55 protein-coding genes (1 of these 55 running past the window's edge) are annotated in these 57,671 nt (G+C 36.9%); 15 read left to right on the top strand and 40 right to left on the bottom strand.

Features of this window, described 5'->3' with window-relative positions; translation table 11 throughout:
* From lepB to N9R04_RS04645, 3 genes are all read right to left on the bottom strand, one after another.
* Positions 1 to 394: the 5' portion of a signal peptidase I gene (gene lepB / locus N9R04_RS04655; protein ID WP_262855385.1), read on the bottom strand. It extends 128 nt beyond the left edge of the window; 394 of the gene's 522 nt are visible here — the first part of the coding sequence; its start codon is at positions 392 to 394; the stop codon falls past the left edge of the window.
* A 3-nt stretch (positions 395 to 397) separates the two neighbouring features.
* Positions 398 to 997: a TVP38/TMEM64 family protein gene (locus tag N9R04_RS04650; protein ID WP_262855384.1), complete on the bottom strand. Its 600-nt coding sequence runs from the start codon at positions 995 to 997 to the stop codon at positions 398 to 400.
* Positions 998 to 1,390: 393 nt separating this feature from the next.
* Positions 1,391 to 2,722 carry a glucose-6-phosphate isomerase gene (locus N9R04_RS04645; RefSeq protein WP_262855383.1) on the bottom strand — a complete coding sequence of 444 codons (1,332 nt, stop codon included), beginning with the start codon at positions 2,720 to 2,722 and terminating at the stop codon, positions 1,391 to 1,393.
* 531 nt (positions 2,723 to 3,253) lie between these two features.
* Between N9R04_RS04645 and N9R04_RS04640 the strand changes: the two genes are divergently transcribed.
* Together N9R04_RS04640 and argH are read left to right on the top strand one after the other, a co-directional pair.
* The gene (locus N9R04_RS04640; RefSeq protein WP_262855382.1) at positions 3,254 to 4,456 is read left to right on the top strand and encodes an argininosuccinate synthase; all 1,203 of its coding nucleotides are present in this window, start codon (positions 3,254 to 3,256) and stop codon (positions 4,454 to 4,456) included.
* On the top strand, positions 4,449 to 5,825 hold the full coding sequence (argH, locus tag N9R04_RS04635) for an argininosuccinate lyase (protein WP_262855381.1): 1,377 nt from the start codon (positions 4,449 to 4,451) through the stop codon (positions 5,823 to 5,825). Before N9R04_RS04640 ends, argH begins: the two co-directional genes overlap by 8 nt.
* Before the next feature lie 462 nt (positions 5,826 to 6,287).
* Here argH and N9R04_RS04630 read toward each other — a convergent pair whose 3' ends face one another.
* The 10 genes from N9R04_RS04630 to N9R04_RS04585 all read right to left on the bottom strand — a co-directional run bounded on the left by N9R04_RS04630 (position 6,288) and on the right by N9R04_RS04585 (position 17,384).
* Positions 6,288 to 7,532: a Glu/Leu/Phe/Val family dehydrogenase gene (locus N9R04_RS04630; protein ID WP_262855380.1), complete on the bottom strand. Its 1,245-nt coding sequence runs from the start codon at positions 7,530 to 7,532 to the stop codon at positions 6,288 to 6,290.
* A gap of 418 nt (positions 7,533 to 7,950) precedes the next feature.
* Complete coding sequence (locus N9R04_RS04625; RefSeq protein WP_262855379.1) at positions 7,951 to 9,144, bottom strand: ornithine--oxo-acid transaminase; 1,194 nt, start codon at positions 9,142 to 9,144, stop codon at positions 7,951 to 7,953.
* A gap of 193 nt (positions 9,145 to 9,337) precedes the next feature.
* Positions 9,338 to 10,882, bottom strand: a complete 1,545-nt coding sequence (gene pruA / locus N9R04_RS04620) for an L-glutamate gamma-semialdehyde dehydrogenase (RefSeq protein WP_262855378.1) — start codon at positions 10,880 to 10,882, stop codon at positions 9,338 to 9,340.
* 345 nt (positions 10,883 to 11,227) lie between these two features.
* Positions 11,228 to 12,361, bottom strand: coding sequence for an NADH-dependent flavin oxidoreductase (locus N9R04_RS04615; protein WP_262855377.1), 1,134 nt, complete (start codon positions 12,359 to 12,361; stop codon positions 11,228 to 11,230).
* A gap of 195 nt (positions 12,362 to 12,556) precedes the next feature.
* Positions 12,557 to 12,682, bottom strand: coding sequence for a hypothetical protein (locus tag N9R04_RS04610; RefSeq protein ID WP_262855376.1), 126 nt, complete (start codon positions 12,680 to 12,682; stop codon positions 12,557 to 12,559).
* A 154-nt stretch (positions 12,683 to 12,836) separates the two neighbouring features.
* Positions 12,837 to 13,241, bottom strand: a complete 405-nt coding sequence (locus tag N9R04_RS04605; RefSeq protein WP_262855375.1) for a hypothetical protein — start codon at positions 13,239 to 13,241, stop codon at positions 12,837 to 12,839.
* 60 nt (positions 13,242 to 13,301) lie between these two features.
* Positions 13,302 to 14,546: a glycoside hydrolase family 5 protein gene (locus tag N9R04_RS04600; protein WP_262855373.1), complete on the bottom strand. Its 1,245-nt coding sequence runs from the start codon at positions 14,544 to 14,546 to the stop codon at positions 13,302 to 13,304.
* Between the two features lie 133 nt (positions 14,547 to 14,679).
* Entirely contained in the window at positions 14,680 to 15,621 is a 942-nt protein-coding gene (locus N9R04_RS04595) for a chitosanase (RefSeq protein ID WP_262855371.1), read from the bottom strand.
* 616 nt (positions 15,622 to 16,237) lie between these two features.
* The gene (ygs, locus tag N9R04_RS04590; protein ID WP_262855370.1) at positions 16,238 to 16,618 is read right to left on the bottom strand and encodes a S1 domain-containing post-transcriptional regulator Ygs; all 381 of its coding nucleotides are present in this window, start codon (positions 16,616 to 16,618) and stop codon (positions 16,238 to 16,240) included.
* A 172-nt stretch (positions 16,619 to 16,790) separates the two neighbouring features.
* Positions 16,791 to 17,384, bottom strand: coding sequence for a peptidylprolyl isomerase (locus N9R04_RS04585; RefSeq protein ID WP_262855369.1), 594 nt, complete (start codon positions 17,382 to 17,384; stop codon positions 16,791 to 16,793).
* Between the two features lie 65 nt (positions 17,385 to 17,449).
* Between N9R04_RS04585 and kapB the strand changes: the two genes are divergently transcribed.
* From kapB to N9R04_RS11445, 9 genes are all read left to right on the top strand, one after another.
* Positions 17,450 to 17,833: a sporulation phosphorelay system protein KapB gene (kapB, locus tag N9R04_RS04580; RefSeq protein WP_262855368.1), complete on the top strand. Its 384-nt coding sequence runs from the start codon at positions 17,450 to 17,452 to the stop codon at positions 17,831 to 17,833.
* 464 nt (positions 17,834 to 18,297) lie between these two features.
* Positions 18,298 to 20,715, top strand: coding sequence for a Na+/H+ antiporter subunit A (locus tag N9R04_RS04575; protein ID WP_262855367.1), 2,418 nt, complete (start codon positions 18,298 to 18,300; stop codon positions 20,713 to 20,715).
* On the top strand, positions 20,696 to 21,124 hold the full coding sequence (locus N9R04_RS04570; protein WP_262855366.1) for a Na(+)/H(+) antiporter subunit B: 429 nt from the start codon (positions 20,696 to 20,698) through the stop codon (positions 21,122 to 21,124). The genes N9R04_RS04575 and N9R04_RS04570 overlap by 20 nt, the downstream gene beginning before the upstream one ends.
* A complete protein-coding gene (mnhC1, locus tag N9R04_RS04565; RefSeq protein ID WP_262855365.1) occupies positions 21,124 to 21,471 on the top strand; it encodes a Na+/H+ antiporter Mnh1 subunit C in 348 nt (115 codons plus the stop codon). The genes N9R04_RS04570 and mnhC1 overlap by 1 nt, the downstream gene beginning before the upstream one ends.
* Complete coding sequence (locus tag N9R04_RS04560) at positions 21,458 to 22,954, top strand: Na+/H+ antiporter subunit D (RefSeq protein ID WP_262855364.1); 1,497 nt, start codon at positions 21,458 to 21,460, stop codon at positions 22,952 to 22,954. The genes mnhC1 and N9R04_RS04560 overlap by 14 nt, the downstream gene beginning before the upstream one ends.
* A 2-nt stretch (positions 22,955 to 22,956) precedes the next feature.
* Positions 22,957 to 23,436: a Na+/H+ antiporter subunit E gene (locus tag N9R04_RS04555; protein ID WP_262855363.1), complete on the top strand. Its 480-nt coding sequence runs from the start codon at positions 22,957 to 22,959 to the stop codon at positions 23,434 to 23,436.
* Entirely contained in the window at positions 23,433 to 23,726 is a 294-nt protein-coding gene (gene mnhF1, locus N9R04_RS04550) for a Na+/H+ antiporter Mnh1 subunit F (RefSeq protein WP_262855362.1), read from the top strand. The genes N9R04_RS04555 and mnhF1 overlap by 4 nt, the downstream gene beginning before the upstream one ends.
* Positions 23,704 to 24,051 (top strand): Na+/H+ antiporter subunit G1, encoded by a 348-nt coding sequence (locus tag N9R04_RS04545; protein WP_262855361.1) that lies wholly within the window; start codon positions 23,704 to 23,706, stop codon positions 24,049 to 24,051. Before mnhF1 ends, N9R04_RS04545 begins: the two co-directional genes overlap by 23 nt.
* Before the next feature lie 631 nt (positions 24,052 to 24,682).
* On the top strand, positions 24,683 to 24,928 hold the full coding sequence (locus N9R04_RS11445) for an SdpI family protein (RefSeq protein ID WP_373316342.1): 246 nt from the start codon (positions 24,683 to 24,685) through the stop codon (positions 24,926 to 24,928).
* A gap of 601 nt (positions 24,929 to 25,529) precedes the next feature.
* On the opposite strand, the gene N9R04_RS04540 is transcribed toward N9R04_RS11445, so the two are convergent.
* The 6 genes from N9R04_RS04540 to N9R04_RS04515 all read right to left on the bottom strand — a co-directional run bounded on the left by N9R04_RS04540 (position 25,530) and on the right by N9R04_RS04515 (position 31,694).
* Positions 25,530 to 25,910 carry a PaaI family thioesterase gene (locus N9R04_RS04540; RefSeq protein ID WP_262855360.1) on the bottom strand — a complete coding sequence of 127 codons (381 nt, stop codon included), beginning with the start codon at positions 25,908 to 25,910 and terminating at the stop codon, positions 25,530 to 25,532.
* A 30-nt stretch (positions 25,911 to 25,940) separates the two neighbouring features.
* A complete protein-coding gene (locus tag N9R04_RS04535) occupies positions 25,941 to 27,257 on the bottom strand; it encodes a Na+/H+ antiporter family protein (RefSeq protein WP_262855359.1) in 1,317 nt (438 codons plus the stop codon).
* A gap of 215 nt (positions 27,258 to 27,472) precedes the next feature.
* Complete coding sequence (locus N9R04_RS04530; RefSeq protein WP_262855358.1) at positions 27,473 to 28,948, bottom strand: M17 family metallopeptidase; 1,476 nt, start codon at positions 28,946 to 28,948, stop codon at positions 27,473 to 27,475.
* Between the two features lie 205 nt (positions 28,949 to 29,153).
* Positions 29,154 to 30,362: an NAD(P)/FAD-dependent oxidoreductase gene (locus N9R04_RS04525; RefSeq protein WP_262855357.1), complete on the bottom strand. Its 1,209-nt coding sequence runs from the start codon at positions 30,360 to 30,362 to the stop codon at positions 29,154 to 29,156.
* 389 nt (positions 30,363 to 30,751) lie between these two features.
* Complete coding sequence (locus tag N9R04_RS04520; protein ID WP_262855356.1) at positions 30,752 to 31,111, bottom strand: HesB/IscA family protein; 360 nt, start codon at positions 31,109 to 31,111, stop codon at positions 30,752 to 30,754.
* A 334-nt stretch (positions 31,112 to 31,445) separates the two neighbouring features.
* Complete coding sequence (locus N9R04_RS04515; protein ID WP_262855355.1) at positions 31,446 to 31,694, bottom strand: YuzB family protein; 249 nt, start codon at positions 31,692 to 31,694, stop codon at positions 31,446 to 31,448.
* A 556-nt stretch (positions 31,695 to 32,250) separates the two neighbouring features.
* Between N9R04_RS04515 and N9R04_RS04510 the strand changes: the two genes are divergently transcribed.
* Entirely contained in the window at positions 32,251 to 33,315 is a 1,065-nt protein-coding gene (locus N9R04_RS04510; protein WP_262855354.1) for an NAD(P)/FAD-dependent oxidoreductase, read from the top strand.
* Between the two features lie 223 nt (positions 33,316 to 33,538).
* On the opposite strand, the gene N9R04_RS04505 is transcribed toward N9R04_RS04510, so the two are convergent.
* Positions 33,539 to 33,871: a YuzD family protein gene (locus tag N9R04_RS04505; RefSeq protein WP_262855353.1), complete on the bottom strand. Its 333-nt coding sequence runs from the start codon at positions 33,869 to 33,871 to the stop codon at positions 33,539 to 33,541.
* A 104-nt stretch (positions 33,872 to 33,975) separates the two neighbouring features.
* On the opposite strand from N9R04_RS04505, the gene N9R04_RS04500 reads away from it, so the two are divergent.
* Complete coding sequence (locus N9R04_RS04500) at positions 33,976 to 34,218, top strand: NifU family protein (protein ID WP_002472275.1); 243 nt, start codon at positions 33,976 to 33,978, stop codon at positions 34,216 to 34,218.
* A 487-nt stretch (positions 34,219 to 34,705) separates the two neighbouring features.
* Here N9R04_RS04500 and N9R04_RS04495 read toward each other — a convergent pair whose 3' ends face one another.
* The gene (locus N9R04_RS04495) at positions 34,706 to 34,921 is read right to left on the bottom strand and encodes a hypothetical protein (protein ID WP_262855352.1); all 216 of its coding nucleotides are present in this window, start codon (positions 34,919 to 34,921) and stop codon (positions 34,706 to 34,708) included.
* A gap of 193 nt (positions 34,922 to 35,114) precedes the next feature.
* On the opposite strand from N9R04_RS04495, the gene N9R04_RS04490 reads away from it, so the two are divergent.
* Positions 35,115 to 35,267 (top strand): hypothetical protein, encoded by a 153-nt coding sequence (locus N9R04_RS04490; protein WP_262855351.1) that lies wholly within the window; start codon positions 35,115 to 35,117, stop codon positions 35,265 to 35,267.
* A 783-nt stretch (positions 35,268 to 36,050) separates the two neighbouring features.
* Here the strand turns inward: N9R04_RS04490 and N9R04_RS04485 are convergent.
* From N9R04_RS04485 to hepT, 3 genes are read right to left on the bottom strand one after another with little or no spacing between them, the layout of a single operon-like run.
* Positions 36,051 to 37,013: a 2-hydroxyacid dehydrogenase gene (locus tag N9R04_RS04485; RefSeq protein ID WP_262855350.1), complete on the bottom strand. Its 963-nt coding sequence runs from the start codon at positions 37,011 to 37,013 to the stop codon at positions 36,051 to 36,053.
* Between the two features lie 4 nt (positions 37,014 to 37,017).
* The gene (gene nucF / locus N9R04_RS04480) at positions 37,018 to 37,800 is read right to left on the bottom strand and encodes a 5' nucleotidase NucF (protein ID WP_262855349.1); all 783 of its coding nucleotides are present in this window, start codon (positions 37,798 to 37,800) and stop codon (positions 37,018 to 37,020) included.
* Between the two features lie 16 nt (positions 37,801 to 37,816).
* A complete protein-coding gene (gene hepT / locus N9R04_RS04475) occupies positions 37,817 to 38,239 on the bottom strand; it encodes a type VII toxin-antitoxin system HepT family RNase toxin (protein ID WP_262855348.1) in 423 nt (140 codons plus the stop codon).
* Positions 38,240 to 38,496: 257 nt separating this feature from the next.
* Between hepT and N9R04_RS04470 the strand changes: the two genes are divergently transcribed.
* Positions 38,497 to 38,763 (top strand): DUF3055 domain-containing protein, encoded by a 267-nt coding sequence (locus tag N9R04_RS04470; protein WP_262855347.1) that lies wholly within the window; start codon positions 38,497 to 38,499, stop codon positions 38,761 to 38,763.
* 102 nt (positions 38,764 to 38,865) lie between these two features.
* Here N9R04_RS04470 and N9R04_RS04465 read toward each other — a convergent pair whose 3' ends face one another.
* The 16 genes from N9R04_RS04465 to N9R04_RS04390 all read right to left on the bottom strand — a co-directional run bounded on the left by N9R04_RS04465 (position 38,866) and on the right by N9R04_RS04390 (position 57,356).
* Positions 38,866 to 39,243, bottom strand: coding sequence for a YutD family protein (locus N9R04_RS04465; protein ID WP_262855471.1), 378 nt, complete (start codon positions 39,241 to 39,243; stop codon positions 38,866 to 38,868).
* A 573-nt stretch (positions 39,244 to 39,816) separates the two neighbouring features.
* A complete protein-coding gene (gene lipA / locus N9R04_RS04460) occupies positions 39,817 to 40,734 on the bottom strand; it encodes a lipoyl synthase (RefSeq protein ID WP_262855346.1) in 918 nt (305 codons plus the stop codon).
* Positions 40,735 to 40,863: 129 nt separating this feature from the next.
* Entirely contained in the window at positions 40,864 to 42,192 is a 1,329-nt protein-coding gene (locus tag N9R04_RS04455) for a bifunctional metallophosphatase/5'-nucleotidase (protein ID WP_262855345.1), read from the bottom strand.
* Positions 42,193 to 42,210: 18 nt separating this feature from the next.
* A complete protein-coding gene (locus N9R04_RS04450) occupies positions 42,211 to 43,035 on the bottom strand; it encodes a sulfite exporter TauE/SafE family protein (RefSeq protein ID WP_262855344.1) in 825 nt (274 codons plus the stop codon).
* Between the two features lie 11 nt (positions 43,036 to 43,046).
* Positions 43,047 to 43,895 carry a DUF72 domain-containing protein gene (locus tag N9R04_RS04445; RefSeq protein ID WP_262855470.1) on the bottom strand — a complete coding sequence of 283 codons (849 nt, stop codon included), beginning with the start codon at positions 43,893 to 43,895 and terminating at the stop codon, positions 43,047 to 43,049.
* Positions 43,896 to 44,273: 378 nt separating this feature from the next.
* Entirely contained in the window at positions 44,274 to 45,341 is a 1,068-nt protein-coding gene (locus N9R04_RS04440) for an NAD(P)H-dependent flavin oxidoreductase (protein ID WP_262855343.1), read from the bottom strand.
* A 21-nt stretch (positions 45,342 to 45,362) separates the two neighbouring features.
* Complete coding sequence (locus N9R04_RS04435; RefSeq protein WP_262855342.1) at positions 45,363 to 46,382, bottom strand: hemolysin family protein; 1,020 nt, start codon at positions 46,380 to 46,382, stop codon at positions 45,363 to 45,365.
* A gap of 718 nt (positions 46,383 to 47,100) precedes the next feature.
* On the bottom strand, positions 47,101 to 47,274 hold the full coding sequence (locus N9R04_RS04430) for an XRE family transcriptional regulator (RefSeq protein ID WP_262855341.1): 174 nt from the start codon (positions 47,272 to 47,274) through the stop codon (positions 47,101 to 47,103).
* 1,100 nt (positions 47,275 to 48,374) lie between these two features.
* A complete protein-coding gene (sufB, locus tag N9R04_RS04425) occupies positions 48,375 to 49,772 on the bottom strand; it encodes a Fe-S cluster assembly protein SufB (protein ID WP_262855340.1) in 1,398 nt (465 codons plus the stop codon).
* A gap of 147 nt (positions 49,773 to 49,919) precedes the next feature.
* Positions 49,920 to 50,366, bottom strand: a complete 447-nt coding sequence (sufU, locus tag N9R04_RS04420; RefSeq protein ID WP_262855339.1) for a Fe-S cluster assembly sulfur transfer protein SufU — start codon at positions 50,364 to 50,366, stop codon at positions 49,920 to 49,922.
* Positions 50,356 to 51,594 (bottom strand): cysteine desulfurase, encoded by a 1,239-nt coding sequence (locus N9R04_RS04415; protein ID WP_262855338.1) that lies wholly within the window; start codon positions 51,592 to 51,594, stop codon positions 50,356 to 50,358. Before N9R04_RS04415 ends, sufU begins: the two co-directional genes overlap by 11 nt.
* Positions 51,595 to 52,002: 408 nt before the next feature.
* The gene (gene sufD / locus N9R04_RS04410) at positions 52,003 to 53,310 is read right to left on the bottom strand and encodes a Fe-S cluster assembly protein SufD (protein ID WP_262855337.1); all 1,308 of its coding nucleotides are present in this window, start codon (positions 53,308 to 53,310) and stop codon (positions 52,003 to 52,005) included.
* A gap of 67 nt (positions 53,311 to 53,377) precedes the next feature.
* Positions 53,378 to 54,139: a Fe-S cluster assembly ATPase SufC gene (gene sufC / locus N9R04_RS04405; protein ID WP_262855336.1), complete on the bottom strand. Its 762-nt coding sequence runs from the start codon at positions 54,137 to 54,139 to the stop codon at positions 53,378 to 53,380.
* A gap of 676 nt (positions 54,140 to 54,815) precedes the next feature.
* Complete coding sequence (locus N9R04_RS04400) at positions 54,816 to 55,622, bottom strand: MetQ/NlpA family ABC transporter substrate-binding protein (protein ID WP_262855335.1); 807 nt, start codon at positions 55,620 to 55,622, stop codon at positions 54,816 to 54,818.
* Between the two features lie 20 nt (positions 55,623 to 55,642).
* Positions 55,643 to 56,338, bottom strand: a complete 696-nt coding sequence (locus N9R04_RS04395) for a methionine ABC transporter permease (protein WP_262855334.1) — start codon at positions 56,336 to 56,338, stop codon at positions 55,643 to 55,645.
* Complete coding sequence (locus N9R04_RS04390; RefSeq protein ID WP_262855333.1) at positions 56,331 to 57,356, bottom strand: methionine ABC transporter ATP-binding protein; 1,026 nt, start codon at positions 57,354 to 57,356, stop codon at positions 56,331 to 56,333. Before N9R04_RS04390 ends, N9R04_RS04395 begins: the two co-directional genes overlap by 8 nt.
* Positions 57,357 to 57,671 lie beyond the last annotated feature (315 nt).

The raw sequence follows: 57,671 nt of genomic DNA, 5'->3' as shown, positions 1-57,671 counted from the left end.
CTACATACGTTCTAGGAGGTACGATGTCTCCTTCAGAATGTTTTAAATGGCGCAATTCTAAATGATTAATCTTATTAATCGTCGAATAAGATTCGTTAGATAGTCGATTATTACGATACAGTTTCCCTTTCTTAAATTCAATAGATTCACCAGGTGTGCCAACTATTCTTCCACAGGATTGGTGGTTACCTTCTCGATACAAGATAATATCACCCTCGTCTAACCCATTGAGTGTTGCTTTCAATTTATTAACGAGAATATGATCACCTTTATGTAACGTAGGATTCATATTATTCTTTTCCACAACCGCACCTGTCAAAATGAACATTTGAATTAACATAACAATGATAATCGCTAGCACGATAGAAAGCAAATGTTTTAATATTCTCCGCATAATCTACTCCTTATAGGTATGCATAAAGTGACGTTCTACATACTTACCGATCATCCACACTGCTAAAAAGACAAGGATCACTACAATAAGACGCCAAGGATTTTGAAAATAGGTTGTGATATCTTTACCTAACCAACCTACCATTGCGACCATGATCATTTTTGAAAAAATTAATACACCTAAATAGATGTGGCGACGAATATGAGATAAACTCACAACGATATTGACTAAGGCGCTTGGAGTAAACGGAAAGCACATTAATATAAATATCGGCATAACTCCTTGTCTGTCTATAAAGCTAATTAAACGTTGTACAGAGCGACGATTTTTATATTTATGCAAAAATGTATGATGAGCTAAACTTCTCAATATGAGAAATACAACATAACATCCACACACCGTTGATGCCCATGAAATTAATACGCCTGCAACTAACCCAAAAGTATTGACATTCAGTATGATAAATAAAACCAAAGGTAATATAGGTACAAATGCTTCAACGAAAGGCAACAAAAAACCAAACAGATAGCCTATAAAACCTAACTCGCGAAAATATTCAAACCAACTTTGAAACTCTGCTTCAGCCATTACCCACTTCCTCATTAAACATTTTCTATATTATATAGCGAAAACATACAAATTAAAATCTTTCAAGGCGATATTGTGTCGAAAATAATACTAAAGTACTAGACGCATAGTTTAATGGTGAAATTAAATGAGAAAATACTGGGAGGCTCTATTTAAAAATAGTCATCCAGCAAGATTATACTAATTCCCAGGTAACTTATCGTGAGTGATGACACTGACAATTCTAAAATTAAATACTGGTTCAATTTATACTTCAATGAATAACAAAAATAAGGCACTATCGATTAATTTAATCCGTTCGACAGAATAAATAATCGACGTGCCATATCTATATTGCTTCGTGCACATAACAATTTATATTTTGAATTAACTACTGCACGTTAAAGTGATTAATTTGCTACACGTTGATTACAAACGTTTCTCTAATTCTTCTTTTTGCGCTTCAAATCCTGGTTTACCCAGTAGTGCAAACATATTTTGTTTATAAGCTTCCACGCCTGGTTGGTTAAACGGATTCACTCCTAATTGGTAGCCACTCATTGCACAAGCAAGCTCAAAGAAATACACAAGGTAACCAAATGTTTCAGCATCGAGACGCGGCACTTTCACAACTATATTAGGAACACCACCATCAGTATGCGCGAGCAATGTGCCTTCAAATGCTTTCGTATTAACCTCATCCATAGTCTTACCCGCTAAATAATTTAAGCCATCTAAATCATCAGGATCTTCTTTAATTTTGATATCGTGCTTTGGATTTTCAACTTTCAGTATGGTTTCAAATAAAAATCTACGACCTTCTTGGACATATTGCCCTAATGAATGTAAATCAGTTGTGTAATTAGCGCTTGAAGGATATATACCTTTGTAATCCTTACCTTCTGATTCACCATAGAGTTGCTTCCACCATTCATTGAAATAAGCAAGTGATGGTTCGTAGTTAATTAACATCTCAGTATTGTAACCTTTTGAATACAATATATTACGGATAGTTGCATATTGATAAGCTATATTGTCTGCTAATTTATCTGAGGAAAGTTCTTCACGTGCTTTCTGAGCACCAGTCATCATTGTGTCAATGTCAATACCTGCTACTGCTATAGGTAATAAACCAACTGCAGTTAATACAGAATAACGGCCTCCGACATCATCAGGAACTACAAATGTTTCATAGCTTTCATTCGTAGCAAGTTCTTTAAGTGCCCCTTTTTCTTTATCTGTAGTTGCAAATATACGTTTTCGAGCCCCATCCTTGCCATATTTCTCTTCAAGTAGCTGTTTAAATAGTCTAAATGAGACAGCAGGCTCAGTAGTAGTCCCTGATTTAGAAATGACATTAACTGAGAAATCTTTATCAGCTAAATAGTGAATGAGTTCTGTTGTATATGACGAAGATAAATGATTGCCAACAAAGACTATTTCAGGATAATCATTTGAAGTTCTAAACGCTGGTGTAAGCATTTCGATCGCAGCTCTAGCACCTAGATAAGAACCACCAATGCCGATGACAACGAAGACTTGTGAATTTGATTTGACCTCTTCTGCAGTTCTTACAATTCGGGAAAATTCCTCTTTATCATAATTAATAGGAAGATCTAGCCAACCTAAGTAATCATTACCAGCGCCTGTACCCTGATGAATGATTTTGTGAATTGATGTTACATTCTCTTGTTGTTGTTCTAATTCATGCTCACCAACATATTCTAATGTCTTACCGTAATCCAATTGTATATGAGTCATTAACACGGCCTCCTGATTATTTATTTCACATATATTCTACTAAGTTTAATTGTCCGATTCAAATTCTCAGTTCTCTGCAATCAAACCTAAGCATGCCAGAGGCTGGAACATAATGGTCTTTAACTAGAGAGAAAGAGGCTGGGACATAATGTAATGTCCCAGACCCTTTCAGCATCTTGGCAGTAGATGACTGATTTGAAAATGCGCTTGTATCAATCTTTTTTCAATTCTAGTCATCCTTGCCGGGGCGGGACGACGAAATCTTTTTATTCAAATTAGATTTCTGTCCCGCTCCCACATAATTAAATCTTTAGTTCCTCGCTATACAGTTAAAAGATGGCTGCTACGCAACAATCCTAATTACTTTCTAAACCCTCCCTATATTTAACCGTCAAACCAGTCATCGCAGTTTAGCTAATGATATTTTAAAATTATTTATACAATTTTTCGTATATTTATGATACAATCTTATCACTAGCTCTAATATAATCATTGTAAAGAATTCAGAAAATTACTAATTGAGGTGTTAATATGAAAGATAAGATTGTCTTAGCATATTCTGGTGGATTAGATACTAGCGTTGCAGTGCATTGGCTAATAGAGAAAGGGTACGATGTCGTAGCTTGTTGCTTAGATGTCGGAGAAGGTAAAGATTTAGATGTTGTCTATCAAAAAGCTCTTAATATGGGAGCCGTGGAATGCCATATCATCGACGCTACTGAGGAATTTAGTGACGAATACGTGAGTTATGCCATTAAAGGAAATCTCGAATACGAGCAAGCCTACCCTCTAGTGTCAGCTTTATCACGACCACTAATCTCTAAAAAGTTAGTGGAGATAGCTGAAAGAACAAATTCAATCGGTATCGCACACGGTTGTACCGGTAAAGGAAATGACCAAGTTCGTTTTGAAGTAGCTATCAAAGCTTTAAATCCTCATTTAAAAGTTTTTGCTCCTGTCAGAGAATGGGGTTGGAGTCGCGAAGAGGAGATAGATTATGCAAAGAAACACGATATCCCTCTACCAATTGAGCAAGATTCTCCTTATTCTATTGACCAAAACCTTTGGGGTAGAGCTAATGAATGTGGTGTGTTAGAAGATCCTTACGCAGCTCCGCCTGAAGACGCTTATGATTTAACTCGTTCACTTGAAGATTCCCCTGATAAAAGCGAAGAAATCGTTCTTCATTTTAAACAAGGCTTACCTGTTAAATTAAATGATGAACCTTTAACTTTAACTGAACTCATTTTGAAGCTAAATAAACTTGCAGGTAAACACGGTATCGGAAGAATCGATCATGTCGAGAATCGTTTAGTAGGTATCAAATCTAGAGAGGTGTACGAGACGCCTGGAGCTGAAGTAATTCAAAAAGCGCATAGAGCATTGGAAACGATCACTCTTACTAAAGATGTTGCTCATTTCAAACCCATCATAGAGAAGCAATTCTCAGAACAAGTATATAACGGTTTGTGGTTCTCACCTTTAACAGATAGTTTAAAAGCCTTTATCGATAGTACACAAACTTATGTTAGTGGCGACGTGCGTATTAAATTATACAAAGGTAACGCTATCGTGAATGGCCGTCGATCACCTTACACACTTTATAATGAGGAATTAGCAACTTATACGAAAGATGATGCGTTTAACCAGGATTCTTCTGTCGGCTTCATTGATATCTTCGGTCTTCCTACACAAGTGAACGCTATGCTGCATGGAGGTTATAATAATGAGTAAGAAAGCTTGGGGCGGTAGATTTAGCGAGCAACTCGAAGATTGGGTGGATGAGTTTAATGCTTCGATCCACTTTGACGAACAGTTAATAGAATATGATATTCAAGGAAGTATAGCCCACGCTACGATGTTAAGAGAACAACACATCATTTCTTCAGAAGATTGTGATGCAATCATTAATGGGCTTAATGAAATACTTCAAGACTACCAGAAAGGCGACATTGAATGGGAGGTTAGCTTGGAAGATATCCACCTCAATATTGAACACCAACTTATAGAGAGAATTGGAGACGCTGGTGGTCGCTTGCATACTGGTCGTAGTAGAAACGATCAAATCGCGACAGATATGCACCTTTATGCTAAGACCGAAGTCAAGCATATTATAGAACTTATTGAGATACTACAGAAAAGTATTGTTGCTATAGCTGAAGAACATGTTGATACAATTATGCCTGGCTACACACACCTGCAACGTGCTCAACCTATTTCTTTTGCACATCACATATTAACTTATGCTTGGATGTTGGAAAGAGATAAGTCACGTTTCGAAGATAGCTTGAAGAGAATTGATGTATCACCTCTAGGAGCAGCTGCCTTGAGTGGAACAACTTACCCGATTGATCGCGAAAGAACTCGTGATTTACTTGGCTTTGAAGATGTTTATCACAACAGTATAGATGCGGTGAGCGACAGAGACTATATTGTTGAGTCGTTAAATAATATTTCATTAACGATGGTACACCTTTCTCGTTTAGCGGAAGAAATCATATTTTGGTCTTCTACCGAGGCTGGGTTTATAACCCTATCAGATGCATTTTCAACTGGTTCTTCGATCATGCCTCAGAAGAAGAATCCAGATATGGCTGAACTTATTAGAGGTAAAGTAGGACGTACTTCAGGTCATTTAATGAGCATGTTGATGACGTTAAAAGGCTTGCCGCTTGCTTACAATAAAGATATGCAGGAAGACAAAGAAGGTCTCTTCGATTCTATACACACCCTTAAAGGAAGCTTACGTATCTTTGAAGGCATGTTAAATACGATGACAGTAAATACTGAACACCTTAAGAAACAAGTGCGTAAAGATTTCTCTAATGCAACAGAACTTGCGGATTACCTAGTAGCTAAAAATATCCCATTTAGGACAGCACATGAAATAGTAGGCAAACTCGTGTTATGGTGCACTCATCAAAATCTCTACCTGCTCGATGTACCGCTTGAGAAATATCAATCTGCACATCCGGCAATAGAAAGTGATATTTATGATTATCTCCAACCAGACAATTGTGTACGCCGTAGAACGAGCTTAGGGGCTACAGGTCAAGATGCAGTGAAAAAACAACTTAAAGCAATCAAAGCATTAATTTATTAAGTTTAATAAGAGTGAGACATAAAGTTGTTGTGATCTAGAGCCTGGGACATAAAGGGCTTTGACTAGAGAGAAAGAGGCTGGGACATAATGTAATGTCTCAGCCTTTTTCAGCATCTTGGCAGTAGATGACTGATTTGAAAATGCGCTTGTATCAAGCTTTTTTCAATTCTACTCATCCTTGCCGGGGCGGAACTACGAAATCTTTTTTTACTCAAATTAGATTTCTGTCCCGCTCCCTTTGGGGCCCACCCCAACTCTCTACGCTTGTAGAAACTGGTTTACCAGTTTCTCTGTGTTGGGGCCCCCTGCTCAAATCCTAAACGCTTTTGTCCCGACCTCAAAAAAACGGCTCTTTGTCAAAATAGGACGGGTTGGGTCGCCAGTCCTATTTAGTATAGATCCAAAAAAACACATGAGATAAGCGTTTAGCCCTCTCATGTGTCATAATACAACTATTTTCGTTTAAGCCCAACCGCGATAACGAGCCGCTTCCGCAGTACGTTTTAGTCCAACGATATACGCAGCTAGACGCATATCAATCTTACGGTTTTGAGATAATTCATAAATTGTATCAAAAGCTGTTGTGAGTTTGTCGCGTAATTTCTCATTTACCTCTTCTTCAGTCCAATAATAACCTTGGTTATTTTGAACCCATTCGAAGTAAGATACAGTCACTCCTCCAGCACTTGCAAGCACGTCTGGAACTAGTAGAACATCTCTTTCAGTCAAGATACGTGTAGCTTCTGGAGTCGTAGGTCCATTTGCAGCTTCAACCACAATTTCTGCTTTAATATCATTAGCATTATCAGCTGTAATTTGGTTAGCGATAGCTGCAGGCACTAAGATATCACAATCAATTTCGAATAGCTCTTTATTAGAGATAGTTTCATCAAAAAGGTTCGTTACTGTTCCGAAGCTATCTCTTCGATCGAGTAAATAATCAATATCTAATCCTTCAGGATCGTGTAAAGCACCGTAAGCATCTGAAATGCCGACAATCTTAGCTCCTAAATCATACAAGAACTTCGCTAAGAAACTACCTGCATTACCGAATCCTTGAATAACTACTCTTGAACCTTTAATTTCTTTATTCTTACGTTTTGCTGCTTGTTCAATTGCAATTACTACGCCTAACGCAGTTGAACGATCACGACCTTGAGAACCACCAAGTACTATTGGTTTACCTGTGATGAATCCTGGTGAATTAAATTTATCTAGCGAGCTGTATTCATCCATCATCCAAGCCATGATTTGTGAGTTTGTAAATACGTCTGGGGCTGGAATATCTTTAGTTGGTCCCACGAATTGAGATATGGCGCGAACATAGCCTCTTGATAGACGTTCAACTTCGTGGATACTCATTTGACGTGGGTCGCAAATAATACCACCTTTACCGCCACCATATGGTAAGTCGACGATACCACATTTCAATGTCATCCACATTGAGAGCGCTTTAACCTCTTCTTCGTCTACATCTGGATGGAAACGAACACCACCTTTAGTCGGGCCTACTGCATCATTGTGTTGAGCACGATACCCAGTGAAGGTTTTAACAGTTCCGTCATCCATTCTAACTGGAATACGAACTTGTAAGAATCTCAAAGGTTCTTTTACTAAATCGTACATTCCATCGTCAAACCCTAATTTATGCAATGCTTCTTTAATAATTTGTTGCGTAGAAGTAACTAAATTATTATTTTCAGTCATGATTCATTTCGCCTCTTTTTCGTAACTAATGATTTCGCTTTCATGCTAATTGTAACATATGTTATAGCTTTTTAAAGGCTCAGACCAAAGACAAACGAAATCGACAATATTCTTACTTTTATAAAAAGTAGGAAACTTGGCGATAGAACTTAAAATTCTATGTCTTCCGTAAGAAAGAACGCCACTCGGTTCTCTTCCTCACATATAGACACTGAACTGCTTACTAGAGCAAATTCTCATTCTACTAATTAGGAGCGGAACAACATTCACGAAATAATTTGAATCGTTGAACCGCTCCAGCATGAGAGATTGACAACGTAATAAGCATATAGTGACACACGTTTATTCTGAGCCATCTCTTGCCATTAGCGTCAATGTAAAATGTAATAAGAAATTCTTACTTATTCAAATTTAGTACTTACTTAGAAAACACTTTTTTCACTTTGTCAATTGCGAAGTCTAATTCTTCTTTAGAAATGATGAGTGGTGGAGCAAAACGAATAACTGTATCATGTGTTTCTTTACACAATAAGCCTTCTTCTTTAAGTGCTTCACAATAAGGTCTAGCACTCTCATGTAATTCGATACCAATAAATAATCCGCGTCCACGAACTTCTTTAATTACTGGATTATCAATCTTTTCTAATTCTGATTTGAAATAATCACCTAATTCACGTGAACGACCGGCCAAATCTTCGTCGATGAGCACATCGAGCGCAGCCATAGATACTGCACAAGCTAATGGATTACCACCAAATGTAGATCCATGTGAACCTGGAGTAAAGACGCCGAGTACTTCTTCATCAGCGAGGACTACAGATATTGGAAGCACGCCGCCACCTAAAGCTTTACCTAAGATGTAAACATCCGGTTTCACGTTATCCCAATCAGTCGCAAATAGTTTACCTGAACGGCAGAGTCCAGCTTGTATTTCATCAGCGATAAATAAGATGTTATGTTGATCACATAATTCTCTGATTTCCTTCAAATAACCTTCTGGTGGAACGTTGATACCTGCTTCCCCTTGGATAGGTTCAATGAGAATAGCAGCAGTGTTTTCATTAATCGCTTTCTTCACTTCTTCTATATTACCAAACTCAACTTTACGGAACCCATCTAATAAAGGTCCATAACCACGTTGATATTCTTTCTCAGATGATAGTGAAACTGGCGCCATAGTACGACCGTGGAAGTTACCATTAAAAGCGATAATTTCAGCTTTATTTGGCTCGATTTCTTTTTTCTCATATGCCCAACGGCGAGCTGCTTTTAACGCTGTTTCTACAGCCTCAGCACCCGTGTTCATCGGTAAGGCTTTTTCTTTGCCAGCTAGCTTACAAATTTTCTCGTACCATTCTCCTAAGTTATCGCTGTGAAAGGCACGTGAAACTAAAGTTGCTTTTTCAGCTTGATCTTTAAGTGCTTGTATAATCTTAGGGTGTCTATGACCTTGGTTTACAGCTGAATACGCTGACAGCATATCCATATATTTATTTCCTTCGGGATCTTTAACCCATACCCCTTCAGCTTCAGAAATTACGATGGGTAACGGAACATAGTTATGCGCCCCATAATGATTCGTTTGTTCAATAATTTCTTCAGTTTTTGTCATGATATCTCCCCTTCAGTATTAATTTAGGAACTTAATTCCAATTTTATCGTTACATTAAGCATAACTTATTTAGAACATAACTAAAACTATTTTATAAAAATTTATTTTCTCCTCGTTACAATTATATAGCAAGGACAAGTGTTGAAAGTCAAAAGGATAGTATATCAAGCGAATTTCTGTAGAAAATATTTATTTACAAATGTTCTGAAACTGTACGACCTTGCATGTGTAATACAAGATAATCAGGACCACCTGCTTTAGAATCTGTTCCTGACATTTTAAAGCCACCAAATGGTTGATAGCCAACTACTGCGCCAGTACACCCACGATTGAAGTATAAATTACCAACCATAAAGTCACGTCGTGCTTGTTCTAATTTCATACGGTTATTAGAAATGACAGCGCCCGTCAAACCGTATTCTGTGTTATTAGCGAACTCTATAGCTTGATCAAAATCTTTAGCTTTACTAAAACCAACAACCGGTCCAAAAATTTCCTCTTGCATAATGCGAGAATCATGTTCAAGATCAGCAAATACAGTAGGGTGGACGAAGTTACCTATTTCTTCGTCGACAGTACCACCTGTAACGAGGCGTCCTTCATCTCGACCAATTTCGATATAACCTTTAATCTTATCTAGTGATTTTTGATCGATGACTGGCCCCATAAAGTTAGAATGCTCTGCAGCATCGCCCACAGTAAGTTTTTCAGTTTGAGCTTTTACACGTTCAAGTAACTCATCGTAGATAGATTCTACAGCGATTACACGTGAACATGCAGAACATTTTTGACCAGAGAAACCAAACGCTGAATTTACAATCGCATCAGTAGCAGTATCTAAATTCGCTTCGCTATCAACAACGATCGTATCTTTACCGCCCATCTCTGCGATTACACGCTTCATGTGATTTTGTCCTTGTTGAATTTGAGCAGCACGTTGCATAATATCTGTGCCTACCTTCTTGGAACCAGTAAACGATATTAAACCAACATCTTTGTGCTCTATTAAATAATCACCAATATCCGCTGAAGAACCAGGTATCCAGTTAACCACACCCTTAGGCAAACCAGCTTCTTCTAACACTTCCATGAATTTATAAGAAATCACTGGCGTATTTGACGATGGTTTCAATAACACTGTATTCCCTGTTACCACTGGTGCTACTGTCGTACCAGCCATGATGGCATATGCAAAGTTCCAAGGTGAAATAACCACACTGACACCAATAGGTAAGTAATCATATTGATTGTATTCACCTGGACGACTTTCAACAGGTTTGCCATCTTTTAAACGCAGCATTTCTCGACCGTAGTATTCCATGAAATCAATCGCTTCGGCAGTATCCGCATCTGCTTCTTTCCACGGTTTACCGCCCTCTTTGGAAAGCAGCGCAGAGAATTCGTGTTTACGACGACGCGTTATTGCTGCTGCTCTAAATAGAATGTTAGCTCTTGTTTCAGGAGCTACGTTTCGCCATGTTTTAAATGCTTCTTTAGCCGCCTCAATAGCTTGTTGTGCGTGATCTTTAGTTGCTTTAGAAACGTAGCCAATCGTTTCTTCTCGCTTCGAAGGGTTGTAAGAGCGTGTTGTATCATCAGTATAAATACGTTCACCATTTATTATTAACGGATAAGTTTGACCAAGCTCTTTTTCTACTTTATGGAGTGCTTGATTATAAGCCTCAATATTTTCTTCTTTAGTAAAGTCTGTAAAAGGTTCATGTTTATAAGGAATCATGTTGTCTCCTCCTCTGTAGTATTTTTTTGTAAACCCTTACATCTATAATACACTTTTCCCTAAGAACAACAAGCTCATTTTGTGTGAAATTTGAAATATTTTCTCAAATTTAGTTAGGAACCTATAATAAAAAAGAACAGGAGCAAGGGAGCGGGACTACGAAATCTTTCTAGTCAAATTAGATTTCTGTCCCGCTCCCCACTCCTGCTCCGAGTTAAGAGCGAAATAACTTTATCGTTTACTACTACAAGTTCAACTTAAGCGTTAAGCATTTATAAACGCTATCAGTTTGTATGAATACTTTATAGCTTCTGTCATCACCCATTCTACTACGCTTTAACAGAGTTACTTATTATCTTTGCGTGGTAACGGATAGAAACCATCATCAAATTGTTTCCATAGTTTAGGTGGTAAATCATGTCGATCTTCTCGTTCAGGGTCATACATATTTACGATTTCTTTGATTCTATCGTCTTTAATCTTTTCAATAAAACGATAATCTAACAGTATTTCTCTGCCTAAAGCAATAAATTCAATATTACCTGTTTGAATAGCTGTTAAAGCATCTTCAGGTGTGAAAATAGAACCTATTCCTATAAGAGGCATTTTGCCACCAATCCACTGATGAAGTAGGTCGATACGTTTCTCACCTTGATACTTACCTTCACGCGTCTTAGAATGCACGTCCATGAGTGATACATGTAAGTAATCAAGGGATTGCTCTCTAAGCATTTCAATTAATGATTGCGTAATTTCCATTGTAATTCTTGGCGATTCAGCTTCTTCCGGTGAAAATCTATAACCTACAATGAATTGATCATCTGCATAGGCGTTAACTGTTGAGAGTACTTCTTCTACTACTCGTTTCGCAAATAATAACTTATCTTTACCCCATTTATCATCGCGACGGTTATAATACGGTGAGACGAATTGATGTATGAGATAATGGTTAGCCCCATGTATTTCAACTCCATCAAAGCCTGCTTCGATAGCGCGACGGGTAGCTTCACCAAAGTCTTTGATCGTTTGTTCTATTTCATCGTCGGTAATGGGACGAGCATGATGCGCTTCCTTGGAACCAAAGCTTTTCAAATCTATTTCAGATGGTGCTACTACGTCTCCTTGAGGAGTTAAATGTGGCAATGATTGTGCCCCTCCGTGATGAATTTGTACTAACGCCTTTGCTCCGTGTTCTTTCATCGCTTTAGCTAGCTTTTTAAGGCCCTCAATATCAGAGTCTCGTGCTATAGAAGGTTGCCCTGGAAATGCCTTTCCTACTCCATTAACGTTACTAGCAGCACTAATAGCCAAACCTACATCTTTAGAGCGCTGACGCATATAATCAATTTCTTCCTCAGAAGTAGTCCCATCGTCATTAGATGAAATATGTGTAAGGGGTGCGAGCGCGAAACGATTTTTTATTTTAACACCATTCGGTAATTCAACTTCTTCAAATAACGGCTTGAACTTATTATTCATATGTCGAGTCCTCCATCCATAATCTATATCCATGTGCATACATTGTTACCTAACACATTTCCGCTTCTATAAAAAAACTTTATTGGGAGCGGGACAGAAATCTAATTTGAATAAAAAAGATTTCGTAGTCCCGCCCCGGCAAAGATGGCTAGAATTGAAAAAAGCTTGATACAAGTGCTTTTTCATATCAGTCATCTACTGCCGATATGTTGAAGAGGCTGGGATATATGTCTCAGTTTCTCTGTGTTGGGGCCCCACCCCAACTCGCATTGCTGGTGGAAACTGATGAATCAGTTTCTTTGTGTTGGGGCCCCTGCTCAAATCCTTAAAGCTTTTGTCCCGACCTCGTACTTATCTCTGTAGTTATAAATGTCTATACCAACAACTAGAAGGAGATTATACGCTCATAGTTAACGTTAAATCAAAATAACTGCTTATTAGAAATGAAACGAGATGTGTACTTAATGTTCATCATTTAACAGAATTTATATGAGTTCAAGAGTGGGCACCTACTACATATTACGGGTCGCAAAAAGAGTCTAAACAAGATTATGACAAGCAAGAGATCGATGAAATATAACAAAAGTGGATGATGTGGTTGATAAAGGGAAATGCACGTTAAACATTTGGTTACTTGAGCATAATCAATACAATAATAAGGAGGTTGAGACCTCACGTTGCAGTGCTTTGGGAAAGCGATGAATGGCATCCCCAAAGCAGGATTGTCGACAGAAACGCTCCCTCTTTGTTGGGGCCCACCCCAACTCGCAGTGCTTGTAGAAACTGATTTACCAGTTTCTCTGTGTTGGGGCCCCACCCCAACTCGCATTGCTGGTGGAAACTGATGAACCAGTTTCTTTGTGTTGGGGCCCCGGCTCACATCCTAAACGCTTTTGTCCTGACCTCCTCTGTTAAGTTAATTGCAGCAAATCTTTTGTCTCTATGATTTAGCGCCCTCTTTTACTGCATTATAAATAGGCGTGTTTTCTTGAACTCCAAATTTTTTACCAAAGTCAGGACTTTTAGGGTCTTCGTTTAAATGATCGTATTTAAATACGCCCCAATTCCCTCCTCCTTGAACATCATTGTTCCAAATGGTCCATGACAAATTATTGTTATTTGCTTTATTTATAATGTGTTGCAAATCACCTGAATTTGCCTTTGGACCGCCTTTCATTGGTTCAATGTTAAATTCACCTAAATAACTTGGTACGTTAAAATGACTATTCTTAATGCTATCTAATTTTTTATCAAAAGATTCTCTCACACTGTGATCATATTTAGTAGCATAATTGTGATACTCATATACCAAGTTGTTAGCTGAGTCATTATAATATGAAGGAGACTTCATATTTTCTGGATTCCAAACTGCCTCTAAAAAGATAATGTGATTATCTCCTGCATCTCTAATTGATTTGACAGCTTGTTTATAGAAAGATTGGACTTGGTCATCACTTGATCCTCCTTCACCTTTCGGTTCGTTTAAGACATCATAACCTGCAACTGCACTTTCATTCTTGTAATGCTCGGCTAATTTATATAATATTTCTTTGGCTTTTCCTTGAGCATTCGGATCGTCCCAGAAATGACCGACATTATTATTACCTCGATTTTTATCAGCTGAATGTTCAGCTCCGTTTTGTGAGTTTGGCGTCCCATGAAAATCTAGAATGACATACAGCCCATGCGCTTTGGCTTTTTGTACAAATTGATCAATCGCCTCAAAAGAGTGCTTTGTTACTTTGACATCGTCCGGATTCATTCCTTTTTTATAATTGGTTAAATTTATATAATTAATCGGTAGTCTAATTGTATTTAGCCCCATATCTTGCACTCTTTGGAAATCTTCGTCAGTCCAATGATTATTAGCGTAAGTATTTAACTTTTTCTTAGCTTCTTTGGGACCAAAGTCATCGTCGAACTTTTCTTTTAATCCTTTATACGTTTTTTCTGCATCAGGCTTCGGATAATTTTTATATTGCTTGGCAGTTATACCGCCTAAATAGCCTTCAGTTGTAAAGGCATTCCCTGCATTTACTCCTTTGAGTTGGAAATTCTGTCCATCTCTTTGAATTTCCTTGCCTTTCGTTTGAAGGGGGCTCATATCTTCAGCATGCGCTGATTGTGATAATAATGTAGTTAAAGCTGTTGCAGTTAAAATTGAACTAAGCAATGTCTTTTTCATTTATATTACTCCTCGTATAATAAGTTTTAATTTCTTATTTAAATTTGATTTGGATATTCTTGAGTGTTCCTAGATAATGAACCTATTGGCCGAAAGGACTCTAAAATAGGTATGGCTAATAACTCCTTTTATTTTAATTCAAAGATGCTAAGTCTTTATCATTGAAATTATTCAATTTATTTTGATCTAAATGAAAGTCTGTTTGATTCATATTAAAATCTAATGGCAGTTTTAAATCGAAGTTGCTTTTCTTAATTTGATTTATTTGGAATTTTAAGCGATCAGTTGTCCCTTCAGTATCCATGTCTCTACCTTCTTTTTTAGCTTCTTCATTCTCAGCATTTATGGCATCATACCGTTTGCCCACAAAGTTTTGTAGATAAGTAGCTTCATCTCCACCTTGAGAAGGCGGTTTAATACCGTTTTCTATAGCATGTGCACGCAGATCTTCAAAACTCCAATTACTCATTGAAGCACTAGGGTCTCTACCCGGCCCATGTTTGACCAGTGCATCGAAGTAAATATATTGACCGAGTTGACCCAAACCGTCTTTTTTAGCAAATTTAACTGCATCGTTCATACACTCTTTTTTTACTTCATAATTTTGAGCTTTAACAAAATTATCATGATCATGATCAAAAGCATTGAACCAATCTTTTCTCAATTTATCTTCACTAAGATGACTCATATTATCTTTATCACCAGATAATGGATTATTCGGTGATATTTGATTATAGTAATTTAACATGTCTTTCATATCTCCGTTGCCTGAGGTAAATCCAATTATACCAGCTGTTATACCTCGACCATCATCTTCGTCTCCTGAAACGGATCTATAGTTTGAAGAATAGTTTAAATTTGAATCTTCTGCGGCTCCCACTAAAGCGAAGCAACGTTTTCTAAGGTCAAAGTTCTTATCCATGTAATTATTGTCGTTTACATTGCTAGCTTTTTGAGAAGATTGCTTTAATGCATGTTGATCGTGTTGTTCTTGTGCGTGCACTGCACTTGTTAACGGACTTAATGTCGATAGTGCAATGGCACTCGATAATGCAATTTTCATCGTATACTTCATTTCAATTCTCCTTTTAACCTATAAAGTTTTCACATGCGCTCAAAATTCTATTATTTTGTAAATACAAAGCTCCTACATACATATAAGAATAAGCAGACCCTCTTTCTCAAAAAATAGTTAGCTTTACTAACAAATAAAGTATAATTCACGAATTTAATTCTCTACAACTAAAGAAAACGTTTTCTATTAAATGTTAATAGAATCTTTATAGGAGATTAATTTTATTAACACTAGTTCAACATTCGTTTTACAAAATATTTCTTATATTCTATAATTTTTATTTCGTACGGCGATCTATTTAAACTGACCGCTTCCTATAATGAACGACATACAATACACACTGTTAGATGGGATTAAGGTTTTAAAAGGGTTATTGCGTTTAATGTAATAAATATTATTTATTTTGATAGGAGTCTATAGTAGAAAATCATTTATAAAGCGGAGTGTATGCAAGCACCAGTAAACTTTATGTCTCAACCACTCAAAAGTAACCTGACAAGTCAAATTTGACTAAAAATCCGTTTTCGTAAGTTAAATATCTTGCTTATAAAAGAGAGCGGGACAGAAATCTAATTTGAATAAAAAGATTTCTGTCCCGCTCCCTCTAACTGTTTGACTATTCGTCTTTGATTGCTTCTTTGGACTGTTCGATCCAAACCGGCAAGCGTTCTTTAATTGTTTGAAACCCGTATTTCTCGGTTTCTCTTATATCATCTAATACTGAACGTTTTCCTTTCTTACGTTCATAATTTTTAAAGTATTTATTATCTTTTAAAGACAGATTAAGCTTACCTTCGTCATCTATCGAAATAATCTTAGCTCTCACAATCTGTCCTATGGATAAAAATTTCTTCAAGTTATGCACATAATCGTCCATCACTTCTGAAATGTGAATTAAACCTTCAGTATTATCAGGGGTTTCAACAAATGCGCCATACGGTTGAATTCCAGTCACACGAACTTTAATATGTTGACCTACTTTATAGTATGAGTTCAACGTAATAACCCCTTATGCGTTTTAGTACCATATACATCATAGCATAAAACAATAATAATAAACTAATATTAGAGTGAAAGACTGTGAATTTTTCTAAATTAATTCAATAAGAGGTTCACTTCAATACGTTCGCTAACGTGTAAAGTCTAACTTACTCATAGCTATTTACAATTTAATCTACTACTTCAATGTCTTCGATGACTACATCATGCACTGGTTTATCTTGAGCTCCTACTCGAGTTGAAGCGATATCTTCAAGTGTAGCTTTACCTTCAATTAATTGTCCAAACACGCTATGACGTTGATCTAACCAAGGTGTTCCACCTTTGTCTGCATAAGCTTTGACAATGGGTTCAGGCCACCCTCCATCAGTGAGTTGGCTCAACATAGATTCAGGTACTTCTTTCATCTGCACTATAAAGAATTGTGAGCCATTTGTATTAGGTCCTGCGTTCGCCATGGATAAAGCACCGTATAAATTAAAGGCCTGCTCTGAAAATTCATCTTCGAATGGACTACCATAAATACTTTCACCGCCCATACCAGTCGCAGTAGGGTCGCCCCCTTGTACCATAAAGTCTTCAATTACTCTATGAAAAGTAACGCCATTATAGTAACCATTTTTAGCGTGTGTTACGAAATTTTCTACAGTTTTAGGTGCTATGTAAGGAAATAATTTGAAAGTCATATCTCCCTTATTAGTACGCATGATAACCTTAATATCATTCTCTTGAATGTCTTTATTTAATTGAGGATACTTCGTCATTTTAACTCTCCATTTCATGTTAATATATTAATTGTATCTTACCATACATAGAAAGGAAGAATCATATGAAATTATATCGCTTTGCTCATAAAACGGGTGTGTACGGCGTGAGTATTGTAGAGGAACATGAGAATCGCGTTCTTGTACAGGTGGAGCAAGTCATCAAACATCCTAAACAAGGAGACTTGCACAATCCTAAAGAAACGTCTGGCGTATTCTTTCATGAACGTAAGGCGTTAAGTCAATATGAGAAACGCTATGCTTCACCTTCACAACTAAAAGCTTTCGATGTACAGGAGCTACCTTACAAAGCTTCTTTACAACAAGCGATAAGTGAATTAGAAGCAAAGTTAACAGAAAAAAATGACGCTCATGCAAAATTGTCATTAAAGAATTTGAACCAATTAAAAGCCGATTATGCAACTCAATATAAATGTGATTTCGAGTAAGAACATGTCCCCTTCTAATCATTAATAAACCTTATAACAATACCTTAAAGAAACGTGTTTTTCAGATCAGAATCATTAATGTATAATGTACTTAAATGCAAATTTTCATTTAATGTGAATTAGAGTAGACGCTCAACATATCTTTAGGTATTCTCAAGAGCAATTTCACTTGGAAACGTGTCGAGTTTATACATATTTATATTACTGTTTTAATGCGTGTAACATGTGATAGGAAACCGTGCTTTTAAAGATACTACAACATTATGGGGGATCAACTAGGTAGTTACTTATTATATTTATTCACAATTCTATTTATGGCAGTCATCTCGTCATCAATGTCATTCTACCTCATTCGTATCTTAGGATGATACTGCATAGTAACGTGAACATGACGAGATAGATAGTCTACATTAGATATAGAAAATTTGTGGCTTTCAGGGCATATGTTCTTAAGGAGGGAAATTATGAGTTGGATTCACGTAGCCATATTACTTCCACTCATCTTTGCTATTATCATACCGATCATTTACCGATTGTATAAGAAGATTCATCTCGGTTGGTTTGTATTACCAGTTCCGCTAGTTATATTTATCTATTTCTTAACTTTTATTAATAAGACTTCTTCCGGAGGCCAGGTTATTCAACGACTAAATTGGATGCCGCGCTTCGGTATGAACTTTGACGTCAATATAGATGGTCTAGGATTATTGTTTAGCTTACTTATTACAGGAATAGGTAGTCTCGTAGTTCTCTATTCCATAGGCTATTTGAGTAAGAGTGAGCAACTTGGTAACTTCTATTGTTACCTCTTGCTCTTTATGGGTGCTATGCTTGGCGTAGTACTTGCAGATAATATCATTATGCTGTATTTATTTTGGGAGCTAACTTCGTTCTCAAGTTTCCTATTAATATCCTTTTGGAGAACGAAAGCTAAGTCAATATATGGTGCTCAGAAGTCATTAATCATAACCGTGTTTGGAGGCCTATCTTTATTAGGTGGACTTATCTTACTTTCGATTGCAGGGAACACGACAAGTTTGCAGACTCTCATTGACAAAGTAGCAGAAATCCACAATAGCCCTTTCTTCATTTTAGCAATGATATTTATCATCATAGGTGCGATCACTAAATCTGCTCAAGTTCCATTCTATATCTGGTTGCCAGACGCGATGGAAGCGCCTACTCCTGTTAGTGCATACTTGCATTCAGCAACAATGGTCAAAGCTGGTTTGTATCTCATTGCTAGAGTTACACCTATATTTGCAATTTCAGAAGGCTGGGTATGGACTGTAACAGTGGTTGGATTAGCAACGTTATGTTGGGCTTCTCTAAACGCTACTAAGCAAGAAGACCTAAAGGGTATCCTTGCTTTTTCTACTGTATCGCAACTTGGAATGATCATGTCAATGCTAGGCATAGGAGCTATAAGTTATCACTTTCACGGTTCAGATAGCTCCATCTATGTAGCTGCTTATACTGCAGCAGTATTCCACTTAATCAATCACGCAACGTTTAAAGGTGCCCTATTTATGATTACAGGTGCTGTTGATCACAGTACTGGGACGCGTAACGTTAAGAAATTAGGCGGATTAATGACTGTCATGCCTATATCGTTTACGCTTACAATCATCACTGCTTTAAGTATGGCTGGCCTGCCCCCATTCAACGGCTTTCTTTCTAAAGAAAGCTTTATCGAGAGTATGATCCAGGCGACTCATGCCAATATATTTAGCTTAAATACTTTAGGTATCATATTACCTATCATCGCAATAGTAGGAAGTATTTTTACTTTCGTCTACTCAGTCCGATTTATAGGTCAAATATTCCTTGGTAAGTACAACCCAGAACGATTGCCTCATAGCGCTCATGAAGCTTCACCACTCATGCTTATCTCACCGATCATTTTAGCTATACTGGTAGTCGTATTTGGATTCGCTCCACAACTGCTAACGGGGAGTGTGATTGAGCCGGCAGCTAATGCGCTTACCCACACGAACAACATCACTGCTGAATTTAAATTTTTCCATGGCTTTACACCAGCGTTTTTCTCAACACTCATCATTTATGTTATCGGTATCGTGCTCATCTTGTCTTTTGCTTATTGGGTCAAATTATTGCAAGCACAACCTAAGGCGTTCACATTTAATCACTGGTATGACAGTGCAGGTCGTATGGTTCCGGGATTATCATCACGCTTTACTAATAGCTATGTTACGGGTTATTCCCGCGATAATTTGATACTTATTCTACTGTCATTAATTGTTATTACTGTTGTAACTTTGATAGCGTCACCTTTCAGTATTCACTTTAGTAATATTAGTCCTGTAAGACCTTACGAGCTTGGAATTATCATCATTATTATTACAGCGTCTTCGATGATTATCTTCGCTCGTTCTCGGTTGTTTAGTATTATCATGGCAAGCGCTGTCGGTTATTCAGTAGCTATATTCTTTATTTTCTTTAGCGCACCAGATTTAGCATTGACACAATTTGTAGTCGAAACGATTTCAACTGCTTTATTCCTATTGTGCTTTTATCATTTACCTAACCTTAACCGACATAAAGAAACACGTGCATTTAAGACAACTAATGCGATCGTGTCTATCCTAACTGGAGCTGTAGTCACGATCTTAGGTCTCATCGCATATGGCAACCGTCACTTCGCCTCAATCGGGGCTTACTACAAAGCGCACGTCCATGATCTAGCTCATGGTAAAAATATTGTCAACGTGATACTTGTAGATTTCCGTGGTACCGATACATTGTTTGAGTCTTCGGTGCTAGGTATTGCTGGTATCGGTGTCTACACAATGATTAAGTTAAAGATGAATTCTAAGCAAGAAGCCAAAGGAGGTCAGACCAATGAACAAACAGAAAGGTAATCTCATCTTTCAATATACAGCAATACTAATATTCTTTCTTATAGTATTGTTTGGTCTCTCCCTCTTTCTTGCAGGACATTACACACCTGGTGGCGGTTTCGTAGGTGGTTTGATTCTATCAAGTGCCTTAGTGATTATCGCTGTAGCCTTTGATGTTAAAACGATGCGTAAGATTTATCCGTGGGACTTTAAGATCCTTATCGGTATCGGTCTCTGTTTCTGTGCCGCCACACCGATGGCAAGTTGGTTATATCACAAGAATTTCTTTACGCATAAACCTTTCGAAGTCCCACTTGGTTTCTTAGAACCTATGGGGTTACACACTGCGACATTCTTCGACTTAGGAGTTATGTTGGCAGTTATAGGTACAGTTATGACTATAATATTGACGATTGGAGAGAATGAGTAATGGAAATAATAATGATTTTTGTTTGTGGCATTCTTACTGCAATAAGTGTCTATCTCATTCTGTCTAAAAGTCTTATTCGAATCATAATCGGAACAACACTTCAAACGCATACAGCCAATTTATTCTTAATTACTATGGGTGGCTTAAAGAAAGGGACCGTTCCAATTTACGAAAAAGGTACTCACTCATACGTAGACCCAATTCCACAAGCTTTAATCTTAACAGCGATAGTAATTTCCTTTGCGGTTACAGCCTTTTTCCTAGTCTTAGCATTTAGAAGCTACAAAGAACTAGGAACTGACAACGTGGAACAAATGAAAGGAGTGTTAAAAAATGATCACGAGTAACTTATTAGTTAGTTTACTCCTCATCCCTATCTTTACAGCACTAATACTCCTTTTTATCGGGCAAAGACCTATAATTAAACGTTATGTAGCACTCGGTGGGACGTTATTGACACTTGTGTTTGCAATAATAAACTTTCTAAATGTATGGAAAAATGGACCTATAAAGCTAGAATTAGGTTCGTGGAAAGCACCATATAGTATAGTCTTTGTACAAGACTTATTTAGCTCACTGCTCGTTATTACTAGCCTGGTCATTACAGCGTTAATCATACTCTATTCTTATAAATCAATAGGTATCGAACGTGAGACATATTATTACTATTTCTCCATAATGTTTATGATCACAGGTGTAATTGGCGCATTTATTACAGGAGACATCTTTAACTTATTTGTCTTCTTCGAGGTCTTCCTAATTGCGTCTTACATTCTTCTTGTAATTGGCGGCACAGAAATACAATTGAGCGAAACAATCAAATATGTGTTGGTTAACGTGACGAGCTCGGCTTTCTTTGTTATCGCGGTAGGTATATTATACTCTGTCGTCGGAACGTTGAATATGGCCGATATTAGTGAAAAACTCAACCATCTATCATCACAACAACACGGACTTGTGAATATAGTTTACATCATGTTTATATTTGTATTCGCAACTAAAGCCGGCGTCTTCCCTATGTACGTATGGCTACCTGGAGCTTACTATGCGCCACCCGTAGCTATCATCGCTTTCTTTGGTGCATTACTCACCAAAGTAGGCGTTTATGCTATAGCACGTACAAGTAGTTTATTCTTTAACGATACTTCAAGTTTTGCGTTCTACTTAATACTATTTGTAGCTTTATTAACAATTATCTTTGGTTGTGTGGGAGCAGTAAGCTTTTACGATACTAAACAAATTATTCTCTATAATATTATGATTGCAATAGGCGTTATTCTCGTTGGTGTAGCAATGATGAGTAAGACGGGGATGATTGGAGCAATATATTACACCATTCACGATATGTTAGTTAAAGCCTCATTGTTCTTGCTCATTGGCATTATGGCTAAAATTACCAAGACTAACGATTTGAAGCAATATGGCGGCCTCATTAAGCACTATCCAGTATTGGGCTGGACTTTCTTCATTGCCGCTTTAAGCTTAGCCGGTATTCCACCCTTGAGTGGATTCTACGGTAAATACTACATCGTCCAAGCTACCTTTGAGAAAGGTTTCTATATCAGCGGTATCGTAGTATTGCTCTCAAGCCTGGTCGTCCTCTATTCGGTTATACGCATTTTCTTAAAAGGCTTCTTCGGCGAATCTAAAGGATATGAATATAAACCGCAGTTGCAATATAGAGGCTTGTTAACTATAGCTATCACTTCCGTTGTGCTAACTGTTCTATTCGGTTTATCCGCTGATTTACTCTACCCAGTAGTGAAAGAGGCGGCTATGTCATTCTATGATCCGAGCGTATATATTGATAGTGTATTGGGGGATAAATAATTATGGCAGTACAAGTTCTTATAAATTTATTGCTTTCACTCTTCTGGTTACTTGTGACAGGCAGCTATACTATTAACAACGCCCTCTTAGGTTTTATACTGGGATTATTATTAGTTTACTTTATGAAAGACATACTTCCTGGAAGATTCTATATCATAACATTATATAAAGTAATTAAGCTTATTTTCGTGTTTCTTATCGAGTTAATCAAAGCCAATATTGATGTTATGCGCATCGTCCTTCAACCTTCATTGAAGAATGAGCCAGCATTCTTTACATACGACACCGATTTGAAGACAGACTGGCAAGTTGTTCTACTATCCAACTTAATTACTTTAACTCCTGGAACCATCGTTGTAGGACTAAGTGAAGATCGTCGTCAAATTTATATTCATGCTATAGATTTTGGTGAAAAAGAAGAGGAAGTAGAAGGTATTAAATCATCTCTTGAAAAGGTAGTAAGAGAGGTGGGTGAGCAATGACTTACAATATCATCATTATTATAGCGTTAGTGATAGTCGTTATTTCTATGGTAGCGATGCTGATTCGTGTAATCCTAGGCCCTTCACTCGCAGATCGCGTAGTAGCTATCGATGCTCTAGGTCTTCAGCTCATGGCTATCGTCGCACTCTTTAGTATGCTCTTAGACATACAATATATGATCGTCGTTATCTTACTCATCGGTATATTAGCTTTCTTAGGCACAGCGGTATTTGCAAAATATATGGATAAAGGCAAGGTGATCGAGTATGATAAAGACAATCATCATTAGTATAGCGCTCATCTTAGTAGTCTTAGGCGCATTAGTAAGTGCTCTTGCCGCTTTAGGTATCGTACGCTTAGACGATGTATATTCAAGGGCACACGCAGCTGGAAAAGCAGCCACATTGGGTGCCATGTTAATGTTATCTGGTGTCTTCTTATACTTCATTGGCAAAGAAGGTTACGTTAACATGCAGCTCATCATCGGCATCCTATTCATCTTGATTACAGGACCATTATCAAGTCACTTAATCATTCAATCAGCATATAAGTTACGAACCCCGTACACCGATCGCACTAAAAAAGATGAAATTCGAGAAGGTATGAAAGATTAACGTTAACGTTCATAGGTAGTTTGAAATTATTCTATACCTCATTGAAGTTAAAAAGTCGAAAATCTCAAGGCTAGATTTAAATTGACGAATATTACTGTTAGGTGCTGTAACAGTCTAAATATGATAGATATAGATAACGTACAATTAATCCTAGAAAGGGAGCGGGACAGAAATCTTTTTATTCAAATTAGATTTCTGTCCCGCTCCCATTATTAGCACCGTTATTTTTATCTGCCTGTATTAATTCTAAACCGGAAAGTCGTAGTGGCTTTTTCTATAATACTTTTGCGAAGCCTATGGATTTATTTTTAAATTAGATGGGAGAACATCTTAATCATGATTATGGTCTATCTATTATAATCATCGTACTAGCTATTAGATTAATCATGTTACCTTTTATGTTATCTCAAACTAACAATAGCCAGTTTATGAGAAAACTAATAATAAACCAAGGACTGTTAAAAAATTAAACTTCTAAAACAGTATTGTTTTTTATTGCAACCGTTTGCTATATTAAAAAAGGAGTTGATTAATTATAATTTTATTATTAACGGTTTTAGCAAATTTAATAATAACATTGATTTTTAAAAAGTCTTTAGAAAGCAAGGTTGGAGATCAAGTTAATTACTTTATGGGTCTGAGAACTAAAAATTCAATGAGAAATGAAAGGAATTGGAAATTGACTCAAGAATTTTTTGTTAAATTTAGTATTAAATTTAGCTATTGGTTTTTACCTTTAGGGGTAATATGGACTATTTTTGACTTAATATTTAGTATTTCTATCACTTCTTTAATAATACAATTCATTCTATTTATCATTTTACTTATATCCACAATAGTAATTACTGAAAAAGAGGTTAAAAAAATTATCGAATAATAACAAAAAGATGATCTTACACTCACTAAAACCACTATGCTTTTTATATCCCCATTTCTTGTTTATTTTTTAATATTTTTTAGTTCTATATTAAGTATAATGCCTAATAACCCTATTAAAGATAAAACACAGGTAATTAATGCTTCTGTCTTTAGAATACTTCCCCAAGGATGGGCTTTTTATAATAGAAGTCCTAGAGATAATACATATAGAGTGATTAATACAAAAATATGACGCGATTATGCCGAGAAAATTCATTGATCGTTGAGAAGAACCCTTAACTAAACTGTAACGGCAAATGTCGGGATAGCGTGAGCTATTAACCCGACGAGTCGACAGCTTTCGGTTTTGTTAAGGGTTCAGAGGCTCAAAGTCAATGAAGCAATTGGAATAAATGTATTAGCACTCAGTAATTATATAGATAAAAAAGCAACCACGAATGTGGTTGCTTTTTTTCAGCATCTCGGCAGTAGATGACTGATTTGAAAACGCGCTTGTATCAAGCTTTTTTCAATTCTAGTCATCTTTGCCGGGACGGGACGACGAAATCTTTTTATTCAAATTAGATTTCTGTCCCTCTCCCTAGCGTGCTTGAAAACCCTTATTGCTTCTTGAGTTCTTTTATTGCAATGGTCCCTCTCATTACACTAATTAAGCGTTCTGCATCGTCTTTAATATCTATATTCCATACTTGCGTAGTCTTACCTTCATGTACAATTCTTGCCTCAGCGTACACTGTACCCTCAGTTGCAGAACTGATATGATTTGCATTCATTTCTAAGCCTAATGGGATATAACGTTCTGTATCAATGATGTGGGCAGCTCCAATTGAACAAGCTGTTTCTCCAAGAGCTAAATTCGCTCCACCGTGTAAGTAACCAAAGGGTTGCTTTACTTTATCAGTTACTGGCATCGACATAATAATATGACCATGAGATTCTTTTTCTACTTTCATATTTAATGTTTCCAACATATTCGTCATTTCTACCGCCCCTATTTAAATATTATAAGACTAGAGTATCATTGCAGCTATTGTACCAAAAATAATTAACGGTACATTGTAGAAAATGAAATTGGGTATACACGTGTCTCGAATATGATCGTGTTGCTCATCAACATTTAGCCCCGCTGTTGGTCCTAATGTCGAATCACTTGCAGGAGACCCTGAGTCTCCTAAAGCACTTGCTGTACCTATAACTGCTACAAGCGCCATCGTACTTAAGCCTAACGTTTCGCCTAAAGGGATAAATAAAGTTGCTATTATAGGTATTGTGGCAAACGAAGAACCAATCCCTAAAGTAACTACTAAACCTATGACATACATGAGAATAATACTCATTAATTTATTATCACCAGCAAATGTACTTAAACTATTTACTAGAGAAGATATTTCGCCCGTCTTGTTCATCACGCCAGCGAAACCATTTGCACTTAATATAACTACACCGATATAAGCCATAATTTGAATTCCATCGATAAATTTCTTATCTAGCTCAGACCATTTATAAGCTCTAGAAATAAAGAAGATAAGAACCCCAGCCAATGCCCCGAAGATCATCGAATCAGTGAGCGTTTGAACTATAAATGTTGCTAGAATAGCTATTACTGTAACTATCAGTGTATAAGGTTTAATTTCTATATTCTCAACTTCTGCCAAGTCTTTTTTCTGTATATATTTACGTGGCTTACGATAGTAAATTAAACCAAAAATCAAACCTACAATATAGCCCAGTGAAGGTATAATCATAGCTTTCCAAACGAGGTTGATGTCGATTGGGTGGTTCGCTTTGTCAAACCCTTTTGCTATAATTTGGTGGAATATCTGTCCAAACCCATAAGGTAACAATACGTATGGGAAACATAAACCGAAACCTATGATTAATGCAATTTGACGTCTATCCATCATTAATTCATTAAATAAACTAATAAGTGGTGGTACCACAATTGGAATAAATGCGATATGTACTGGAATTAAGTTTTGGCTCATCACGCTGAGAACTAATAACACGACTACAATCATGATCTTTACACTTACTCGAGAAAGCTTACTATTCTCAGCTTTGATAGCTTTAATAATCTTATTAACAAAATAGTCAGTAATACCACTGTAAGATATAAGTGCTGCAAATCCCCCGAGTAACGCGTAACTCAAGGCGACTTCTGCCCCATCTACTATATTCTTACCAAATACTGTAATAATCTCTTCCACTGACATGCCTGCTACAAGGCCGCCAACTAAACCACTAATGAATAAACTAATCACTACATTTAACTTACATAAACACAAAATAATCATTAATACTACAGCAATAAGTACCGCATTTATCATCCTATACACCTCTTTACTACATTATCGAACTAAAGTAATATAGTTGCTATACTATCAATGGATGTTGCCCTTGTCAACACTAATTTGAAATAATAAAGAAAAGTTTGTAAATTTAATTATCACTTGTCATTGATTGCGTCATTCAGTGGAAAGAAAAAAAGAGAGGGAAACCGATCACTATTAAAGTCATCGTTTCCCTCCTGCAAGAAGAATAACTAGAGCGTTCGTAACCAAGATACAATGGATGGAATGAGAAACCCTGTCGGCCCTGCCGGCCCATTATAACTTTCCTTGGACGAAGTTGCAGGCCCCGCGATATCGAAATGAAGATGAGGAGTAGCACCAGCAAAGTGAGCAATGAAGGATGCCGCAAATAAAGCTTTACCTTGACCATTCGTATGATTAACTAAGTCAGCAACATCAGATTGACGAATGTTCTCTTGTTCAGTTTGAGTAATAGGTAATTCAAATGTAGGCTCGTCGTACAAGGCCACATGCTTTAAGATATCATTTAATGGTGTCCCAGCATTATTCTTAAACACGGCAGCTTTATCCTCTCCTAGAGCTACAACAGCCGCCCCTGTTAACGTTGCGAAGTCCAAGATGCATTGCGGTTGAAATTGGCTAGCATAGAATACCGCATCCCCAAGTACAAGCCTACCTTCAGCATCACTATTTAAGACTTCGACCGTCTCACCATTTAATGCAGTAAAAATGTCATCCGGTTTCATAGCAGCGTCACTTATCATGTTTTCAGCTATAGCTAATATACCAACGATGTTCACTGGCAACTCGAGCTTAGCCGCTGCTGCAATCATTCCTAGCACATTAGCAGAACCACACATGTCGTATTTCATAGTCTGCATGCCTAGTTTAGACTTAATTGAGTAACCTCCAGAGTCATAGGTTATACCTTTGCCTACCAATGCAATTGGAGGATTCTCTTTATCCCCACCGTTATACGATAAAGTAACTAAGCGCGGTGAGTGCTTTGAACCCTTGCCAACTCCATGGATGAGGCCGAAACCCTCTTGTTGGATGGCTTCACCACTTTTAATATCTACGTCTATGGCTGTACCGTGAAAGTATTCTGCAATCTGTGTTGAGTAATATTGTGGAGTAAGAATATTAGGAGGCATATTACTAAAGCGACGTGCTAGATTAATACTCTCACCGAGATATCGACCGCTTCTAATAGACTGCTTTAAAGCACTATCTCCAGTATGTACGTGTAACAGTAATTTATAAGGTTGTGCTTTATTAGATTTGTAGTTATCAAATTCATAAACTGAACGTTCTGCTTGTAACCCTAGTATTTCAGCCACATTGTCATAACTCATATTTTTATTGTAAAAGGATTCAAATAGCAATGATCCTTCTGAAATATGTTCTTTCTTTAAATATTGAAATAATTTACCAAATATTTTGAAGTAATCACTATACTGTAAGTTTTTTAAATTACCTAACCCTACAGTTAATAAGCGGTGATTTTTATTATTGAAGCGATAAAACGTTGAACATACTTTTCCTAATTGAGAGCCCACTATTTGTTGGTGTTTTAAAAATTCTAACTCCTCGATGATGTCATTACCTTCAAGTTCAACAGCACCTAACTGATTTAAGTGGTCTGGCAAACCTATAATCAATATCTCTGAAGCTAAATCTGTAGTATTTTTAATATTTAATTCCATTTGTTTCCACCTAACTATCTAATATTATAAAAAAAGAGTGGAACTGAAATAACTGTGTACGGAAGTTATTTCATAGTCCCACCCTTATAAGGGTGATGAGAAATAAATAACGTTCACCACGACTTAATATTTCTCATTGTTCGCTACCCTTTGATATGGTCTGTAAGTATATCTATCATTTCTTCTTAATAGTAGAGAATAATTATTAAAATTTACCTTTTTTGAATGCTAGACCTACGCCACCTAATTTAAATACGGCACGTGTGTCGATCACTTTCTTCATAAATGCAGCTTTTTTACCTTTAATGTCACGGCCATAAACAACACCTACGCCATCTTGTGAACCTAATGAGCAAACAGTACCACGATCTACGTAGTTAAATGGTGTAAGAGCTTCACCGCGAAGGATATTCTTGATATTCGCTGCAGCATGTTCACCTTGTTGCATTGCAATTTGAGCTGTAGTTGGAAGTGGACGTTCCTCACCTTCAGGAATAAATGCAGAGCAGTCACCGATTACGAATACTTCATCATGACCCTTAATAGTTAAGTCTTGTTCGTTAACGATGCGTCCACGTTTAACTCCTTCGAAAGCATCGTCCATGATGTGGTTACCACGAACGCCAGCAGCCCATACAACTGTATTAGCTTCAAGTTGTTCTTTCTTACCATCAACTTCTACGACGAAACCTTTTTCATTAGCAGCTACGATAGGCGTTGCAATCTTGAACTCAACACCTCTTTCTTCTAAGTAGCTCACAGCATGGTTAACGAGCTCGTCTGAGAACTGTGGTAACATTTTTGGAGCTGCCTCTACACATGTAATGCGAACACGGCTCTGTTCAACGCCGTATTTATTACATAATTCAGGAATGCGTTCAGTGAGTTCACCTAAGAATTCGATACCAGTGAAACCAGCACCACCAACTAGAATGGCAATATCTTTGTTATCTTTCTCTTTTGATGAAGCATAATTAGCAAATTTATCTTCAATATGACGAGATAACTTGCGTGAAGTTAGGACATTCTCAATTTGGAAAGCGTAGTCTTTCATACCTTCTATACCAAATGTTTCACTTTCAAATCCAAGTCCTACTACTAAAATATCGTAGTCAAATACTCCGACATTTGTTTCTACTTTTCGAGCATTACGATCAATTTTTTTAACTTCTGCTTTAACAAAATTGACTTTATCTTCATCAATCACACTTTGTACTGGATAAAGTACGTCTTCATAGCTACGTGTACCAGCTGAAGTTTCGTGAAGCCAAGTTGATTCGTAGTGGTAATCATTTTTATTAATTAATGTAATCTCTGCTTCATCTTTATCAAGTTGTTTTTGTAGTTTAGTCACAGTTTGTAAGCCTGCGTATCCAGCGCCAAGAACTAAAACTTTTTTACGAGATTGAGCCATTTTATTCACCTAAGCTTTCGTTATATTTTTTACGTCTTTTTAATCAACAGTGTGAAGACCATCCGCCAAATCGGTGTTCAAAGTGGTAAGTTAGTTAAAACCACTGTAACACTGTTTATTTATCTACACACTATTTTGTTACCCTAGTTTTAATAAACAATTCATAAAAAAGACATTTTTCATCCACATATAATATTATAGTTTTTGATGTATCATTTCAAGCACTTATACAGTAACTATAGGCTATAATATAAGAAATATAAAAATGACTAATATAGAGAGATTTAAATATACGTCATCTTATAATGGTCTTCAAAAGCTATAATTTACTGATCAAACCATCCTGACGTAAATTCAAAACTTGTTCTATATTAGTCACTATAAGTTATTTAACATTCTTCCGGCGTTCCAGAAACCTTAGCTGTTTTGAACGAACTGCCGCAACCACATGAAGCGATGGCGTTAGGGTTATCGATTTGGAACCCTCCACCCATCAGAGATTGTTTAAAATCAATAGTAGTTCCTTGTAAAACAGGTTTATCGTAATTGTCGACGAGTACTTTTAAGCCATAAAATTCAAGGACTTCATCATTTTCACCAGGTTCTTCTTCTGCAGACATTCCGTAGGTTAAACCAGTACAACCACCGCCATCAACTTTGATTTTTAAATACCCTTCAGGCATGTCGTTTTGTTCAAGCATATCTTTAACTTCGTAAGCTGCTGCTTTTGTTAATGTTACTACTTCCATCTTCTTTTCCTCCTTTACGGCTGAACAGGAATTATCTTTAACTTCGTCTCTCGAACTCTTTCATTGCTCATTTACGCTGAGTAAAATCGCTACTTCTCTCTTTCGAGTTCCTCGTTAAATCTTGTCCCTGTTCAGCCTCTCTATCTTACAGGAATTATCTTTATCTTCGTCTCTCGAACTCTTTCATTGCTCATTTACGCTGAGTAAAATCGCTGCTTCTCTCTTTCGAGTTCCTCGTTAAATCTTGTCTCTGTTCAGCCTCTCTATTTTACAGGAATTATCTTTTGTCCCGGTTCTACTCAAATCCTTAACGCTTTCGTCCCGACCTCATCTATTAAAACATCATCCAGGCTTCTTGTTGTTTCTCAATATGAGCGTATATATTACTCAATAGATTGTCTGGAGTATCACCTTCTACAACTTCACCGTCCACAAGTGCGTATAAGCTATTCGAACATATACCACAATTTTGCAGACAACCGTACTCCAGTACATCTACATTAGGATCTTCTTCTAATTTATTAAAAACATAGTCTCCGCCTTTAGCCATATTTGAAACACAGAATTCTACAAGTGGAAACATATTTCACCTTCTAACAAATAATCAGTTATTATATTATAACAAAAGAGGTTCACAGATGCCTACGTTATGTTTATAAGAATACGAGATTTTACTCGTCTTAGTCACATAGCTAAATAAACGATGATAAATTTTGGTTATAAGTCTAAATTCATTTGTCGTAGTTGTTTAAAAAGCTTATAATATATAATGAAAGATTTTATAGCTTATATTGGAACGTTTATATTTCTTACTGAGCGTGATGATAATTAGCGCGCTAGGATGAAGAGGTTTAGATAAATGTACTTCATTTATTTTAAGGCTAACATATATAACATTATTCTATAATTCCTAGTCAAAGCGAGTAAACATTCAATATAAGCGTTCAGTATAGCATAGGCATCACTATAGTGTGGGGCACAATTCAGAGAAGAGAGAAAACATAACTTCAAGAGGTTGAGACAAATAATTTAAAGAAATCTATCTTACATATTTCACACGTTTTTTAAATAGTTATCTAAGCTCCTCTGAATGACGAAATTAGTGATGCATATCATTTATTATTAAAGGGGTATTGAACATGAAAAATCTTGTACTGCTTGGTGGCGGCTATGGCAACATGCGCATTATGTCGCATATACTTCCATCTGCTTTACCAGAAGACTATTCATTAACATTAATTGATCGTATGCCATATCATAGTCTCAAACCAGAATTCTACGAGCTTGCTGCAGGGACGAAATCAGATAAAGATGTACGTATGAACTTTCCAGATTCACATCGCATTAATACTGTTTATGGAGAAATTACAGAGATCGATTTAGAGGACCAAATTGTTTCTGTAGGTAATACTAAAGTGGATTATGATGAGCTTGTCATAGGGCTAGGTTGCGAAGATAAATATCATAATGTACCAGGGGCTGAAGCGCACACTTTCAGTATTCAAACATTGTCTAAATCAAGAAAGACTTTCCATCACATCAGTGAATTACCGAACGGAGCGAGAGTGGGGATTGTCGGCGCAGGATTAAGTGGTATAGAACTAGCAAGCGAATTACGCGAGAGTCGAAAGGACTTGGATATCAACCTATACGATCGCGGCGAACGTATCCTACCTCGTTTCCCAGAAAAATTAAGTCGCTATATAGAGAAATGGTTTAAGAAAAATAATGTAACCGTAGTACCAAATTCAAATATTAATAAGGTCGAAGAAGGACGAATATTTAATAATGATGTGCCTGAAGATCTAGATCTCGTCGTATGGACCGCCGGGATCCAGCCTGTAGAGATTGTGAGACATTTACCAGTAGATATTAGTAAAAGTGGTAGAGTCATCTTAAATCAATATCATCAAATACCAACATATCAAAATGTTTATGTTGTAGGCGATTGTGCCGAATTACCTCATGCTCCAAGCGCCCAACTTGCTGAAGCTCAAGGTGATCAAATTGCAGATGTAATGAAGTTAAATTGGCAGAACAAACCTCTACCGGAGAAGATGCCTGAAATCAAAATTCAAGGTTTCCTAGGTTCTTTAGGTGAAAAACAAGGGTTTGCTTACATCATGGATCGCACAGTTACCGGCCGACTAGCATCTATATTGAAATCAGGAGTCCTTTGGCTTTATAAATATCATAATGGCTAAGCTATACTCTTGAAGTATTTAAAGTTCATTTGCACTAAATAACGTTAGTTGAAGTATTGAGATAGGAGTGAGACATACCGAATGAGTCGCGAGGTCTCACTCCTATTATTTCGTTAAAAAATTGTGACGCTTATTCAACATCTAATTAATGTCTCACACCCCTTTAGCACTATATTATATACCTTTCATCAATTACTCCCCTTTTAAAATGAAAGTAAGTCGTTTAATCATCTTCAACTTCAGGAAATCTATCTTTCATAAATCGCTTTATATCCTTTAATTGAATATAGCCATCAGCCACATATTCATCATTCATCGTTACTAAAGGGTAGAATAATTCTTCATCCTGTAGACGCTCGATAAATTGTTGATCGTGGTCTGATAAGTTCTCCGTATCTTGCTCAATATCAATATAAGTAAATTCAAAATGTATACTAGGATATTTACGTTTTAACAACGGCTGTAACCATTCATATATATTTTGAGATGTAGGAGCATTTACACAACTCGCGCATATCGTTTCTGCCCCGTATACTACAACACTAACCTTATTCATAAAGGTCCCCCTCTGTTTCACAAGATAGATTTTTTCGTTCATATCTATTATAATAAAGTAATAACAAGAATATGAAATAATATACTTGAAAGGAGGCATCTTGCATGCCTACAGAAAATGCAACGATGTTTGATCAAGTCGCAGAAGTAATTGAGAAGTTACGTCCGTTCTTATTACGTGATGGTGGGGACTGCTCCCTTGTAGACGTGGAAGATGGCATCGTTAAGCTTCAATTACACGGTGCTTGCGGTACATGCCCAAGTTCAACAATTACGCTCAAAGCGGGAATTGAACGCGCACTTCACGAAGAAGTACCTGGCGTTGTGGAAGTAGAACAAGTATTTTAATATATTAGATTTTTAGAACTGTAACATCGTTTAATTTAGAACTAATCCTATTTGAATACAGTCCAAATGACTAGCCCGTTGAGATGCTCGGCAGAAGCATTGCAACGGGCTAGTTAGTTTGCTCATATTTAAAAGCGACGTGCATTACAGACGTTCAAACCTATCTTTAAGATCTCGATGATAATTGTAATGGGAGCGGGACAGAAATCTTTTTAGTCAAATTTGATTTCTATCCCGCTCCCCTCCAGACTCCACAATTTATTTTATCAATAATTAGAATGGCTGCCTCATTATCTAGATCTGTGTTAATTAACCTTATTCACCCCGGTCTATCTATAAATGTCGTTTCCTAATACTATCCTTCACATTAGATTAAATTTATGTTCTGTTATAGTTTATATATGAAACGTCATCAACACACGATCTCGGTAAGATAGAACTATTAAGAGTTACGTTTTGACAATTAAATAGTATCAATAGAAATATTCTATTTATTTTCCGGTGGAGTTGTGTTTTTCTCAAGACTCTTTTGATAGTTGTATAGCTTTTCTATTGTTTTCAATCTAGCGTTATCTATACTAGTATTTTCATTTCTCAAGTCCTGAACAGTCTGATATGGTAAGCCTGTTGCTTTTGCTATCTGACTTCCATTTTGTAATTTAAACAATCTTCTTACATCTTGTTTCATACTTTCAAAATCCATATTAATCCCCTTTTCCATACAATCTAATAATAACTAACGTAGTTGCTAAATTTAATGCTGCACTTGTAAATGAGTTTCCAACAAACAAGTTAATCCATAGTAATATTATTAAAATTAAAGCAATTATTTTCATTTTTAATCAATGCTAGAACTTAAGTAGTAAATTAAAGGTCGAGGTAAAAGCATTTAGGATTTGAGCAGGGGGCCCCAACAAAGAGAAACTGGTAAACCAGTTTCTACAAGCACTGCGAGTTGGGGTGGGCCCCGACAAAGAGAAACTGGTAAACCAGTTTCCACAAGCTATGCAAGTTGGGGTGGGCCCCAACACAAAGAAACTGGGACATAATGTAATGTCTCAACCTCTTTCAGCATCTCGGCAGTAGATGACTGATTTGAAAACGCGCTTGTATCAAGCTTTTTTCAATTCTAGTCATCCTTGCCGGGACGGGACTACGAAATCTTTTTATTCAAATTAGCTTTCTGTCCCGCTCCCTCTTTCAACATCTTGGCAGTAGATGACTGATTTGAAAACGCGCTTGTATCAAGCTTTTTCAATTCTAGTCATCCTTGCCGGGACGGGACTACGAAATCTTTTTATTCAAATTAGCTTTCTGTCCCGCTCCCGAACCGTGAGCGTATCAGTCACCAATCCTACTTTAGGGACTTCGTTCATCGGTTTCCTAGTGTACATAAACTCTATAGCTCAACCTCAATAATTTCTCTTCTCGTCTTTCAGTACTTTGATGACAACTATTGTGGAAGCTACTGTCAAAACGATATTTACTATTTCTTTCGAAAGCTTCTAGCATTCCTTTACCTCCCTTTAACTTTCTATATATATTATATTTGAATCATCATGACCGCAACCCTTTTTAATTATATCAATTTTTTGCAAAAAAAGAGCACCGCACCAATTTTGGTACGGCCTCAAAATAAAAAGTGATTTAATTATAACTCGTAGCACCTTGATTAGCTAAATTGAGTTTTTTATTATTTTTACAATATATTATTTCTCTTTTTAACTTATGCAGCTTAATTTCTTCCTTTGACCAATCATTCTGCTAAACCTATAAATCTTAAAGATTAGTATTTCTTCGAGGTAATCTCAAATAGCTTCTCCTCTCAAGCTTTAGTCATTAACTTGCGTTTTCGCTTCGCCCCTTTGAAGCACCCCTTCTATATTATCTACACAGAGCTGAATCATGTTATCTCTAGTTTCTTTAGTAGCACTACCGATGTGAGGCAAAATTACTGCTTGCTCCATATCCAATAGTGGGTGATCCATACGTATAGGTTCTTCTCGCAAGACGTCTAGACCACATGCAGCTATTTCATTGTGTTTCAATGCTTCTACTAACGCCTCTTCATCTACAATCGGACCGCGTCCTATATTGATAAAAATGGCATCATTCTTCATTTGATTGAATGCTGCTCGATCAAATTTATTCTCAGTTTCCGATGTGAGAGGAGCTGTACATACGACAAAGTCTGATTCTTTAAGTAAAGTTTCAAAGTCCACATATCGAGCACCAAGTTCTTGTTCAGCTTGTAAATGACGAGAACGATTGTGATAGAGTATTGTCGTGTTAAATCCTGTCAGCCTACGTGCGTAAGCTTTACCAATATCTCCCATACCAAAGATACCTACTGTAGCACCATGTAAGTCTTTTCCAGCAAAAAGATAAGGGCCCCAGCTCTGCCACTTACCTTGCTTTACATAATCTTGAGCCTCAATTACCTTACGTGCTACACTGAGCGTTAATGTAACACCAAGTTCAGCAGTCGCCTCAGTTAACACACTTGGTGTATTGGTAACAATAACATCGTGACGTGACGCAAGTTGAAGATCTATATTATCATAACCTACGGCCATATTTGCTATTACCTTTAAATGAGGAGCTGCTTCAAATACCTCTTGATCTATGCGTTCACTTAAAGTAATCAAACATGCAGTGGCGTCTTTAATTTCTGTCAAAAACCGTTCTCTAGGCATTGGTTCATATTCAGAATTCCACACCTCAACTTCCCCTAAATTTTCTAATTGATCAAGAAATTCAGCAGGTATTTTACGGGTTACTACTATTTTCTTCATACAATCACCCCTGTTGTAGTTCAGTAATTAATTGATTCAAATCTTGAAAGGTATAAGTTGGTTGTATTTCTTTTTGTTCAAGTTCTTCTATAGTCGTGACTCCTGTTTGCACATGAATCGTATCTATACCTATATTGATGCCTGACATAATATCAGTATCGTATAAATCTCCGATCATAGCCACATCGTGTTTATCTAGACCTATAGTTTCCATAGCTTTATGCATAATAATAGGTTCTGGTTTCCCTACGAATACAGGGTCAACACCTGTAGAAACACTTACAACGCTTGTGATTGCCCCGTTCCCAGGCATAAAGCCACGCTCTTTAGGAATAGCTACATCTTTATTCGTTGAAATAAACTTTGCGCCTTTACGAACAGCTAAAGTAGCTATAGCTAACTTCTCATATGTAACCGCCTCATCTAAGCCAATAACAACATAATCGACGTTTTCATTATCTTTGATACTTAAACCTTTTTCCGTTAATGCTTGAAAGAGCCCACTCCCGCCAATCATAAAAACGGTAGCTCCAGGGTGCTGATCCGAAATAAATTCAGCAGTTGCTAACGCTGAGGTGATCACTTCCTCGCCCGTTGCACTAACTCCCATCTTATGAAGTTTCTTCACTACTTCTTCAGGCTCTTTAGTAGAATTATTAGTTACAAATAAGTGGGGTATATGTTGAGATTTAAGATATTCTATGAATTGAGGCGCACCATCTATTTCTTGTTCACCTTGGTACATAGTACCATCTAAATCAATCAGGTACCCTTTATAGGCTTTCATCTAGATTCCTCCTTTCTCACTTACCAAAGGCTGTAATAGGTACATTTTCATTTTTTAAGAAATTAAGTACTTCTTGCACGAAATCTTGATAAACTGGTACAGCTTTATCGAATAAAGGGATAAGCGCCTCTGTATCTAATTCATCGTATTGATGCACAAATTGTTTACGTTCTCTTACCGTTTCATTCACGGTTTGTTGAGTCTCCTTAGAAATGACACCTTCAAGTTCTAGAATATCTATCACATCTTGGTAGTTACCAGGATCTCTTAAAATAAATCCATCGATAATCATATTCCCTATATCTACTGATGATTCGATCAGCATTTGCGCTATACGTTCAAATGCGTATCGATTCGTTTTGTTTTCATCATAATCGTCAGTAAGTTGTTGTAAATAATTTAATTTTTCTTGTAATTGTTGTTTATTAACGAAATACATTTTTCCACCTCTAAAACGATCTATTTGAAACAAACAGTAATTAGCATTACTCTATTGTATTTTATCATAATTTCAAAGAGGTCTTCATGTGCAACGTTAAACAATGCCCTTCACGTATTGGCATATCTTTTTTAACCTTTCGACACTTTCTTATCTCATAATGAACTCTGTTCGGTTCAGTGTTAAAATATAACTTAACGATGATTGTTAACTACAATTTAAAAAAATAAGTACGAATTAAAGGATGAGATAAGTGTATGATTGAAATGTATTTATACGACGATGATGAATCAGCTCAAGTCCAATTTGTTGGCTTCGTAGGTGAGGAAAGTCGGTATGACCTAATGATGATTCAAACCGACCGTCATTATGGTAAAACTATAGTTCTCAATATGCAGAATAATAGATATGGGTTGGTTGGTACTGATGATTTAGAGGAAGAAGGATACATTGCATATGCCCTAGGCGTAAGTGAAGCTGAAGGAGAAGAAATCACTGAATATCTTCAACAAGTTATTCAATAACTTCGCTCCCCTATAATAAGAGCGGTTGCTAAATTCGGCATGACACCTTAATGAATTTAGCAACCGCTCTTATTTTATAAATTTTTGACGCATCTATCGCACTTAATCTTGAATCGATGGCTTTATCTTAACGTCTTTTAATTTATCTTCGACTAGATCAAACTCATATGAATCGTCGTCAATTAAACTTCTATCATTTAGTTCTTTATCAGAAAGACGTCTAAGAATAAAGTAAGGACAACCAAAGTTACAGTATTCTAAGAGATAGTCTTGAATAGTCGAAAATCGTTTACTCATATCTACTTTTTTATTCATATCTTTGTAGAACCCTTTGAGTCTTAATTGCTCGTATCCAATGTCACCTACAATGAAATCATACTTATCAAGAATTTCAGAATAACGTTGACCAAATTGTTCTTCATCAAATGCATCACGATACTCTTCAATCAGTTCGAAGTGCTTATCATCCAGTTTAATCATAATGTCTAACCTATCCTTTAGTGTATACATGTGTTCTTAACGCTTATTATAACAATAACAGAGACGAAGACAAGAACGCTTTAATATTAAAGAAGATAATTTTAAATCCTCCATCAATAGCGAGGTGGGACATGAACCTCTAATCACACATGGTCCTTTCGTAAAATATGATAAATGAGAATTTAGGTTGAGAGGATTTAACTGCGCGCATTAACCATACATTTTCAAACCAGAAAAATAAAAAAATCTACAAACTAAGCACTTGTTATCGAACTCGTTTGACTGTTAAAGGTTACTTTAGAGTTCAGCAAACATGGGTTCGTGGACGGAATGGAGTAAAGTGAAACGTAGGTTGTCACCTGAGAGCTTTAAATTTAAGCATATGAGCAACACGTTTGTAAAATCCAAACAAAAAACTTCGAGATTTCTCGTCAACTTATACGAAAACCTCGAAGCTTTTCAAGTTACTGATATATAACTTTACTACTATCTATATAAATGGTTTGAATTCAAAATGATACGTGATGGGGTATAACTACCTATATCCAAGTTAGATTTCTGTCCCGCTCCCGCTTATTTATTAAGTTGCTCTTCACCAATACGTTGTCTTTCTTTAGCCGCTTCGTTAACTTGTTCGTCTGCGTGATAAGAACTACGTACTAACGGACCAGCTTGGCAGTGTTTAAATCCTTTTTCTAAGGCTACTTTTCTTAACTTACCAAACTCTAAAGGTGTATAGTACTTTTCAACTTTTAAGTGTTTACGTGATGGTTGTAAATATTGACCAATAGTTAGAATGTCGACGTCATTAGCACGTAAGTCATCCATCGTTTCGTAGATTTCTTCATACGTTTCACCCAAGCCAAGCATGAAACTAGATTTGGTAGGAATGTCTGGTTGTAGTTCTTTTGAACGTCTTAAGAATTCAAGTGTACGGTCATAAGTAGCACGAGCACGTACTCTTGGCGTTAAACGTCTCACCGTTTCAATATTGTGGTTCAAGATGTCGGGCTTAGACGCCATTAACGTTTCAAGCGCTTCATAATCACCGCCCATATCTGACGGTAAGATTTCAATAGTCGTATATGGATTGCGTTCCCTAACTTTACGTACTGTTTCAGCGTATACATTTGAACCTTGGTCACGTAAGTCATCGCGCGCAACCGCTGTGATTACTACGTGCTTTAAGTTCATAAGTTCCACTGATTCAGCTACACGTTCTGGTTCACCAAGGTCAAGCTCATTAGGCAATCCTGTCTTCACTGCACAGAAACGACAAGCACGTGTACAAACTGCACCTAAAATCATGAATGTAGCAGTACGACGTGCTCCCCAACATTCATGAATATTAGGACATTTCGCTTCCTCACACACCGTGTGAAGATTCTTTTCACGCATCATTTTTTTCAAACCAGTATAATTCTCATTTGTATTCAGCTTAATCTTCAACCAATCCGGCTTACGTAAGATTTCCTCATTTTTAGTAGCCATATCAACCTACACCCTCCTGTATAGTTCTCCTAACTATTATAACGAATATAAACATAAATGAAAACGCATTAGCGCCTATCAACAATAGATTCATTAACTATTAAGATATTTTTATCTTTAATAACTAAATTAAATGTCTGTATCTCTCATTAATTTCTCTTTAAAAATATCACGTAAAAATTCCGGCATGATATATTCAATAGCTTCACCTTTCAACATTGGAAAGTAACGCCCAAAGGTATACATATCTATCGTACCAAGTGAGTATGTCTCATCGTCATCGATTTCTTCTCCATCAATAAAGAAGCGTTCTTCTGATTCAATATAACCTATATTATATAGCACGTAGCCACCAAAGATATCGCCGCGAAAACCAAGACCCTGAGCATGCTCATGTAGATATTCTTGTTTTTGACTTTTTAATATTACAGACTTTAAGACGCTACCCTTAAGTCGTATACGCACAGCATTAATAGGATGGGGTAACATTTGATGTACATCGTATTCAGTGACTTCGTTGGCGCTCAGATCTTTCACTATAAGACCAGCGTTTATAATACTACCTTGTGTATGAGTGAATTCCATTACACTTTCAGCAAGAATGTAGGCCGACTTTGAAATACGATCTGTCGTCCGCGGCAAATGTATTGGATGTTTGATAACCGAAGTATTCATCAATGCTTTACCTTCATCAATAAAATGAGTCTCCACCTCTGGTAAATCATCTACCGGATGTAAAGTAGCACATTTACGCACCACTCGTTTGTCATTAATCTCTAACGTCACTTCGCCTAAGTAATGACCATACTTACCCGCAGCAGCCATCAACACCCCGTTCTGCTCTTCTCCTTCTTCAAAATAATGATGCGTGTGACTGCCCAATATGAGATCTATTTCAGGTAATTCTTGACACAATTTTTCATCAAAGAAAATACCTACGTGACTCATAACAATCAATACATCATATTGACCTTGATGTGATAATATTTCATCCTTAATTGCCTCTAATGGGTCAGTAACCACCCAATCTAGCGCTCTATAAAAAGGAGTGAATGGCGCTGTTGCAGCTACAAATAAGAATCGTACCCCTTCAATTTCAAGGAAGTAAGACGACGTTAAATTTCTCGGAAGATGTCCCCTTTCGTCGTACACATTTGCACAAGTTACCGGAAATTGAGCGTTATCATATAACCGGTTAAGTGCCTCATGAGAAATGGTCATCCCTTCATTATTACCAATCGTAGCGAGATCACAACGCGCTTTATTCAATAATTCAACATTCTTTAAACCTTCTGTTGCTTCTGTCAAAGGCAATGATAGATCGACATGATCTCCGAGATCTAAGTAAAGTGACGCGTGGTTTAGCTTAGGTCGATGTTCAGCCATATAAGCACTTATGCGCGCGTACTCATGTAGATGACTGTGAATATCATTCGTATGATATAAAGTCAATTTCATTAAATTATTCTCTCCTTTTTATAAGAAAGATTTGATTATTAAATAAGCACCCATGATGAGTAATACAGTTCTTAACAGCAAGACGACCGTATCTGATTTAACCGCCCGATTGATTTTCACACCTAGTCGCGCTCCTAAATAACTTGAAATAATGAGCACAATTGAATAGCTCCAAGCTACATGGCCTTGTGCTACATGGCCTATAGAACTCGTCAAACTTGAAAAGAATATCATGAGCATACTGGTCCCAACTGCAACATGTGGTGGGAATCTGAATACGAGTAACATCAGTGGCGTCATCAATGCACCACCGCCAATGCCAAACAATCCCGTGAGTATACCGATTAATAAAGTTACAACAAAGGCAAATAATGGAGCTACGTAATAGTGATAAGTATGGCCGTCGTTATCAGTATATTCACGCCGATATTTTTCCTTACTAAAAATCTTTATAGGCTTAATCTTATTACGAATAATTAGCAATATAGCTACAAATATTAGAAATATCCCAAAGTACAAGTTGAATGAGTGAAGGGTTAGATATCGACTTAAAATGGCGCCGATTAAAGAGCCGGGCACTAAACCAAAGAGAAAGACTGAACCGTTCTTAAAATCAACTTGTTTCGCTTTCATGTAGCCGATAGTTGATGAAAGCCCAGTTACAATTAAGATGATTGAAGATGTTCCTATTGCAATTTGAGGCGTGATACCTTTAAGTAAGTGGTGATCCACGCCTAAATAGATTAAAGTAGGCACGATGATGATTCCGCCACCAATACCTACTAAAGAGCCAAGAATAGCCGACAAAGCGCCAATCAATATGAGACAAATAATCGTTAACATTAAATCGCTCCTCAGAATAATGATAATTGCTGCGGTGCTAAACCTTCATATTCTATACCTAGTATTTCTTGAAACTGTTGGGCGTTCTGAGCAGCATGTCCGCCTGAATTATTATTGAATACTACATAAACTTTTTTCGTTTTCTGTTCTAAAATCTTAACCTTTTGGGCTAGTCCTTTCAATTCCTCAGTACTGTAGTTATATAAATAGCGGACCTCCCGCCATGATCGGTCAGTCATATCTTGCTTTGTCCAACCATGAACATTTCTTCCATGATAGCGAACTAACGCTATATCTTGAGTGACGCGGTTAACTAGAGGAATACAGCCTTGACCTACTTGTGGCTCGTCACAAACCGAATGAATAATTGAGTTGTGAGTTAGAAAGTTGAGCGTATCTTCTTTGAAGTCTGAGCTAAACCAAGATTGGTGTCTAAACTCAACACACATGGGCAGGCCTTTGAGCTGTTCACGCACATAGCGAACGTAATTTATGTTTTGCACTGAACATTCGAACCATGGAGGAAACTGAACGAGCACCATCGCTAATTTATCTGCTTGAATTAAAGGAGATAACATTGTCTTAAACTCATCAAACAGTTCCTGACGTGTGGTCGCAAATTCTTGATAATCTGCATGCAACGTTAACGCTTGATGACTTTTAACCACAAACTTAAATCTTTGAGGTGTCTCTTTGATCCACTTTTGAATATTACGTTCAGGTTGCACTGCATAGTATGTAGCGTCAAGTTCTACTACTGGAAAATGGCTAGCATATGTCTTCAATTTATCAGTAGAACGTTGTACATCTTCATATAATGAATGGTGGTCTCCCCAACCTGTAAGTCCGATTTCTATCATCATTATCACCATACTTATCATACCATATGACCTTTAGCTGGTTCATTTATACCAACCTTGATCATCTTTAAAGTTTTGTAAATTAAATTCTGCAACTGAGCTTCATATTTTTTCGAGGACGGGGTAAAGTCCTTTAGTGTTTAAGCAGAAGCAAACGATGAGCAAAGTGGTTTCCCAATTTGTGTGAATCGTGAGCATTTCTGCAGAAGATTCTGCGTCTAGAACGTTGTTAATCGTTTCTCAGAGCACAGAAGCTTAATATCTCAACCTCGAAGTTGGCGAGATAAACGTAACTTAATTCGACTGCATTATACGGTTTATGCAGCTGAGCTTCATAGTAAATGCGTACAGTGCAATTTCTATAACCTATACTCCTTATCATTCAAGTATCTTACGTGCTTCAGCAATAATTTGGTCAACCAACTCAGAAGCGCGTTTCGATTGAGCAAGACGTGGGGTTTGACCGCACCATAGATGAGTGAATTGCTCATCTCCACGCTGTGCTGACGCCTTACGTATCGCTGTAGTCAACTGATTTTGTATTGGATATTCTGGTATGCGCCCATCAAATTGATTTAAATAAGATACAAATTGATTACTGATACCTCGAGCCATTTTACCACTATAAACATGTGTTATTACAGTTTGAGTTTCGTCGCTTTGTAATATTGACGCTTTCTTAAGTTGAGAGGCACCGCTTTCATCAGTAGTTAAAAATGCAGTTCCCAACTGCACTGCAGAGGCACCAAGAGCTAACCCTGCGACCAGTCCTCGTCCATCCATTATCCCTCCTGCTGCAATAACTGGAACTTCGACTTGATCTACAATTTGAGGTACTAGAGACATTGTGCCTATTAAAGGTGTATGACCTTGCTCATTAACTGTAAATGAGCCTCGATGACCTCCTGCTTCACTCCCTTGAGCAACTATAATATCTATACCTGCACTTTCTAACGCAGTAGCCTCTTCTACAGAAGTAGCTGTGCCGATCAATGTAATACCATTGCTCTTTAATCTCTTTATAATATGTTGATTAGGTATTCCAAAAGTAAAGGACACTACGGGCACGTGCATTTGAACAACGAGTTCAATAGCACCGTTGAAGTTGTCTTCTTCTTTAGTCATATCTACTTCTGGTCGAGCGACATCATATTCTTCTCTTAAAGGTTGCAGGTATTCTTGCATCTTATTAACGTCGTCAGAGCTATAACGAGCATCTGCGGGTACAAACAAGTTAACTGCAAAGTCTAAATCGGTAAGCTCCTGTACTTGAGTGATTTCCTCTGCAAGCTGATCAGGTGACATGTATCCAGCGCCTATCATCCCTAGTCCACCTTTATTGCTCACAGTTGCTACCAGTTCTGGGGTCGTACTTCCCGCCATCCCTGCTTGGATGATGGGATATTTAATATTTAATTGATGTGTCAAAGCAGTTTCAAGTTTCATCATTAACCTCCGTTGATTGTATTATTTAGTTTTTAAAGGATTGGACACTTTCTTTAATGTTTCTCGTTCTTGTTGATCCATCTCATCTTCTATTTCCATACCTAACATATCTTCAATTAAATCTTCATGAGATATAATTGCTTCAGTACCTCCGTACTCGTCTAATACGATGGCTAAATGCTTACGCATAATTGTCATTTTCCGCAATGCCCATTCGGCTCGATTGTGTTCATTCACAAATAGTGGTTCCGAAGTGAAATCAAGCAGTGTTTTATCCCGATTACGACTCCAAGCTAACAAATATTTTGAATGAAAGACGCCTACGATATGATCTATATCCCCTTTATATACTGGATAGCGCGTATAAGGATTAGAGACCACTGTTTCATATACTTCATCATAACTCGCTTCAGTTGAAAAAGCGGTAACGTTAATCCGCGGAGTAGTATTAATATCAGTGATCTTAAGTTTCCCGAAGTCCATGGCACCCTGTATGCGATTAAGTTCCATTTCATTAAAAGCACCTTCACTTCCGGCAATAGTGACCATTTGTCGAATTTCTTCTTTCGAATATCGTCTCTCTTCCGTGCCACCTTTAGCTAGCAAATGATTAATTCCATCAGTAAGTGCATTGAGAAGTTTCGTAATAGGCTTAAAGATAAAAACGAAGAAGCGGATAGGCGTAAAGACAAGTTGAGCAATTCGATCTGGATAGGTAGCAGCTATAGATTTAGGGATGACCTCCGAAATAATGATAATGGCAATTGTAGTTACCGCTGTAGCAATCCCTAGATTAAGTCCCAATTGGACAGCGAGCATAGTAACTAAAGTAGGTAGTATAATATTAGCTATATTATTACCAATTAAGATAGTAGTGATAAATTCACTCGGTTTATTTAATAATTCCGACAGTTTCCTCGCTTTGCTATCACCCTTCTGAGCTGCTGTCTGTATCTTCATTCGATTCGCAGCAGTCAATGCGGTCTCACTACCGGAGAAGAAAAACGACGCAAAAAGCAAGATGATTATCGATATAATCATGTATTCAAAACCCCTTTGAATAATATCTCTCTAAACGAATCTTACCAGTTATATTATAAACTATAGCAGTAAACTGAACAGCGTATCTACCTACTCGCTTTCATTCTCTATTAACATTTATACAAATATAATATAACTCGCCTTTTGAGTTCCTCTCTTCTTTAGATATAAGAGAAGTAATGAGACTTTTTAGAACAACTTTTTAAGTCCTACTAGAACGTGTTATCTACAGAAGTGTTATCTACAGAAGTTTTATATACAGAGGCCCTATGTAACATGTCCTGCTCACGATAATTATCTCCGCCCTCATCATTCTATACCTGTCACAGAAAAGATATAATACACTTTTGCTACGTTGAGATTGACTAGACTAAGCTTTAGCTCAGATCTCACCCTGTTACAACTCAAGCTTTTCAGTTCATTTATGAATGTACTCATCTCAGTAGACATTTTAAAGGGAGCGGGACAGAAATCTAATTTGAATAAAAAGATTTCTGTCCCGCTCCCAAATTGGTATCCGTCGTGCTTATTTATTAATCAAAATGATTTATATCAGTAGTTAATATTAATCGATAGAACCTTCCATTTCCGTTAAATTTATGTTTTTTACATTTCTTATATCTCCAAACCACCTTCAACATAACGTTATTGGCGTTATATTAATATAAAAAAATACATTTTGACATAAAATAGTATCAGTGATACCGAAGCAACTCACTTATTCCTTTAAGCGCACTTTCGCATATTCATATAATGCTACTCCTTTTTCAAAACTTAAGTTTTCAAGTTTCCTTTCGCCTCTACGTATACGCCTAATAGAAGATGCATCTACGCAAGTTGCTTTTTCTATTTCTGTTGCACTTATATTTGAGTTAATTAATTTTTTCACCATTTTGATAATCATAATATTAGTGAACCGTTTTATCGTTTATTTTATTAAAAAATAGGCTGCAACACCCAATACAATAATACCTATTGCATAATTTAAAAAAGTTCTAATTCTTATCTTAGTTAGATTCGACATTGTTATCACCTCATTTTATAATAAAATGGAATTGTATTAACTTTCCAACCCATATTTTAGTATTAAAACTCCTATGCGGTAATTTCGGAATATTCTGCTTTCAGTTTCTATAATCTATCTTCTTTTTTTCTTTCTATTCTAAACGGTTCACTGTTTCTAACCTCTCTTTCCTACGCTTATTATTATACATGACAACTATCTTTTTAACACTTTTATACTAATTTATTTTTACTAATTCTCTTAATTTTAAAGTGACTAACCCTTCATTATTATATTTTGCAACGCTTGATTATGCGTCTCTACTTTCTGTAGAAATACTTCTGCTTTCTTTATATATCCGTTTTCAAAAATAGTTCATTTCTACATGTGTGTCGTGGAACATCTTCATTACCAACGCATCATATAATTCATTCATTTGATTGTCACTTAACGGTGGTTTATCAATTTTATTTTAGTATGGCTTTAAAGTTGTGATCAATTATGCTGAAACATTTTGGGTTACGTATTGAGCCTTGATGATAATTACTTTATATTTGGTGGAATAGAACCTAAACACTTTATTCATCTGCATACAAGTCGTAAACAAGTTTTCCAAATTAAAATATACTAACATTATAGCATTCTAGCACATCATATTTAGCTGATAATGTTGATGATATGTTTGACTTGAAATCGTTAATACTTACCTCACAAATAACGGAAACGATAAAAAATATATAATCATCAATATACGCAAAAAAGCACGACGCAACACCGACATTCGAGGCTGGGACATAATGTAATGTCTCAGCCTCTTGGCAGTAGATGACTGATTTGAAAAGCGCTTGTATCAAGCTTTTTCAATTCTAGTCATCCTTGCCGGGACGGGACAGAAATCTAATTTGAATAAAAAGATTTCTGTCCCGCTCCCAAATTGGTATCCGTCGTGCTTATTTATTAAGCAAAATGAATTATATCAGTAGTTAATATTAACCGATAGAACCTTCCATTTCGAATTTAATTAAACGGTTCATCTCTACTGCGTATTCCATTGGAAGTTCTTTAGTAAATGGTTCAATGAAGCCCATAACAATCATTTCTGTTGCTTCTTCTTCAGAAATACCGCGACTCATAAGATAGAATAATTGTTCTTCAGATACTTTAGAAACTTTTGCTTCGTGTTCTAATGAAATATTGTCATTAAACACTTCATTGTATGGAATAGTATCTGATGTTGACTCGTTATCGAGAATTAATGTGTCACATTCGATATTAGAACGTGCGCCTTTAGCTTTACGTCCAAAGTGGACAATACCACGATAAATAACTTTACCGCCGTTTTTAGAGATTGATTTAGAAACGATAGTTGATGAAGTATCAGGTGCTTTATGAATCATCTTAGCACCTGCATCTTGTACTTGACCTTTACCTGCGAATGCGATCGATAAAGTGCTTCCTTTCGCACCACGACCATTAAGTACGCAGTTTGGATATTTCATTGTTAGTTTAGAACCTAAGTTGCCGTCTACCCATTCCATGTTACCATTCTCATGAACCATCGTACGTTTCGTAACTAAGTTATAAACATTGTTAGCCCAGTTTTGAATAGTAGTATAACGAACATGCGCATCTTTATGCACGATGATTTCGACTACTGCAGAGTGAAGTGAACTTGTTGAATAAACTGGAGCTGTACATCCTTCAACGTAGTTAACTGACGCACCTTCATCAGCGATGATTAACGTACGTTCAAATTGGCCCATATTCTCTGAGTTGATGCGGAAGTACGCTTGTAAAGGTGTATCTAACTTAACATTTTTAGGCACATATATGAATGAACCTCCAGACCAAACTGCTGAGTTAAGTGCTGAGAATTTGTTATCTGCTGCAGGTACAACAGATGCGAAATACTCTTTAAATAAGTCTTCATGTTCTTTAAGTGCAGTATCTGTGTCCTTGAAGATAATACCTTTTTCTTCAAGCTCTTTTTCCATATTGTGATAAACTACTTCTGATTCGTACTGAGCAGAAACACCGGCTAAATATTTTTGTTCTGCTTCAGGAATACCCAACTTATCAAACGTACGTTTAATTTCTTCAGGAACTTCATCCCAAGAGCGCTGAGTTCGCTCTGATGGTTTAACATAATAAGTGATATCATCAAAGTCGAGCTCTGATAAGTCTCCGCCCCATTGAGGCATCGGCATTTTATAGAACTGTTTTAATGCTTTTAATCTGAAATTAAGCATCCATTCAGGTTCTTCTTTCATCTTAGAAATTTCTTTTACAACGTTTTCTGTTAAACCGCGTTCTGATCTAAAGATTGAAACGTCTTTCTCATGGAAACCATATTGGTACTCGCCCACATCTGGTGCTTTCTTAGCCATGAATATCACTCCTTTTATATTATAGGTGACTATTACTTTACGAGATCTATATTAACTGTTATTGACTTCGCTATTAAACATCATCTTGTTGTTACTATCTAGTGTGAATGGAATATTACACATTGTCAACGGCTAGAGACTTCTCTATTACTCAGTATTCCCCTCTTTTTCTACAGTGCCTTTTTCAAGCGCTTTCCAAGCTAATGTTGCACATTTTATTCTAGCTGGGAATTGGGAAACACCTTGTAGCGCCTCAATATCGCCCATTTCTTCAGTAATTTCGTAATCTTCGCCAAGCATCATCTTGGTAAATTCTTGACTCATGCGCATAGCATCAGCTAAACTTTGTCCTTTCACTGCTTCAGTCATCATTGAAGCACTAGACATTGAGATTGAACAACCTTCGCCGTTGAATTTCGCATCTTTAATCACGCCATCTTGAATATCAAACGTGAGATGAATTCGATCTCCACACGTCGGATTATTCATATCTACAGTCATAGATCCATCTTCAACAGTTCCCTTATTGCGTGGGTTCTTGTAATGATCCATAATTACTGAACGATATAACTGATCAAGATTATTAAAATTCATCTGAGAAAAACTCCTTCGTTTGCTTCAATGCGCGCACAAGTTGATCCACATCTTCTTTATTATTATAGATATAGAAACTTGCACGAGCAGTTGAAGATTGGTTTAACCATTTCATCAACGGTTGCGCACAATGATGGCCAGCGCGAACTGCTACGCCTTCCGTATCGACAGCTGTAGCTACATCATGTGGATGAATATCATTGAAGTTAAAGGTAATAACGCCAGCACGACGATCTTTTGGCGGACCGTATATTTCCAGCCCCTCAATCTCAGACATCTTATCATATGCATATTCAGTCAACGCTTTCTCATGTTGATGAATAGCATCGAAGCCTAATTCCTCTAAATACTTAATTGCAGCTGCCAGACCGATAACCTCGGCTATCGGAGGTGTGCCAGCTTCAAACTTCGTTGGTAAATCGGCCCATGAAGCGTCATATTTACTAACGAAGTCTATCATATCGCCGCCGTATTCAGTAGGTTCCATATCTTGCAGTAATTCTCTTCTACCATACAAGACACCGATACCAGTAGGGCCAAGCATCTTGTGACCACTAAAACTAAAGAAATCAACATTTAAATCTTGAACGTCTATTTGCATATGTGGTGCAGACTGTGCCCCATCTACAGTAATGATTGCATCATGTGCATGGGCAACTTCAGCAATAGCTTTCACATCGTTAATCGTACCAAGTACATTTGAAACATGCGTAATAGCTACTATCTTAGTATTATCCGTTATCGTCTCTTTAACCGCATCAAGAGTGATTTCTCCTTCATCCGTCATCGGAATGAATTTGAGATTAGCTCGTTTACGCTTAGCCAGTTCTTGCCAAGGAACGATATTCGCGTGGTGCTCCATTTCAGTCACTACGATATCATCGCCCTCTTCAACATTAGCGTCACCATAACTGCGTGCCACAAGATTAATTGCGGATGTTGTGCCACGTGTAAATACAATTTCCTCAAAGTATTTTGCGTGAATAAAGCGTCTAACTACCTCTCGAGCATTCTCATAACTATCGGTAGCTAATGCACCTAGCGTGTGCACGCCACGATGGACATTAGAGTTATATTTCTCATAGTACTCAGACATAGCGCTAATAACTTGAGATGGAGATTGACTTGTCGCGCTCGTATCTAAATAGGCTAAGCGTTTGCCATTTACTTGTTGATTTATAATAGGAAAGTCTTTAATTATTTCATTCACATTTAGTTCTTCGGTCATTCTTATTCACAGACCTTTCTTTATAGAATCATAAATTGAAACTATATGCTTTAAGCTAGGGGCTGGGACATAATGTAATGTCTCAGCCTCTTTCAGCATCTTGGCAGTAGATGACTGATTTGAAAACGCGCTTGTATCAAGCTTTTTTCAATTCTAGTCATCCTTGCCGGGGCGGGACTACAAAATCTTTTATTCAAATTAGATTTCTGTCCCGTTCCCTGTAATCGTCAAATCATATAACATTTTAACAGCTAGAATATACATGCTTCGTTCTACTTTAGTATGCCCTCTGCAGTAACTAGGCTGTAGCTAGCTGAATGCTATAATGCAGTAGTAAATAGTTTCAGAAATCTAGTTAGGCATGCCGTGATGACAACATGAGCAGCTCGATTTCTGTTCAATCGCAATTTACTTATTAACTTTAAGTTCAATCACTTCACGTAATTGTCGTTTAACATCTTCAATTGGTAGCTCTCTCACTACCGGGTCTAAGAAACCATGGATTACTAAACGTTCAGCTTCATGACGTGAGATACCACGACTCATGAGATAATAAAGTTGTTCAGGATCTACCCGTCCTACTGAAGCTGCGTGACCAGCTTCCACATCATCTTCATCAATGAGCAAGATTGGGTTAGCATCTCCGCGTGCTTTGTCGGATAACATTAACACACGAGATTCTTGGTTCGCAATCGACTTCGTACCGCCGTGCTTAATGTAGCCAACACCGTTAAATACTGTAGATGCATTCTCACGCATAACGCCATGTTTTAAGATGTAGCCATCCGTTTCCTTACCATATTGAACTATCTTAGATGTTAAATTCACTTTTTGGTCACCAGTACCAACTACTACGGATTTCAATTCACTAGTAGAACGGTCACCAATCAAGTTAGTAGTATTATCAATAATTTGACTTCCGTTGTTCATTAAACCTAAAGCCCAGTTGATTGAAGCATCTGCATCTGCATGTCCGCGACGAATAATGTGACTAGTGAAACCTTTATCCAGATAATCTACTGAACCGTAAGTGATATTTGAATTAGCTCCTGCTATGACTTCTGAAATAATATTAACTTGATTGTCATTGCCTTCAGAATTTGATAGATAGTTCTCTACGTAAGTGACTTCTGCGCTCTCTTCCGTAGCGATGATCACATGGTTGTAAAAGCTCGCTTTCTCATCGTCATGAAGCACCACATATTGAATAGGGTGTTCTACCACAACATTCTTCGGCACGTATACAAATAGCCCGCCATTGATCAATGCTGTGTGTAAAGCTGTTAAACGATGTTCATCAACCTTAACCGCTTCAGTCATTAAATATTTTTTAACTAAATCTGGATGGTTTACTAATGCTTCACTTAGGCCTTCTACAATCACTCCATCCTTTTGCGCTGATTCAGAAAGTCGAGTGAAAGCAGTAGAATTATTGTGTTGAATCACTAAGTTTTCAGATCTATCTACATCGATAATTTGTTTGATTGATTCCGGAAATTCTTCCAACGTTTCATAAACGCCACCTGTAGTTTCATGCTGCTGGAATGAATCGAAATCCCATCGTTTAATTTTCGTCTTATCTGGTTTAGGCATTTCTAAAGTCTCAGTTAATTGCAACGCTTCTTTACGTAAATCTGTCATCCAAGAAGGTTCATTATGGGCTTGTGAGTAGTCAACAAGTTGCGCTTCAGAAATGTTTAATGTTTCAGTCGTCATACTTTTTTCCTCCCATTTGATGATTAATCGATTTGTCATCTGTAGTCATCTTTGACTTTACTTTAAATTATTCTGTAGCACCAAACTCTTCTTTGACCCATTCATAGCCTTCTTCTTCTAATCGTTTTGCTAGTTCAGGTCCGCCTGTCTTAACGATCTTACCACCGTACATCACGTGAACTTGATCCGGTGTAATGTAGTTTAATAAACGTTGATAGTGAGTAATAATGAGTGAACCGAACTCGTCACCGCGCATTTCGTTAATGCCTTTAGACACTACTTTTAAAGCGTCGATATCTAGGCCTGAGTCAATTTCGTCAAGAATAGCGAATTTAGGTTGTAACATCATAAGTTGTAAGATTTCATTACGCTTCTTCTCACCGCCAGAGAAACCTTCATTGAGGTAACGTTGAGCCATGTTTTGATCGATGTCTAAGAAATCCATCTCTTTATCTAATTTTTTAATAAACTGCATTAAATTAATTTCATCGCCTTCTTCACGCTTTGCATTAATAGCAGAACGCATAAAGTCCGCATTAGTTACGCCGGTAATTTCAGATGGATATTGCATAGCTAAGAATAAACCTGCTTTAGCACGTTCATCTACTTCTAATTCTAATACGTTCTCGCCATCTAATAATACTTCACCTTGAGTTACTTCGTATGCAGGGTGACCCATAATTGCAGATGATAAAGTTGATTTACCAGTACCATTTGGTCCCATTACTGCGTGTATTTCGCCCGCGTTAATTGTAAGATTTACACCTTTTAATATTTCTTTATCTTCTATAGACACATGTAGGTCTTTAATTTCTAATGTTGATGGCATACATATTCCCTCCGTAATATATAATATGTTTTCTCGCCTAGTTTAAAATAATTTTAATTTGCCGTCAAAACACTAAGCCTTTGTTTCACCCATTTATTATAACGCAGTTTCAAACCAATATAAACCATTCGGCGCCGTAAATTGAAATTATTATAAAGAAGTTATAACTACTAATAAAATTGGCAGAAGATTGACAACTGATAATAGAAAGCGCTTTGTTCTCAATACAAATAATGAAACTTCTCATCACAATTTCATTCTTCTACATTCTGGTTAACTTGAGATTTAAAGCACTCCCAATTACAATTTTTCATTAACTTTTAGGCCATTATTAACTTAATTTCATACGGTAGTTCTTAAAGGGAAATTGATTTATAAGTTTCTACGGATAGTACGGATCCGGGCAGTGCCAGTAGAAGACCGAGGCTTAGACGACACAGCTAATAATACGAAGTATGGAATAATAAGAAGAGGCTGGGACATCATGTAATGTCTCAGCCTCTTTCAGCATCTTGGCAGTAGATGACTGATTTGAAAATGCGCTTGTATCAAGCTTTTTTCAATTCTAGTCATCCTTGCCGGGGCGGGACTACGAAATCTATTTATTCAAATTAGATTTCTGTCCCGCTCCCTTCTTTTGGGATTTATGTCCAGATTCTTTTAAAGATTCTAAACGTTATTTAGCTGGTACAACTGCACCATCATATTTTTTATTAATAAAGTCTTTAATTTCTTTAGATTGTAATGCCTTCATTAATTCTTTAACCTTTTTATCATCTTTATGTCCTTTTTGAACTGCTACTAAGTTAGAATATGGGTTATTTTCAGGTTTTTCTAAAGCAATAGAATCTTTTTTAGGACTTAATTTTTGATCGATGGCAAAGTTAGAATTAATAATTACCGCGTCTGCATCTTGATTTTGATAGATCTTTGGAAGATATTCAGCTGATTGTTGGTGATTAAATTTTAAATGCTTTTTATTTTCAGTAATATCTTTAAATGTAGCGTCTTGAATTTTAACGCCTTTTTTCAATTTAATTAACCCTTCGTCAACAAAGAACTTCAAGAAACGTCCTTGTTCAGCTGGATTGTTTGAAACGTAAATTATCGCACCATCTGGTAAATCTTTTAACTTTTTGTATTTTTTAGAGTACACTGCCATCGGTTCTAAGTGGACATCACCAGCAGATTCGATTTTATAACCTTTATCTTCACTTTCTTTTTTCAAATAAGGTGTATGTTGGAAGAAGTTAGCATCGATTTCACCTTTATCTAATAATTTATTAGGTGTCGTGTAATCGTTAATTTTCTTAATTTTTAGATCATAGCCTTTCTTCTCTAAAATCGGTTTTGCTTTTTCTAATATTTCAGCATGGGGTGCTGGCGAAGCACCTACAGTAATTGTCTTGTCGTCTTTTTTACCACACGCGGCTAAAGCGAGCGTTACAACAGCTATTAATACTAACGATAGAATTTTCTTCATGTTCTAATCTCCTTTTTAATTTATCTTTTATCAATTTTATTTGTTAACCAATCCCCAATGAATTGGATAATAAATACTATAATTAAGATGAAAACAGTAGATACTAAAATGACATCATTCTGATTTCGAGTAAAACCAGTAAGGTAAGCTAAATTACCTAAACCACCTGCACCAATCACGCCTGCTATAGCGGTTGAACCAACTAGCGCTATAGCAGTGACAGTAATGCCTGAGACGAGAGCTGGCAGTGCTTCAGGTAGCAAAACTTTACGTACCACTGTTAACGTACTAGCCCCCATTGACCAAGCCGCTTCAATAACGCCTTTATCAATTTCCTTAAATCCGATCTCAACTAATCGCGCATAGAACGGTGCTGATCCAATTATTAAAGCTGGCAGCGCTCCAGTCGGTCCACTTATCGTTCCCAACACTAAACTTGTAAACGGAATTAATATCAGAATAAGTATAATGAAAGGAATCGCTCTAAATAAGTTAACTATAAATGAGACAATACTATAGAATACGCGTGCAAGTGGAGAGCTACTTCTAGCTGATAAGAAGAGAAGTATGCCAAGTATTAAGCCGAGTATAAATGCAAAGATCGTCGACACTATAGTCATATAGAGCGTTTCAACAGTAGCAACCCATACTTCTGTCCAGTCTACGTTTGGCATCGTGGCCATTTCATGAAGGATTTCGCTCAATGATTTACCCATGTCGTATCACCTCCACTTGAATTCCACGCTGCTCTAAGTCACTAATAAAGTTATCGAAATCATCCGTGTTCAAGTCAGCTAAATGAATGATTAGAAAGCCTAGTGCGCCCTGTTGCGTATGTCTAACGCTTGCTTCTAAAATGTTAACGTCGATGTTAAGCGTGCGTGTTATGTAAGAAACGACTGGCTCAGTAGTAGCTGAACCGGTAAATGTGAGTTTAATGACATAGTCATTATCTTTAATATCAACATACTCATCTATAGGTCCCTCAACCTCATCATTTAAGTCATCTTTAACGAAGCGACGCGTCACTTCATGTTGAGGATTTTCAAAGACCTCCGCAACATTGCCCTGCTCAATCACTTTACCATTCTCCATTACCGCAACCTCATCACAAATTCTACGTATGACCTGCATCTCATGGGTGATAATAACTATAGTTAAATCACGTTCTTTTTTAATTTTTACCAGTAAATCTAGGATTTCATCCGTAGTTTGAGGATCAAGTGCACTCGTAGCTTCATCACATAGCAGAACACTTGGCTCATTCGCTAACGCTCTCGCAATACCTACACGTTGTTTCTGCCCTCCTGAGAGCTCTGAAGGATAGGCATTCTCTTTCCCCTCTAAACCTACGAGCTTCACTAAGTCAAGCGCTCTTGCTTTGGCACTCTGTCTGCGAACGCCTGCAATTTCAAGAGGGAACATAATATTTTGTAATACAGTTCTAGACCACAATAAGTTAAAATGCTGAAAGACCATACTAACCTTTTGACGCTTACGTCTTAAGTGAACTCTAGATAGTTCACCCATATTTTCACCATCAATGATAACGTCCCCAGACGTAGGCACTTCTAAATAGTTGAGCAAACGAACTAAAGTACTTTTCCCAGCTCCAGAAAAACCAATAATGCCAAAAATTTTGCCAGAAGCTATATCTAAATTGACATGATCGACCGCTGTGACGTCCAGCTTGTTAGTCTTATATTGCTTTACTAGCTCTCTTATCTCTATCATCTTCATCCCTCCTTTTATGAGTGTAGAGAAATAAGTAATTACTTCGTTGATCAATAGAGTTTATTGCTCATTTACCTTAGTAAACTTCGCTGCTTCCCTCTTTTGATCGCCTCGTTCTTCCTTGTTTCTCTATCCTCATATGTTTCTAGTAGAGAAATAAGCAATTACTTCGTTGATCAATAGAGTTCATTGCTCATTTACCTTAGTAAACTTCGCTGCTTCCCTCTTTTGATCGCCTCGTTCTTCCTTGTTTCTCTATCCTCATATGTTTCTAGTAGAGAAATAAGCAATTACTTCGTTGATCAATAGAGTTCA

It is taken from the genome of Staphylococcus marylandisciuri, assembly GCF_025519785.1.
Taxonomy (GTDB): Bacteria; Bacillota; Bacilli; order Staphylococcales; family Staphylococcaceae; genus Staphylococcus; species Staphylococcus marylandisciuri.
The sequence above is the reverse complement of the archived record's forward strand: the minus strand, read 5'-3'. Positions and strand labels throughout refer to the sequence as shown.

Bases quoted from the DNA above. Each gene is read 5' to 3' on its own strand.
- sufC (WP_262855336.1), bottom strand. From the start codon at position 54,139: ATGCCATCAACATTAGAAATTAAAGACCTACATGTGTCTATAGAAGAT.
- N9R04_RS04600 (WP_262855373.1), bottom strand. From the start codon at position 14,546: ATGAAAAAGACATTGCTTAGTTCAATTTTAACTGCAACAGCTTTAACT.
- nucF (WP_262855349.1), bottom strand. From the start codon at position 37,800: ATGAAAGCCTATAAAGGGTACCTGATTGATTTAGATGGTACTATGTAC.
- N9R04_RS04505 (WP_262855353.1), bottom strand. From the start codon at position 33,871: ATGAATAAGGTTAGTGTTGTAGTATACGGGGCAGAAACGATATGCGCG.
- N9R04_RS04430 (WP_262855341.1), bottom strand. From the start codon at position 47,274: ATGGTGAAAAAATTAATTAACTCAAATATAAGTGCAACAGAAATAGAA.
- N9R04_RS04575 (WP_262855367.1), top strand. From the start codon at position 18,298: ATGAGTTGGATTCACGTAGCCATATTACTTCCACTCATCTTTGCTATT.
- N9R04_RS04640 (WP_262855382.1), top strand. From the start codon at position 3,254: ATGAAAGATAAGATTGTCTTAGCATATTCTGGTGGATTAGATACTAGC.
- N9R04_RS04650 (WP_262855384.1), bottom strand. From the start codon at position 997: ATGAGGAAGTGGGTAATGGCTGAAGCAGAGTTTCAAAGTTGGTTTGAA.
- N9R04_RS04630 (WP_262855380.1), bottom strand. From the start codon at position 7,532: ATGACTGAAAATAATAATTTAGTTACTTCTACGCAACAAATTATTAAA.
- N9R04_RS04525 (WP_262855357.1), bottom strand. From the start codon at position 30,362: ATGGCTCAATCTCGTAAAAAAGTTTTAGTTCTTGGCGCTGGATACGCA.
- N9R04_RS04615 (WP_262855377.1), bottom strand. From the start codon at position 12,361: ATGAATAATAAGTTCAAGCCGTTATTTGAAGAAGTTGAATTACCGAAT.
- N9R04_RS04470 (WP_262855347.1), top strand. From the start codon at position 38,497: ATGATTGAAATGTATTTATACGACGATGATGAATCAGCTCAAGTCCAA.
- argH (WP_262855381.1), top strand. From the start codon at position 4,449: ATGAGTAAGAAAGCTTGGGGCGGTAGATTTAGCGAGCAACTCGAAGAT.
- sufD (WP_262855337.1), bottom strand. From the start codon at position 53,310: ATGACGACTGAAACATTAAACATTTCTGAAGCGCAACTTGTTGACTAC.
- N9R04_RS11445 (WP_373316342.1), top strand. From the start codon at position 24,683: ATGGGTCTGAGAACTAAAAATTCAATGAGAAATGAAAGGAATTGGAAA.
- sufB (WP_262855340.1), bottom strand. From the start codon at position 49,772: ATGGCTAAGAAAGCACCAGATGTGGGCGAGTACCAATATGGTTTCCAT.
- N9R04_RS04440 (WP_262855343.1), bottom strand. From the start codon at position 45,341: ATGAAACTTGAAACTGCTTTGACACATCAATTAAATATTAAATATCCC.
- N9R04_RS04395 (WP_262855334.1), bottom strand. From the start codon at position 56,338: ATGGGTAAATCATTGAGCGAAATCCTTCATGAAATGGCCACGATGCCA.
- N9R04_RS04390 (WP_262855333.1), bottom strand. From the start codon at position 57,356: ATGATAGAGATAAGAGAGCTAGTAAAGCAATATAAGACTAACAAGCTG.
- N9R04_RS04450 (WP_262855344.1), bottom strand. From the start codon at position 43,035: ATGTTAACGATTATTTGTCTCATATTGATTGGCGCTTTGTCGGCTATT.
- mnhF1 (WP_262855362.1), top strand. From the start codon at position 23,433: ATGACTTACAATATCATCATTATTATAGCGTTAGTGATAGTCGTTATT.
- N9R04_RS04455 (WP_262855345.1), bottom strand. From the start codon at position 42,192: ATGAAATTGACTTTATATCATACGAATGATATTCACAGTCATCTACAT.
- N9R04_RS04435 (WP_262855342.1), bottom strand. From the start codon at position 46,382: ATGATTATATCGATAATCATCTTGCTTTTTGCGTCGTTTTTCTTCTCC.
- N9R04_RS04485 (WP_262855350.1), bottom strand. From the start codon at position 37,013: ATGAAGAAAATAGTAGTAACCCGTAAAATACCTGCTGAATTTCTTGAT.
- N9R04_RS04585 (WP_262855369.1), bottom strand. From the start codon at position 17,384: ATGACGAAGTATCCTCAATTAAATAAAGACATTCAAGAGAATGATATT.
- N9R04_RS04530 (WP_262855358.1), bottom strand. From the start codon at position 28,948: ATGGAATTAAATATTAAAAATACTACAGATTTAGCTTCAGAGATATTG.
- N9R04_RS04540 (WP_262855360.1), bottom strand. From the start codon at position 25,910: ATGACGAATATGTTGGAAACATTAAATATGAAAGTAGAAAAAGAATCT.
- N9R04_RS04415 (WP_262855338.1), bottom strand. From the start codon at position 51,594: ATGACCGAAGAACTAAATGTGAATGAAATAATTAAAGACTTTCCTATT.
- N9R04_RS04560 (WP_262855364.1), top strand. From the start codon at position 21,458: ATGATCACGAGTAACTTATTAGTTAGTTTACTCCTCATCCCTATCTTT.
- lipA (WP_262855346.1), bottom strand. From the start codon at position 40,734: ATGGCTACTAAAAATGAGGAAATCTTACGTAAGCCGGATTGGTTGAAG.
- N9R04_RS04520 (WP_262855356.1), bottom strand. From the start codon at position 31,111: ATGGAAGTAGTAACATTAACAAAAGCAGCAGCTTACGAAGTTAAAGAT.
- mnhC1 (WP_262855365.1), top strand. From the start codon at position 21,124: ATGGAAATAATAATGATTTTTGTTTGTGGCATTCTTACTGCAATAAGT.
- kapB (WP_262855368.1), top strand. From the start codon at position 17,450: ATGAAATTATATCGCTTTGCTCATAAAACGGGTGTGTACGGCGTGAGT.
- N9R04_RS04595 (WP_262855371.1), bottom strand. From the start codon at position 15,621: ATGAAGTATACGATGAAAATTGCATTATCGAGTGCCATTGCACTATCG.
- N9R04_RS04495 (WP_262855352.1), bottom strand. From the start codon at position 34,921: ATGGATTTTGAAAGTATGAAACAAGATGTAAGAAGATTGTTTAAATTA.
- N9R04_RS04555 (WP_262855363.1), top strand. From the start codon at position 22,957: ATGGCAGTACAAGTTCTTATAAATTTATTGCTTTCACTCTTCTGGTTA.
- hepT (WP_262855348.1), bottom strand. From the start codon at position 38,239: ATGTATTTCGTTAATAAACAACAATTACAAGAAAAATTAAATTATTTA.
- pruA (WP_262855378.1), bottom strand. From the start codon at position 10,882: ATGATTCCTTATAAACATGAACCTTTTACAGACTTTACTAAAGAAGAA.
- N9R04_RS04515 (WP_262855355.1), bottom strand. From the start codon at position 31,694: ATGTTTCCACTTGTAGAATTCTGTGTTTCAAATATGGCTAAAGGCGGA.
- N9R04_RS04625 (WP_262855379.1), bottom strand. From the start codon at position 9,144: ATGACAAAAACTGAAGAAATTATTGAACAAACGAATCATTATGGGGCG.
- N9R04_RS04465 (WP_262855471.1), bottom strand. From the start codon at position 39,243: ATGATTAAACTGGATGATAAGCACTTCGAACTGATTGAAGAGTATCGT.
- N9R04_RS04535 (WP_262855359.1), bottom strand. From the start codon at position 27,257: ATGATAAATGCGGTACTTATTGCTGTAGTATTAATGATTATTTTGTGT.
- N9R04_RS04645 (WP_262855383.1), bottom strand. From the start codon at position 2,722: ATGACTCATATACAATTGGATTACGGTAAGACATTAGAATATGTTGGT.
- N9R04_RS04400 (WP_262855335.1), bottom strand. From the start codon at position 55,622: ATGAAGAAAATTCTATCGTTAGTATTAATAGCTGTTGTAACGCTCGCT.
- sufU (WP_262855339.1), bottom strand. From the start codon at position 50,366: ATGAATTTTAATAATCTTGATCAGTTATATCGTTCAGTAATTATGGAT.
- N9R04_RS04510 (WP_262855354.1), top strand. From the start codon at position 32,251: ATGAAAAATCTTGTACTGCTTGGTGGCGGCTATGGCAACATGCGCATT.
- N9R04_RS04545 (WP_262855361.1), top strand. From the start codon at position 23,704: ATGATAAAGACAATCATCATTAGTATAGCGCTCATCTTAGTAGTCTTA.
- N9R04_RS04570 (WP_262855366.1), top strand. From the start codon at position 20,696: ATGAACAAACAGAAAGGTAATCTCATCTTTCAATATACAGCAATACTA.
- N9R04_RS04500 (WP_002472275.1), top strand. From the start codon at position 33,976: ATGCCTACAGAAAATGCAACGATGTTTGATCAAGTCGCAGAAGTAATT.
- N9R04_RS04445 (WP_262855470.1), bottom strand. From the start codon at position 43,895: ATGATAGAAATCGGACTTACAGGTTGGGGAGACCACCATTCATTATAT.